The organism is Streptomyces sp. NBC_01546, assembly GCF_045208355.1.
Lineage (GTDB): Bacteria > Actinomycetota > Actinomycetes > Streptomycetales > Streptomycetaceae > Streptomyces.
The window spans coordinates 5603606-5657146 of the sequence record NZ_CP109379.1; the positions used below are offsets into that span (position 1 = coordinate 5603606).

The window sequence follows — 53541 nt, forward strand, 5'->3', positions numbered from 1 at the left end:
CGATGCCGAGCGTCACGCGCGCCACGATGCGGACCCAGCGGGGCCCACCGCGCTCCGCCCACACCACGCAGGCGGCCCCGCCGACGGCGCAGGCCAGGAGCAGCACGAGCAGAACGGTCATTTTCCCCACCTCTTGTGTGTGCCGGGGGTGATGCAGAACCGCCCCGGACCGGAGAGGACCCCCGGTTCGGGGCGGGACGGCAGACGAGCCGGCCTGTACGCCGGGTTCTGTCGCCCGGCGACCTCGCGGTCACCGGGGAGACGGCCATCCATCTAGGACCGGCGTTGCCACCGGTCTCGTGCGGTCTACCCGCGAACTCGGGCGGGCAGCCCTCGATCGTTCGCGCAGACCCGTCCGAAGACGGATCCTCTTGACCTTGCTCCGGGTGGGGTTTACCTAGCCGCCTGAGTCACCTCAGGCGCTGGTGGTCTCTTACACCACCGTTTCACCCTTACCGGGGACCGAAGCCCCCGGCGGTCTGTTTTCTGTGGCACTGTCCCGCGGGTCACCCCGGGTGGGCGTTACCCACCACCCTGCCCTGTGGAGCCCGGACGTTCCTCGGCGGGATCCGAAGATCCCGACGCGGCCGCCCGGCCGACTCGTCTGCCGTGGCGACCATGTTACCGGCTGTGCCGTCGCCGCTTGACCTTGACGCAGCGGCAGGGTTTCTACTGGGGTCATGCGGATCGGAGAGATCGCCGCGCTCGTCGGGGTCACGACCCGGGCGATCCGGCACTACCACCATGTCGGGCTGCTCCCGGAACCGGAGCGGCGCCCCAACGGCTACCGGGCCTACAGCGTCCGCGACGCCGTCCTGCTGGCCCGCGTGCGCCGGCTCACCGAGCTCGGGCTCAGCCTCGACGAGGTGCGCGACGTCCTCGCGGACGACGCCGGGCGCGAACTGGCCGACGTACTCGAAGAGCTCGACGCCGACCTGGCCCGCCAGGAGGCCGAGATCGGCGAGCGCAGGCGGCGGCTCGCGGCGCTGCTGGCCGCCCCGCCCGGGGAGGTCGAACCGCTCTCGCCCGCTCTCGCCGCGCTGCTGGCCAAGGCGCCGGCCACCGACTCGCCGGCCGCCGCCAAGGACCGCGAGCACCTGACGCTCCTCGACGCCTCGGGCCCCGGCGGCGAGGAGCTCTACGCGGCGCTCGGGCCGCTGGCCGCCGATCCCGCGGTGCTCGCCCTGTACGAGCGGCTGGACGCGCTCGCCGACGCCCCCGTGGACGATCCGCGGATCCCGGCCCTGGCCGCGGAGCTGGTCGCGGCCGTTCCCGACGAGGTGTTCGCCGCGATCCCCGCCGGGGGCGCCGTCGTGGCCGGGTTCAAGGAGGCACTGCTCGCCGAGTACGCCCCCGCGCAGGCGGAAGTCGTACGCCGGGTCATGGAGGCGTTCATGGAGAGGGGACGGGGATGAAGGGGATACCGGTGTGGGCGCGGAGGCTGGTGCGGCACGAACTGCGTGCCACCGCCTCCCTCGGCTGGTGGGCGCTGCGCCGCAAGCACGGGGTCCGGGCCGGGGACCTCGCCGCCGGGTACACGGGACCGCAGACCGCCATGATGTACGGGATGCTCTTCGTGTCGGCGATCGAGACGGTCGCCCTGGCCGTGCTCATTCCCTGGCCGGCGGTCCACCGGGTGCTGCTCGTCCTCGACGTGTACGGGATCGTGGTCGTGCTCGCCCTGCACGCCGCCTGTGTCACGCGTCCGCACGTGGTCCGTCCCGACGGCTCCCTGCGGATCCGTTACGGGGCCCTGTTCGACCTCGTCGTCCCGCCGGACGCGGTGGCCTCGGTCCGCGTCGACCGGCGCTATCCCCAGGGGCGGCTGGTCACGGTGTCCGAGGACGGGGTGCTCGACCTGATCGTGGGCAGCCAGACCACGGTGACCCTGGAGCTGACCCGGCCCCTCCCCTTCACCCGCCCGCTCGGCGCCCGGGGACGGGCGCGGACCATCCGCTTCCACGCAGACGACCCGCGCGCGCTGGTCACCGCGCTGCGACAGCCCGCGTAGGTCAGGTCCGGGGCGTCAGGCCGGGGCGAACAGGACCTTCGCCGCGCCCGGGTCGGCCTCCGTCAGCCGGACCAGGATCCGCTCGCCCAGGGGCAGTTCCCCGGCGGTGGACACCACGCGGCCGACCACTGCCGGATCCTCCAGGTGGACCGTGCCCTCCAGCGGCTCCCGGTCATCGACGTCGATCACCGTGGCCTCGAAGGTCTCCCCGACGCGGTCCTTGAGCAGGGCGGCCTCGACGAGGTCCACGCACTCCCGCTCGGCCGTGTTGGCCAGCCGGGCGCCGTCCGCCATCTCCTTGGGCAGCGCCTCCAGCGCCGCCACCGCCCACTGCGGGGGCTCGACTCCGGACACCGCCGCCAGGCACAGCTCGCCGGAGTACCGGTCGACGAGCCGGCGCAGCGGCGCGGTGCAGTGGGCGTACGGGGCCGCGACCGCCGCGTGGATCGCCGGGTCCGGAGCCTGGCCGCCGCTGAAGACGGTGTAACCGGCGCCGCGCAGCAGGGCCGTGCACTCCTGGAGGAAGGCCGCGTGGTCGGGCCGGTGCGGGTCGAGGGAGCGTACGAGTTCGGCGTACGGGACGTGGTGCGGCCAGTCGATCCGCAGGGCCTTCGCCGCCCGCCGGAGTCTGCCGACGGCGCCGTCGGGCGCCCTGGGGAGGGTGCGCAGGATGCCGGTCCCGGCGGCCAGCATCAGGTCGGCCGCGGCGATGCCGGTCATGAGGGAGATCTGGGCGTTCCAGCCGTCCGCTGGAAGCGGGGCGCGGTAGGCCAGCGTGTACGAGCCGTCGTGCGCGACGACCTCCTGCTCGGGCACGTTCAGCGAGATGCCGCCGCGCTCCACTTCGAGGGCCTCGCGGAGCCGGCCGATGTCCTCGAGGAGGGCGACGGGCTCCTCCGCCGTACCGGTGTCGATGGCCTTCTGCACGCCGTCGTAGTCGAGCTTGGCCCGGCTGCGCACGAGCGCGCGGCGGATGTCGGTGGTCTCCACCCGGCCCTCGGCGTCGAGGTCGAGGCGCCACAGCAGCGCGGGGCGGGTCTGGTCGGGCAGCAGGCTGGCCGCGCCCTCCGAGAGCACGGCCGGGTGCAGCGGGACCTTGTCGTCGGGGAAGTAGAGGGTGCTGACGCGGCGGTGGGCCTCCGCGTCGAGCGGGCCGCCCGGGGTGACGAAGGCGGCGACGTCGGCGATGGCGTAGTGGACCCGGAAGCCGCCGGCGGGCCGCCTCGCCAGGTGCATGGCCTGGTCGAGGTCGCGGGAGGTGGGCGGATCGACGGTGAAGAAGGGGAGGTCGGTGGCGTCGGTGTCGGGCAGGCGGGGTTCCCGGGCGGCCCGCTCGGCCTCGGCGAGCACCTCGGCCGGGAACTCCTCCGGCACACCCAGCTTCGTCCGCAGTTCACCCAGGGCGGCCCGCAGGCCGGCCCCGTCTGCGCCGGTCATGTGCATCGGACGGCGTGGCATGCACCGAGCCTATGGGCGGCGGGCCCGGACGGCACGGCGAGGCGTCTACCCTGGCCCGGGGGCCGCATCCCCTGCGACGTGTCGTACCGAAGGAGATCCACCGTGCTCGTGCTGCTGCCGCCGTCCGAAGGAAAGGCCGCCGGCGGCTCCGGCGCACCGCTGAAGCCGGAGTCGCTGTCGCTGTCGGGTCTGGCCGAGGCCCGTGCGGCGGTCCTGGACGAGCTGGTCGAGCTGTGCGCGGCCGACGAACTCAAGGCCCGCGAGGTGCTGGGCCTGAGCGAGGGTCTGCGCGGCGAGGTCGCCAAGAACGTGGAGCTGCGCTCGGCGCCGGCCCGGCCGGCCGGGGAGATCTACACCGGGGTGCTGTACGACGCCCTGGGGCTGGCGGACCTGGCCCCGGCGGCGCGGGCGCTGGCCGAGGAGGCGCTGCTGGTCTTCTCGGGGCTGTGGGGTGCGGTGCGGATCACCGACCGGATCCCGTCGTACCGCTGCTCGATGGGCGTGAAGCTGCCGGGGTGCGGGGCGCTGGGGGCGTACTGGCGGGGGCCGATGGCGCAGGTGCTGCCCGCGGTCGCCGGGGAGGGGCTGGTGCTGGACCTGCGGTCGGCGGCGTACGCCTCGGCATGGAAGCCGAAGGGAGAGGTGGCGGGGCGGACGGCCACCGTGCGGGTGCTGCACTCGCAGCTGGTGGACGGGGTGGAGAAGCGGTCCGTGGTGAGCCACTTCAACAAGGCGACGAAGGGCCGGCTGGTGCGGGATCTGCTGCTGGCCGGAGCCGTGCCGTCCGGTCCCGCCGAGCTGGTCACGGCCCTGCGGGACCTGGGCTACGTCGTCGAGGCCGAGGCCCCCGCGAAGGCCGGCAAGGCCTGGGCCCTGGACGTGGTGGTCACCCAGATCCACTGACCCGCCGTTGCCGGCCTGACCGGCAGGACACCCCCTAGCGGCCCAGGGGCCAGGCCAGGGCCGTGGGGGTCTGGGAGGACGCGCCGGCGTAGGTGGCGCAGGCGTCCGTCAGGGTTTCCAGGAGGGTGAGGGGGTCCGGGAGCGGGTGGTCCATGCCGCGCAGCCAGGTCACCGACTGGTCACCGGGGAGGGCCGACGGGGGCACCAGGACGTAGCTGCCGCGGCAGTGCCAGCGCAGGCCCGGGTGCTCGTCCATCGTCTCGGGGTGGCAGTCCAGTTCGCAGGGCCACCACTCGTCCTCGTCCTCGGGGGTGCCGCGGGTGGCGGTGAAGAAGAGCATCCGGGCCTGGTCCCCGGTGCCGCCCGATTCGGCGACGGGGCCGACCTCGATACCGGCTTCCAGCAGGCGGGCGAGCGCGGCGGCGCCGGCTTCCAGCGGGACGTCGAGCACGTCGTGGACCATGCCGGTCGCGGTGATGAAGTTGGCCTGCGGCTGGTTGCGCGCCCACCGTTCGACCTGTGCGCGGTCGGTGGTCGACTGGGTCTGCCAGGCGAAGGAGAGGGGGTGCCGTGCGGGCGTCGGACAGCCGATCCGGTCGCACGAACATCGGTATCCGGCGGGATGGGCGGCAGGTGAGAGCGGCAGACCCGCGGCGGCGACGGCCAGGAGGAGCGCCTCGCGCTCTTCTGCGGGGTCCTCGACGGCGGGTTTCGGCCGCCGGCGCAGCCACTGGGAAATCCTGCTCTGCTCGCCGCGTTTGACGCGGCCGGACTCAGACCCCATCTATCCCCTCACCTCACCGTATCCCCGGCGGACCTTCACATGGTCCCACCATCCTGAGCCCCGGGTGACCGGTCTCGGTGACCGGGGGGTTGGGGATGGGGCATCGGCAACCCCCACATAGCCACACAATTCAGCCATTTGGGTTCCGGCTGGGGGGTGGTCAGGGGGCGGTGACGTTGGCCACCCCGCCCAGCACCCGGTCCACCAGCGCGTCGGTGAAGGCGTGCGTCAGCGGCTGCGTCCGCAGCAGCCAGCGGTACGTCAGCGGGCCCAGCAGCATCTCCACCGTCAGCCGCAGATCCGTGTCCGGCGCGAGCTGTCCGGCCTCCCGGGCGGTGCGCAACCGCGTTTCGTACAGGGCGAGCTGCGGCTCCAGCAGCCGTTCGTTGAAACGGGCGCCGAGCTCGGGGTCGGTCGCCCCGGCCGCCGTCAGGGCGCGCGCGGGGGCCTCGTACTTCTCGTCGCACAGCTCGTCCACCGTCGCCCGCAGGACGGACTTCAGGTCTGCCGCGAGGTCCCCGGTGTCGGGGAAGCCGGTCCACTGGGCGTCCGTCTCGGCGTCCCCGGCGAGCGAGAGCGAGGCGTCGAGGAGGACGGCGGCCTTCGACGGCCACCAGCGGTAGATGGTCTGCTTGCCGACCCCGGCCCGGGCGGCGATCGCCTCGATGGTCAGCTTGTTGTAGCCGACCTCCCCGACCAGGGCGAGCGCGGCGTCGAGGATGGCCCGCCGGGAGCGGTCGCTGCGGCGGGTTGCGTCAGGGGACTTGGTCATGTCCTGAAACTACCAACCGAGACGTCTCGTCTTCCTCTGAGGTCGGTCACTCGTTCGGGTGGGTCGTCTCGGTTCCGGGGAGAGCGGCGGGGCCGCGGTTCTAGGTTGGCGGTATGACGGCATCCGGGGGAGTTGGGGAGCCCGCGCACGTCCGGTTCACCTATCGGCTGCGTGTGTCGTCGGCCGCCTCGTCAGCCCTGCTTGCAGAGTGGAACCGGTGTCGCTGGGTGTGGAACCGGTGCGTCGCCGAGTCCAGGGCGGCGCACGAGGCCGGCGAGAAGTGCGGACCGGCGCAGCTGGACAAGATGCTGACGGGGTGGCGTGGCGAGCGGGAGTGGCTGAGCCTGGGTGGCAGCGTGCCGCAGCAGCAAATAGTCCGGGACTTCGCTACAGCCCGTGCCAAGGCGCTGAAGGACATCAAGGGGCGGCTGTCAGTGCGGCAGCGGGCTGGGATGCCTCGCTTCAAGAAGAAGGATCTTGCGGAACCGACGCTGAACTACACCCGTCGTGGTTTCCGGCTGAAGGATGGGCGTCTGCACCTGGCGGGCGGGATATCGGTGACGGTGGTGTGGTCGCGTGAGCTGCCCGCCGACCCGTCGAGTGTGCGGGTGTACCGGGACAGCCTCGGCCACTGGTACGCCTCGTTCGTCGTCCCTGCCGAGGTGCAGCCGCTTCCCGCGACCGGTGCGGTGATCGGTGTCGACTGGGGTGTGAAGGAGACGGCGACCACCACAAGCGATGGTCACGATCTCCCGCACTCGGAGCACGGGAAGAAGGCGGCCGGGAAGCTGGCCGGGTACCAGCGGATGATGGCCCGCCGGAAGCCGAAGGCTGGGCGGGCCGCCTCGAAGGGCTACCGCAAGGCGAAGCGGCAGGCCGCGAAGGCGCACAAGAAGATCGCCCGGCAACGGCAGGACGGCGCTCGAAAGTGGGCCAAGCGTGTCGTCACGGATTTCGACCATCTTGCCGTGGAGGACTTCCGGCCGAAGTTCCTCGCCAAGACCTCCATGGCCCGCAAGGCGGCCGACGCGGCGATCTCCGCCACCAAGCGCGAGCTGATCAACATGGCGCGCAAGCACGGTCGCGACCTGCGGCTCGTGAACCCTGCGCACACCACCATGGACTGCGGACGGTGCGGAGCGAGAACCAAGCACGCACTCCCGCTGTCGGAACGAACGTACACGTGCACCGCGTGCGGAGCCCTCTCCCCTAGAGACAAGAACTCCGCACGCGTCATGCTCGTCCGGGCTGGTCTCAACCCGGCTGATGCTGATCGCGGAAGACCTGACGGGCCGCCGGTCCGCCAGGCGGCGTAAGTCAGGAATCTCCTTCTTCAGGAAGGAGAGGATTTCAATGCGGTGTTCCGCGTGAGGAGAGACGATTCTCTCCACACTCGTCGTAAGTCGTGAGGAGCCTTCTTTGCGCAGAGACGCCACACCCCGGCGCTACCTGATGTGCCCACCCGCACACTTCAAGGTCACCTACTCCATCAATCCGTGGATGGACCCCACGAAACCGGTGGACCTGCCCCTCGCACACGCCCAGTGGGAGGACCTGAGGGACCGCTACCGCTCCCTCGGGCACACCGTCGAAACCCTCGTACCGCACCCCGAGCTGCCCGACATGGTCTTCGCGGCGAACGGGGCCCTTGTCGTCGACGGCCGGGTGCTCGGTGCCCGGTTCGCCTATCCGGAACGGGCCGCCGAGGCCGAGATCCACCTCGAGTGGTTCCGCGGCCACGGCTACCGGGACGTCCACGAGCCGTCCCACGTCAACGAGGGCGAGGGCGATTTCGCCGTCACCGCCACCTACATCCTGGCCGGCCGGGGCTTCCGCTCCAGCCCGCTCTCGCACGACGAGGCCCAGGAGTTCTTCGGCCGCCCCGTCATCGGCCTCGACCTGGTGGACCCGCGCTACTACCACCTGGACACGGCCCTGTGCGTCCTCGACGGCGACGAGGTCATGTACTACCCGCCCGCGTTCTCGCCCGGCAGCCAGGCCGTGCTCAAACGCCTCTTCCCCGACGCGCTGCTCGCCGACGCCGAGGACGCGGCGGCCCTGGGCATGAACGCGGTCTCGGACGGCCGGCACGTGCTGCTCCCGCAGGCGGCGACCGGGCTGCTGGCGCCGCTGCGGGACCGGGGCTTCGAGCCGGTCCCGATGGACCTGGGAGAGCTGCTCAAGGGCGGCGGCAGCGTGAAGTGCTGCACCCAGGAGCTGAGGCCCTAGCCCTCCGGGGAGGAGGGCGGCGGCCAGGCCTGGCCCCAGTCGGCGTCCCGCGCCGCCTTGTAGAGGTCACCGTGGCGCTTGGTCACGTTGACCCGGGTCAGGCCTGACGAGTCGCCTTCCTCAGGACCGCACAGTTCCAGCTGGACGAGCCCCTTCCGGATCTGCGGCCTCCGCGTGATCCGGAAGGTGGCCGGCTCCGTCGGGAAGCGGGTCGCGGCGACGTAGCTGAACTTCTCGTCCTCGTACGGGAGCGAGCCGCCCTTGACCTGCCGGTGCAGGGAGGACCGGCTGACCCGCGCCGAGAAGTGGCACCAGTCCTGACCGACCTCGATCGGGCAGGTCCCGTCGTGCGGGCACGGGGCGGCGACCCTCAGCCCGGCCGCGATCAGCTGGTCGCGGGCCTCGCGGATGCGGAGGTAGCCCTCCGGCGTGCCCGGCTCGATCAGCACCACGGCCTGACCGGCCCGCGCCGCCTCGGCGACGACCGCCGTACGGGCCTGCGGGGTCAGCTCGCCCAGCACGTACGAGACCGTCACCAGGTCGGCCTCGGGAAGCACCAGCCCGGAGCCGATGACCGCCCGCCGCCAGGCCGCGCCGCGCAGCGCCTCCGAGGTGGAGGCCGCCGCCAGCTCCCGGCCCAGGACCAGCGCCGGCTCCGCCCAGTCGAGCACCGTGGTCTCCCGCGGGCCGTCCCAGGTGGCGTCCACCGCCCAGGTCGCGGCTCCCGTGCCGCCGCCCACGTCCACGTGCGAGCCCGGCGCCCACCGCGGGGCCGCCTCCGCGAGGCCGTCCAGGGCGGCCCGGACGGCCTCGAAGGTGGCGGGCATCCGGTACGCCGCGTACGCCGCCACGTCGGAACGGTCGCGCAGCACGGGCGCGTCGGTCGGAATCCGCCCCCGGTAGCTGGCGATGAGCCGCTCGACGGCGGCCGTGGCCTGCTTGGGCGGGAGCCCGTCGAGCAGCCTGCCGAGCGTGCTGCGGAGGGTTTCGGCGGTGGTGGGGGCGGAGACGTTCACCTGCGAAGTTTACGGCGCCGCGGGCGCGCCGGATTCGCGGTTCTGCCAGGGCCGGCACAGGCCCAGGAAGCAGGCCACCGACAGGAAGGCGCACACCAGCTGCACCAGCGCCATCGGCACCGCCGTGTCCTCGCCCGCGATCCCGACCAGCGGCGAGGCGATCGCGCCGACCAGGAAGGAGGAGGTGCCGAGCAGGGCGGACGCCGAGCCGGCGGCGTGCGGGGTGCGCATCAGCGCCTGCGCGTTGGTGTTCGGCAGCACCAGGCCCATCGCCGACATCAGCACGAACAGCGCGGCGGCGATCGGAACCAGCCCGACTTCCCCGAACACCCCGGTCGACATGAGCAGCAGGGCCACCGAGGCGACCGTGATGATCCCGAGCCCGACGGCCAGCGCGTTGTCCAGGCGGACCCGGCCGACCAGCAGCTTGCCGTTGATCTGCCCGACGGCGATCAGGCCGACGGAGTTGACGCCGAACAGCAGGCTGAAGGCCTGGGGCGAAGCCCCGTAGATCTCCTGCACCACGAAGGGCGAGGCGGCGATGTACGAGAACAGCACGGCGAAGGCGAAACCGCCGGCCAGCATGTAGCCGGCGAAGACGCGGTCGCCGAGCAGCCCCCGCATGGTCCGCAGCGCGGCGCCGACGCCGCCCGTCTGGCGCCGCTCGGGCGGCAGGGTCTCGCCGAGGCCGCGCCACACCATCAGGGTGAGCACGAGGCCGACGGCGGTGAGGATGACGAACACCCCGCGCCAGTCGGCGAAGCGCAGCACCTGGCCGCCTATGAGCGGGGCGATGATCGGGGCGGTCCCGGATATGAGCATCAGGGTGGAGAAGAACCGGGCCATCTCGACCCCGTCGTACAGGTCGCGTACGACGGCCCGTGCGATGACTATCGCGGCCGCGCCGGCCAGGCCCTGGAGCAGGCGGAAGGCGATGAGCAGTTCGGCGGTCGGGGCGAGCGCGCAGATCGCGGTGGCGAGGACGTACACGATCATGCCGATGAGCAGCGGCCGGCGGCGGCCCCACTTGTCGCTCATCGGGCCGATGACCAGCTGGCCCAGCGCCATGCCGGCGAGGCAGGCGGTGAGGGTGAGCTGGATGGTGGCGGCCGGGCTGTGCAGGGCGGTGGTGACCTCCGGCAGGGCCGGGAGGTACATGTCCATGGACAGCGGGGGGAGCGCGGTGAGCCCGCCGAGTACGAAGGTGACCAGCAGGCCGGTGCGGCGTGCGGCCTTCAGGGGCGCGGTGGCGGTGGGGGCGGAGGGCGATTCGGGTGACGGTTCGTGCGAGCGGGCCGTCACGGGGCCTCTCTCCGACATGCGGAACTCCAGTCTGCTTGTCTTCTTTATGCACCCCTGACCGACCCATGCTCTCAGCAATCGGAACGTCCGGGGACCGGGGCGCCGTGTGACGTAGCCTGCGGCCCCATGGACGAACGCACGAAGAAGATCGCTGTAGTGACGGGTGCCGGCTCCGGAATCGGCCGCTCTGTGGCGCTGACCCTGGCGGCGGCCGGCTGGGCCGTGGCGGTGGCGGGCCGCCGTACCGGGCCGCTGGAGGAGACCGCCGCGGCGGCGGGCGACGGCGCCGACGTGTTCTGCGTACGGACGGACGTCAGCGATCCGGAGGACGTCACTGCGCTGTTCGGGGCCGTACGCGAGCGGTACGGGCGCCTCGACCTGCTCTTCAACAACGCGGGCACCTTCGGCCCGGGCGGCGTCCCGCTGGAGGACATCTCCTACGAGGCCTGGCGCTCGGTGGTCGACGTCAACCTGACCGGCGCCTTCCTGTGCGCGCAGGCCGCCTTCCGGCAGATGAAGGCGCAGGACCCGCAGGGCGGCCGCATCATCAACAACGGCTCCATCTCGGCGCACGTGCCGCGCCCGAACTCCATCGCCTACACCGCGACCAAGCACGCGATGACCGGCCTGACCAAGTCCCTGTCGCTGGACGGGCGCCCCCACCGGATCGCCTGCGGCCAGATCGACATCGGCAACGCGGCTACCGAGATGACCGAGCGGATGCAGACCGGCATCCTCCAGGCCAACGGGCAGCTGGCCGTCGAACCGGTGATGGACGCCGCCGACGTGGCGCGCACGGTGCTGCACATGGCGGAGCTCCCGCTGGAGGCGAACGTGCAGTTCGCGACGGTGATGGCGACGACGATGCCGTACATCGGGCGGGGCTGAGCAACCCCGTTGCCAGGGCGCGGCGGCGGAGACGATCATGAGGCCCATGACCGATACCGAAGTCGAAGTACTGCGCTACACGGCCTTCTCCGGCGACCCGGCGGGCGGCAACCCCGCCGGGGTCGTCCTCGACGCGACCGGACTGGACGACTCCGCGATGCTGGGCATCGCCGCCGAGCTCGGCTACAGCGAGACCGCCTTCCTGACCGCCCCGCCCGAGGGGCTGGAGGGCGAGCCGGGCCGGGCCTTCACCGTGCGCTACTTCAGCCCGAAGGCGGAGGTGCCCTTCTGCGGGCACGCCACCGTGGCCACCGCCGTGGCGCTGGGCGAGCGGATCGGCCCGGGGGAGCTGGTCTTCGCGACGCGGGCCGGGACCGTACCGGTCTCCGTCACCGCCGAGGAGGGGCGCCTGCGGGCCATCCTGACCAGCGTCGTACCGCACGTCGAGGAGATCGGCGCGGCCGACCTCGCCGAGGCGCTGGCCGCGCTGGACTGGCCGGAGGCCGACCTGGACCCGGCGTTCCCGCCCAGGATCGCCTACGCCGGAGCCCGCCACCTGGTGCTCGGCGCCGCCACCCGGGCCCGGCTCGCGGACCTCGGTTACGACTTCGCCCGGCTGGAGGCGCTGATGCGGCGCCTGGACCTGACCACCGTGCAGCTCGTGTACCGGGCGGGCCCGGCGGAGTTCCACGTACGGGACCCCTTCCCGGTCGGCGGGGTCGTCGAGGACCCGGCGACGGGCGCCGCCGCGGCCGCCTTCGGCGCGTACGCCCGGGAGCTCGGCCTGGTCCCGCAGGACGCCGTGCTCACCCTCCACCAGGGCGCGGACATGGGCCGGCCCGGGGTGCTCACGGTGGAACTGCGCGCGGGCGACCCCCGGGTCAGGGTCGGCGGCGAAGGCGTGCGGATCGCGTGACCGCGGGCATCGGCCCCGGCGGGGGCGCGGGCACGGCCCCGGCGGGAGTCCGCGCATGAGGGTGCTCGGCCTCGGCGAGGCCGGGGTGCCTGCGGCACTGGCCCGCCAGGTCGCCGACCTGGAGGCCAGGGCCTGGCCCGGATCCTCGCCCGGGCACGACCCGGCGCTGGCGCCGCGCGCCCTGCTGCTGGTGGACGCAGACGGCACCGTGGCCGCCGCGCTGGCGCTGCTGTACAAGGAGATCGGGGTCGCGGGACGGACGTACCGGGCGGCCGGGCTCAGCGGCGTGGTCACCCGGCCGGAGCTGCGGGGCCGCGGGCTCGGCGGCCGCCTGGTGGCGGCGGCCCGCTCCGAGCTGGCGGCCGATCCGGCCGTGGACCTGGCCCTGTTCAGCTGCGACCGGCCGCTGGCGCCGTTCTACGAGGCGGCCGGCTTCGCGCCGCTGCCCGGCACGGTCCTGGTCGGCGGCACCCCCGGGGAACCGCTGGCCACCGACGAGCCGGGTTTCGACAAGGCGGTGGTGGCGGCCTTCTTCACGGCCGACCCGGACCGGGACCGGGCCGCCTTCACGGGCATCCGCGTCCCGCTGTACCCGGGGACCATCGACCGGCTGTGGTGAGGCTCAGCCGACGGGCGCGGCGTCGGCGCCGTCCGTGGACCGCGCCTTCGCCTCCGCCGGGCGGCCGCGCTCCATGAAGAACAGCACCAGCACGGGGACCAGGTACAGCGCCCACACCGACAGCTGGAACACGGTGGGGTCCGGCTGGAAGTTGAACACGCCCTTGAGCAGGGTCCCGTACCAGCTGTCCGGCGGCACGGCGGAGCTGACGTCGAAGGCCTTGGTGTCCAGGCCGCCCAGGAAGCGGGCCTCCTGGAGGTCGTGGACCCCGTACGCGAGCACGCCCGCGGCCACGACCACCAGCATGCCGCCGGTCCACTTGAAGAACTTCGCCAGGTTGATCCGCAGGGCGCCGCGGTAGAACAGCCAGCCCAGCACGATCGCCGTCGCGATGCCCAGCAGCACCCCGGCCAGCGGGGCGGAGGATCCCTCGCCGCTCGCCCGTACCGACGCCCATACGAACAGCGCGGTCTCCAGCCCCTCGCGGCCGACGGCCAGGAACGCGGTCGCGACCAGCGCGCCGGTGCCCATGGCGAGCGCCGCGTCGAGCTTGCCGTGCAGCTCGCCCTTCAGATGCCGCGCGGTGCGCTTCATCCAGAAGACCATCCACGTCACCAGGCCGACGGAGACGATCGACAGGCTGCCGCCCAGCAGCTCCTGCGCCTCGAAGGTCAGCGCCTGGCTGCCGAAGGTGAGCAGGGCGCCGAAGGCGAGCGAGATCCCGCAGGCGATCGCGATGCCGAGCCAGACCGGGCGCAGGGCGTCCCTGCGCTCGGTCTTGACCAGGTAGGCGACGAGGATGCAGACGACCAGGCTGGCCTCCAGCCCCTCGCGCAGGCCGATCAGATAATTGCCGAACACGGTGGTTCCTCTCCGGCGGGGACTACGCGAACAGCGTCCGGCCCCACCAGTCGTCCTTGTCGCGGACGCCCGGCGGGACGGCGAAGACGGCCGAACCCACGTGCTGGATGTATTCGTTGAGGACGTCGGACTTCGCCAGATTGCGCTGGATGGGGATGAAGCCCTTGCGGACGTCGCGCTGGTAGGCGAGGAAGAACAGGCCCGCGTCGAGGCGGCCCAGGCCGTCCGTGCCGTCCGTGAAGGAGTAGCCGCGGCGCAGGATGGTCGCCCCGTTGTTGGTGTCCGGGTGTGCGAGGCGGACGTGCGCCTCGGGCTTCATCGCCTTCAGGAACGGCTCGTCGCGCTCCTTGGACTTGCCGACGGGGGCACCCTCGCCCTTGTCGCGGCCGAAGATGTCCTCCTGCTCCCCGAGGGGAGTGCGGTCCCAGGTCTCGATGTTCATCCGGATCCGGCGGGCCACCAGGTAGGAGCCGCCGGTCATCCAGTCGCTGCCGTCGCCGGGACCGACCCACACGTGCTTGTCCAGGGCCGCCTTGTCGGTGCCCGCGATGTTCCGGGTGCCGTCCTTGAAGCCCATCATGTTGCGCGGGGTCTGCTCGTCGGGCGTGGTCGACGAGGTCTTGCCGAAGCCGAGCTGCGACCAGCGCATCGCGGTCCGGCCGAAGCCGATGCGGGCCAGCTGGCGGATCGCGTGCACGGCGACCTGCGGGTCGTCGGCGCAGGCCTGGACGCAGATGTCGCCGCCGGAGCGGGCCGCGTCCAGGTTGTCACCGGGGAACAGCTCCAGGTCCACCAGGGCTTCCGGGCGCTTGTTCTCCAGCCCGAAGCGGTCCTTGGCGAACAGGCCGGGCCCGAAGCCGATGGTCAGGGTGAGCCGCGAGGGCTTGAGGCCCAGCGCCTCGCCCGTGTCGTCCGGGGGCGCCTCGGGGAGGCCGCCGAAGCCGCCCTCGCCGACCGGCCGGCCGGCCGTCATCAGCCGGGCCGCCTCGGTCCACTCCTTGAGGAGCTTGACCAGTTCGGCACGGTCCTTCGTCTTCACGTCGAAGGCCGCGAAGTGCAGCCGGTCCTGCACGGCGCTCGCGATACCGGCCTGGTGCTCGCCGTGGAACGGCACGGCCGCCCCGGCGGAGGCCACCGGCACCGCGTCCGAGCCGGTGCCCAGGGCCGCCACCGTGCCACCGGCCGCGGCGGCGCCGAGCGCGAGCCCGGCCCCGCCCCAGCCGAGCACGGAGCGCCGCGAGGGCACGGCCCTGCCGCCGTCGTTGTGTTCCGCTTCCGGCTGCACGGCCGGCTTCGACTCGGACATTCGGGTCTCCCGCCTGATCTCTCTGGTGCCGGTTACTTCGCGACCGCGGCCGCGAGCTTGGAGAGCGGCTCGGCGAGGGCGTTGACGCCGTCCGAGAGCTCCTTGCGCTCGGGCTCGCCGACCTTGTCGTACGAGGTGAACTCGTAGGAGGTCTTGTCGGCGCGGTACTTGTCCAGGAGGGTGTTCAGGGCCGCGAACTGGGTGTCGAGCTGCTTGGCGAGCTCCGGGTCGTTCTTGGCGGCGATCGCCTTGAGGACGTCGTACGCCTTCTGCGCGCCCTCGACGTTGGCCTTGAAGTCGACCAGGTCGGTGTGGGAGTAACGCTCTTCCTCACCCGTGACCTTGCCGGTGGCGACCTCGTCCAGGAGCTCCTTGGCGCCGTTGGCGATCGAGGTGGGGGTGATCTCCGCCTGGCCGACCTTCTTCTGCCAGTCGGTCAGGTCCGTGATCAGGGTGTCGGCGAGCTTCTTCTCCTCGTCGCCGATCTTGTTGTCGGCCCACAGGGCCTTCTCCAGACGGTGCCAGCCCGTCCAGTCCTTCGCCGGGTCCTGGCCGGCCTCCAGGCCGTCCTCGCGGACGTCGACCTTCGGGTCGATGTCACCGAAGGACTCGGCGACCGGCTCGGTGCGCTCCCAGCCGATGCGGGAGGACGCGTACAGCTTCTTCGCGGCTTCGACGTCGCCGGCCTTGACCGCGTCCGCGAAGGCCTGCGCCTTGGGGAGGGTCTCCTCGGCCTGCTGGACCACGTACCCGCGGTAGGCGGCGACCGCGGCGTCCATCTCGGGGCTGCGCTTCTCCTCGCCGGCCTTGCCGGTGGCCTTGACCTTCTGGACGATGCCGTCGCCCTTCATGCCGGGCTTGCAGACGATCTCGTACTCGCCCGCCTTGATCTCGGCGGTGATGGAGGCCTTGGTGCCGGGGCCGATGTTCTCGCGCTCGGTCACGATGCGGGCGTCCGGGAAGAGGACGTAGACCTCGGTGACCTTCGAGCCCTTGTTCTCGACGTCGATCTGCACCTTGCCCGACGGGAACTCCGTCTTCGACACGTCGCAAGCGCTGTCGGATGCCGCGACCTTGATCACGCCGTCGCCGCCCGCGTCGCTCTTCTGGGAGCAGCCGGTTACGGCGGTCAGGGCGGCCGCCACGGAGGCGGCGGCTATGACGGTGAGGCGGGCGGGGCGCATGGTGGGCTCCTGGGCGTCGGACGAGGGGGCCGTCCCAAGGGGGAGAGGCCAGTGAGGCGGACCTAACTTAACCGAGGCTTACCTGACCCATACCCACCCGTGCAGTGATTCAGCTCTCACCTTCCGGCGCCGGACACGGAGCCGTCACGGACGTTTCAGGGCGGCCCCATGACCAGGTCAAGGGGAGGTCAAGCCGGAGGGGCCGTTCCGTATCACGGAATGCTCCGTTCCGCGCACTGGGACGACCAGCGGTGCCCCGGTGTGCGGGTGCGGGAGGACCTCGACCGGCTGCCGGTAGACGCGGCTGAGCAGAGCGTCCTCGAACACCTCGGCCGGCGGACCGGCCGCGGCCATCCGCCCGTCGTGCAGGACGGCGGCCCGGTCCGCGTAGGCGGCGGCCAGCCCCAGGTCGTGCAGGACGACGACCACCGCGTCCCCGGCTGCGGCCCGCTCCCGGCAGATCCGCAGCACGAGTTCCTGATGGCGCAGGTCCAGGGCGGCGGTGGGCTCGTCGAGGAGCAACAGCGGCGCCCGCTGGGCCAGTACGCGGGCCAGTGCGACCCGGGCCCGCTCGCCGCCGGAGAGCGCGGAGAAGGGGCGGGCGGCGAAATCGGTGACCTCGGTCGCGGCCATGGCGGCGGCCACCGCCTCCTCGTCCGCGTCGGCGAGCGGGGTGCCGGCCCAGGGCGCGCGGCCCATCCGTACGACGTCCTCCACGGGGAAGGGGAAGGACAGCGCGGCCGACTGGGGAAGTACGGAGCGCCGCAACGCGAGTTCGGGGGCGCTCCAGTCGCCCACCGGGCGGCCGTCGATCCGGATCTCCCCGGACGCGGCCGGCAGGTCGGCGGCCAGCGCCGCCAACAGCGTGGACTTGCCCGCGCCGTTGGGGCCCACCAGGGCCAGCACCTCGCCGGCCCGGGCGGTCAGGTCGATCCCGGCCAGGACCTCGCGCTGTCCGAGCCGGACGTGCAGGCCCAATGCTTCGGCGAAGGCCGCGCCGGGGGCGGGGCGGGCCGGGACGGTCCGCTTGTTCCGGGAGAGCAGCCCGCTCAGCCTGCCGGTCACGCCCAGCCTCCTTGTTTGCGGCGGGTGCGGCGCAGCAGCCAGAAGAAGAACGGGCTGCCGAGCAGGGCGGTCAGGACACCGAGCGGCAGCTCGGCCGGCTGGGCGAGGGTCCGGGCGGCCAGATCGCCCGCGACCAGGACGACGGCCCCGGCCAGCGCGCTGCCGGGCACCAGGAAGCGGTGGCCCGGGCCGTTGGCCATCCGCAGCAGGTGCGGGACCAGCAGTCCGACGAAGGTGATGACCCCGGCCACGGCCACGGCGGCGGCGGTGAGCAGCGCCACGACCAGGATGAGGGCGAGGCGCAGCCGCTCGACGTCGATGCCGAGGTGGCGGGCCGGGCGTTCGCCGAGGGACAGGAGGTCCAGGCGGCGCGAGTAGAAGGGGGCGACGAGCAAACCGGCCAGGGCGCAGGGCAGTACGGCGAGCACCTTGGGCCAGGTGGCCTGGGCGAGGGAGCCGAGCTGCCAGAAGGTGATCTGGTTGACCTGCCCGCTGTCCGCGAAGAAGACGAACAGGCCGATGAGGGCGCCGGCGAAGGCGTTGACGGCTATGCCGGTGAGGATGAGGGTGACGACCTCGGTCCTCCCGCCGTTGCGGGAGAGGAAGTAGACGGAGCCGACGGTGACCAGGCCCGCGACGAACGCGCAGACGGTGATGGTCCAGTTGCCGAGGAAGCTGAGCCCGAGCCCGATGGCGGCGACCGCGCCGACGGCGGCTCCCGCCGAGATCCCGATGACGCCGGGCTCGGCCAGCGGGTTGCCGAAGACGCCCTGCATGAGGGCGCCCGCGCAGCCCAGGCTCGCGCCGACGAGCAGCGCGAGCACGACGCGGGGCAGGCGTACGTTCCACAGCACGCTCTCCCCGACCCGGTCGAGCGGCGCGCCGCCCAGCCCCGCGCGGTGCTGGACGGAGGCGAGTACGTCCCCGAGGGGGATCCGGTAGGCACCGGTTCCGGCGGAGACCAGGGCGAGGACGAGCACGGTGGCGACGAGGGCCGCGGTGAGCAGGAAGGCCCTTCTGTCGGGGAGGGTCACGTCAGGCGGCCTTGCCGTAGAGCTGGTTGATCAGTGAGGACAGCACCTGGTCGGTGCGCGGGCCGTAGTTGAGCAGGACGCCGTCGTCGACCGTGACCACCCGGCGGTCCATGCCGGCGGGGGTCTGGGCGACGCCCGGGATCTTCGTCAGGCCGTCGACGCCGCCGACCGATTCGAGGCCCTTGGACATCACCAGGATCGCGTCGGGGGCGGCGGCCGCCAGGGCCTCACTGGTGATCGGGGTGAAGTCCTTGCCGAGCCCGGACTCCTTGCCGGTGTCGACCGCGCCGGCCGCCTCCAGCAGCGAGGCGGCTCCGGAGTCGGAACCGCCCAGCAGATAGACCGAGGCGGTGCCGCGCAGGTAGAGGAACGCGACGCGGGGCTTCTTCCCGGAGGCGGCCGGAATCTCCTTGCGGACGGCGGCGATCCGGTCGGCGGTGCGCTGGTTCAGCCGCGTGCCGGCCTCGGTGACCCCGAGCGCGGCGGCGACCGCGTCGATCCGCTTCGGTACGTCCTCCAGCGACTTGGCGGGGGCGATGACGAGTACGGGGACGCCCGCGTCGCGGATCTGCTGGATCGCCTCGGCGGGACCGCTGGTGCTCTCCGCCAGGACCAGCGTCGGGCGCAGCGAGAGGACGCTCTCGGCGGAGACGTCGTGGCCACGTGTCACCACCGGCAGGGCGGCGGCCTGTTCGAAGGTGGCGGTGATGTCCCGGGCGACCACCCGCTCGCCGAGGCCCAGGGTGTGGACGATCTCGTTGAGGCTGCCGGTCAGCGGGACGACCCGGTCGGCCGAAGCGACCGTGACCCGGGCGCCGTCGGCCGAGGGCACGGTCACCGGCAGCGCGGGCAGCGGCGCCGGGGTGAGCGGTTCCACCCGGTCCGGGGCGGCCGCAGTGTGGGCGGACGGGTCCGGGGTGGTGGCCGTACCTCCGCAGCCCGTCAGCGCAAGTGCCAGTGCTGCCACGGCGAGAGCGAGACGGGGGAAGCGGTGTGACGCGGCGGGCGTAGGCACGAAGGCACCGTCCTGATCGTCCGACTGAGGTTGTGGAGACCGGGGGGTTTTCCATCCGGCCAGGGGTAGCTTAGGTTAGCCTAACCTTGCTTGCTAGACCCTGGAGGGGGCGGTCATGCCCACAAGACCCGTCCGTGCGTTCGCCGTCGCCCTGCTGGCGGCCCTGCTGGGGGCGCTGCTCCCGGCCACCGCCGCCCGGGCGGGCACCGTACAGGGGGGTCGGCTGGACTGGGGCATCAAATCGTCCTTCCAGAGTTATGTCACCGGCCCGGTGGCGAAAGGCAGTTTCAAGCTGAAGAGCGGGGCCGCCACCGTCGGCGGAAGCCTGTTCCGCTTCCACACGGCGACCGGCTCCTACGACCCGGACTCCGGCGCCTTCGAGGCCTCGTACTCGGGCGGGGTGACCTTCCAGGGCCACCAGAAGCCGGACGGCGTCTACGAGCTGGACATGACCGTCAGCCGTCCCACCGTCAGGATCAACGGCGGCAGCGGCACCCTGTACGCGGACGTCTCCAGCAAGGCCAAGGACACCGGCGCGGTCAGCAGCCAGTCCCAGGTGCCGTTCGCGACCCTCGGCCTCGGCGGCGTCGACATGAAGGGCGGCGCCGGTCCGCTGACCCTCACCAACATCCCGGCCACCCTCACCGAACAGGGCGCCAGGGCCTTCGCCGGCTACTACGCGGCCGGCGCGCAGCTCGACCCCGTCTCGCTCTCGGCCGACGTCAAGACCGCCCCGGCCGCGGGAAGCGAGCAGCCTTCGCAGTCGCCGAGCGCGCGGCCGAGCGCGTCCGCCGAGGCCCCGCAGGCGCCGGGCGCCTTCGCCGACGCCGCCGTCGACTGGGGGGTGCGCCGCACCTTCCGCGAATACGTCACCGGATCCGTCGGCCAGGGCAAGTGGACCCTCGCCGAAGGTGCCTTGGACGGCGGCGCGCTGTTCCGCTTCCCGCAGGGCAAGGGCGCGTACGACGGCGCGAAAGGCACCCTGGACGCCGCCTTCGCCGGCACCGTCCACTTCACCGGCGCCCACCTGGACCTGAAACTCGGCGCGGTGCGCGTCACGGTGGAGAACGGCAAGGGCGTCCTGTCCGCCGACGTCACCGCGGGCGGTGCGACGAAGAACGCCGTCGCGCTGGTGGAGTTTGACGCCAAGGCCCTGAAGACCGAGGGCGGCCTCGCCACCCTGACCGAAGCCCCCGCCACCCTCACCGAGGGCGGCTCCCAGGCCTTCAACGCGATGTACAAGCCGGGCACCGAGATGGACCCCGTCTCGCTCGCGATCGCCCTCGACGCCGGCGCGAAGCTGCCCACGCTGCCCGACATGGGCTCCACGGCCGCGCCCTCACCCGCGCCCGCCGCCTCGTCCGAGGCGGTCGCCAAGGCCGGGAAGTCCTCGAACACCGGGATGTACATCGCCCTGGCCGTGGCCGTGCTGGTGCTCGCCGGCGGCGCTGTCTTCCTCGTGATCCGCAAGCGCCGTGCGGCGGCCGAAGCCCCGTAGCCGCACCCCTTCCCCTCCCCCTTCTTCCTCCCCCGTCTCCCTCTTCCCAGGAGTTCTCAGCCATGTCGTCCCACCGCCGTCCGATCGCCTTCGCGGCCGCCGTCCTCACCGCCGCCGCTCTCGGCGCCACCGCCCTGGTCCTGCCCGCGTCGGCGGCGGACGGCCCACCGGCCGCCCCGGTGAAGATCGTCGGAGGCACCCTCGACTGGGGTGTGCTCGCGAGCTACCGCGCCTACGTGACCGGCATGGCCAAGGGCACCATCACCGTGGCGGACGGCGCCACGCAGAACGAGGACGGCAGCCTGCGGTTCGGCGAGCCGACCGGACAGTACGAGCCGGCCGCCGGTCACGTCGTGAAGGCGGCCTTCAAGGGCAGCGTCACCTTCTCCTCGCCCGCCCCGCCGGCCGGCCACGGGTTCGAGGTCAAGCTCTCGGACTTCCGCATGGACACCGGGACCAAGAAGCTCACCGCGGACGTCACCAAGGGCGGAGCCACGGCCCAGGACGTGCCGCTGGCCGCGGTGGCCTTCGCCGGCCAGTCGATGACCGGCCTGGCGACCACGCTCACCAGGGAAGCCGCGGACGCGCTCGGTTCGGCCTCGTACGAGAACAAGGCGGGCGACCCGCTCACCGCGAAGCTGGAGTTCGAGAAGCCCGCCCCGCCGGTGCCGACCCCGACCACCCCGACGCCGACCCCGACCCCGACCCCGACTCCGACGAAGACGGCGACCCCCACCACGAATCCCACGGCCCCGGCCGACGGCCCGCAGAAGATCCTCAGCGCCAAACTGACGTGGGGCGTGAAGGAGTCCTTCCGCAAGTACGTCCTGAGCGCGGGCTCGATCACCCCGGCCGGCGGCGCCGCCAAGAACGGCGAGCTCTTCGACTTCGCCTTCGGCAAGGGCGAACTCGACGCGAAGAAGCAGACGCTGGACGCCTCCTTCGAGGGCAATCTCCGCTTCCAGTACGCGGCCCACGGCCTCGACATGACCTTCGGCAACCTCCGCGTCGCCGCCACCGGCAAGACCGGCACCCTCTACGTGGATGTCAAGAACGCCTCGGGCAGCAGGACGGCCGTCCCCTTCGCCACGCTCGACCTGTCGAAGACGGACTACAAGACCAAGGACGGCGTCCTGGCGCTCAACGCGGTTCCGGCGGCCTTCACCGCCGAGGGCGCGGCCTCCTTCGCCAACGACACCACCGGCTCGATGTACAAGGCCGGAGACGCCATCGACCCGCTCACCCTCTCTGTGGCGGTGGACAAGGACGCCACCCTCCCGGCCGGCGGCGGCATCAGCACGACCGGCACGGGCGGCACGACGGGCACGGGCGGTACGGGAGCCACCGCCGCCACCGTCGGCGGCAGCCTCGCCGCCACCGGCGCCGAGATCCCCGCCGGGGCCCTGCTCGGCACCTCCGGCGCCGTGATCGCGGCCGGCGCCGGCGCCGTCCACCTCGCCCGCAGGCGGCGTACGCCCCAGCGCTGAGCCGTGCTTGAATGCCCGGGTGAACGATCTCGACGTGTTGAAGGTCTTCTGCGCGGGTGACGGCCGGCACGGCAACCTGCTCGGTGTCGTACGCGACGGCCGGGCCTTCCCCGACGACGCGTCGCGGCAGGCCCTGGCCGCCGAACTCGGCTACAGCGAGACGGTGTTCGTCGACGATCCCGAGCGCGGGATCGTCGACATCCGCACCCCCGGCACACGGATGTCCTTCGCCGGGCACCCGCTGGTCGGGCTCGCCTGGCTGCTGGACATCGAGGAGCTCCAGCCGCCGGCCGGCGCCGTATGGGCCCGTGACGACGGGGAGTTCACCTGGATCACGGCCCGCCCCGAGTGGGTCGAGGGCAAGCGCACGGAGCAGTACGGATCCGTCGCCGAGGTGGAGGCGCTGCCTGCCCCGCCGCCGGGCGAGGGCTGGCTGTACGCGTGGGCCTGGGAGGACGAGACCGCCGGACGGGTACGGGCCCGCGGCTTTCCGCGCCGGGCCGACGGGGTCATCGCCGAGGACGAGGCCACCGGCTCGGCGGCGATCCTGCTCACGGCACAGCTGAACCGCGCCCTGAACATCACCCAGGGCGCGGGCTCCCAGATCCTCACCGCCCCCGGCCCCGACGGCACCGTGGAGATCGGCGGCCGCGTCCGCTTCGCCCCGGGCAATTTCAGCCCCGCCGGCGAGGCTGGGCTCAGGGCTACGCGCTGAGCGGGAACTGCTCGCCCAGCTCGCGGAAGACCGCGCCGTTGAAGTCGAAGGCGCGCTTGCACTCGTCGACGATCCGCTGCTTCTCCAGGTCGTCGGCGGCGATCGCGTCCAGCAGTTCGCGGTAGGTCCGCTTGAAGGCCGCCGGGTTGGAGATGTCCGCGAAGACGTAGAAGCGGACGCCGTCGCCCTTGCGCGCGAAGCCCCAGGTGCGCTCCGCCTTGTCGCGGATGATCTGGCCGCCCGACAGGTCGCCCAGGTAGCGGGTGTAGTGGTGGGCGACGTAGCCGCCCGGCCACTCGGCCGCGCACTGGGCCACCCGGGCGGCGTAGGCCTCGGTCGCGGGCAGCGCCGCCACGCCCTCGCGCCAGTCCGGACCCAGCAGATGTGCGAGGTCGCGCTCGATCTCGGCGACGCGCATCAGCTCGGGCTGGATGAACGGGCCGGCCACCGGGTCCTCCCGGAGGGAGCCGGCGGCGTCCTCCAGGGCCCGGTACACGAACCAGAGCTGCTCGGTGTAGCGCGTGTACGCGTCCACGCCGAGCCGGCCGCCCAGCAGGTCGCTCATGAAGGTCGACGTCTCCGCCTCGGTGTGCTGCTCGTGCGAAGCGACGCGGATGACCGTAGAGAAGGCGTCCAAGACGGACCTCCAGGGAAGGGGGAACAGACGTGGCGGCGCGCCCGCCACGTCCGATCTTCCTACTTAGGTATGCCTAAGTCAATGAGTTCCCGACGGCCTGTCGGTAAAAAGTCACTTCTCCGGGCAGAGCTACGGCAGCGTGAGGATCTCCGCCCCGCTGTCGGTCACCACCAGGGTGTGCTCGAACTGCGCCGTCCGCTTGCGGTCCTTCGTGACGACCGTCCAGCCGTCCTCCCACATGTCGTACTCGTGGGTCCCCAGGGTCAGCATCGGCTCGATGGTGAAGGTCATCCCGGGCTCGATGACGGTGGTCGCGTGCGGGCTGTCGTAGTGCGGGATGATCAGGCCGGAGTGGAAGGACGAGTTGATGCCGTGGCCGGTGAAGTCCCGGACCACGCCGTAGCCGAAGCGCTTCGCGTACGACTCGATGACCCGGCCGATGATGTTGACCTGGCGGCCCGGCTTGACGGCCTTGACGGCACGGTTCAGGGCCTCCCGGGTGCGTTCCACCAGGAGCCGCGACTCCTCGTCCACCTCCCCGCACAGGTACGTGGCGTTGTTGTCGCCGTGCACGCCGCCGATGTACGCGGTCACGTCGAGGTTCACGATGTCGCCGTCGCGCAGCACGGTGGAGTCCGGGATGCCGTGACAGATGACCTCGTTCACCGAGGAGCACAGCGACTTCGGGAAGCCCCGGTAGCCCAGCGTCGACGGGTAGGCGCCGTGGTCGCACATGTACGCGTGCGCGACCCGGTCCAGCTCGTCGGTGGTCACCCCCGGCGCGATCAGCTTGGCGGCCTCCTCCATCGCCTGGGCGGCGATCCGGCCGGCGATGCGCATGGCCTCGATGGTCTCGGCCGACTGCACCTCCGGTCCGGTGTACGGGGTGGGTGCGGGCTTGCCCACGTACTCGGGACGGCGGATGTTTCCGGGAACGGAACGGACGGGAGAGAGCTCGCCTGGTACGAGCAGCGACTGGCCAGACATGCAAGCGAGTGTATCCAGCGGGGATGGGGCAGCATGGCGGCAGAGAGCGCGGTAGCGGCGGTATCGAGAGGAGCCCGACAGCGATGGCCCTGTTCAAGAAGCGCCAGGTGGGCAAACCGGGCGAGTGGTACTACTGCCTGGTCCACCAGAAGGTCGAAGAAGGCCCCGAGTGCCCTGCCAAGGACCGCTTCGGCCCGTACGAGACCCGCGAGGAGGCGGCCCGCGCCATGGAGACGGCGCAGGAGCGCAATCTCGAATGGCAGAACGACCCCAAGTGGAACGACAAGACCCGTGAAGGGGAAGAGGGCGGCGCGGGCCAGGCTGCTCCCTAGCCTGTCCTGCGGGCGGCCTACCAGCGGCTGGGCGGCGGCGCGGCCAGCTGGTCGGCCAGCCGCGCCAGCCGGTCCCGGAAGCGGCGCGGCCCGCGCTGCACCGGCAGGCTGTTCTCCCCGGCCGCCGCGCTGACCAGGTGCTGCACGGTGTCCAGGTCCATCCCCCGGCTGCCGGTGGGAGGCGCCCCCACCGCGCAGGCCTCCGGCACCGAGAGCGACTCGTGCGCGAGCGTGCCCAGATCCGGATCCCCGCCGTCGAGGGACAGTACGGTCGCCCCCGCGCGCCGGGCGTCGTGGACCCGCTCCAGCAGCCCCTCGCCCGGCTCCTCGGGAGCCACCACCAGCAGCGTGTGCCCGCGCCGGGCCGCCTCCAGCCTGCCCAGCCCCACCGACAGGTGCGGCGGTTCCCCCGGCCGCACCCGGTGCCGTACGAGGGTGGGCGCCAGCTCCGGCAGCCCCGACCAGGCGGCCTCGTCCACCAGGTGCGCCGCCAGGTGCCAGGGCTCGTACCGCTCGGTCCCCACGAGCAGCAGGTTCCCGCCGGCCGGTACGACCGAGCGCCGCAGCGAGCCGGCGAAGCGGCGCGCGGCGCCGGGCCACTCCGTACCGGCGAGGACCTCGCGCAGCAGCGCGACTCTCACGGCATCCATGGCGGCATCCTGCCGTATGAAACGGACAGAGGGGAGCGCTTCCCTCCTCTTCGACCTTGGTCTACTCGGCAGTACCCTCGCCCCCATGACTTCCTCAGACAGCAGCACGCAGAAGCCGCCGGCCAAGGACCCCTGGGACCTCCCGGACGTCTCCGGCCTCGTCGTCGGCGTCCTCGGCGGCACCGGCGACCAGGGCCGCGGCCTCGCCTACCGGCTCGCCCGGGCCGGGCAGAAGGTGATCATCGGCTCCCGCGCCGCCGACCGCGCGCACACCGCCGCCGGGGAACTGGGCCTCGGGGTGGAGGGCGCGGACAACGCCGAGTGCGCGCGCCGCAGCGACATCGTGATCATCGCGGTGCCGTGGGAGGGCCACGCCAAGACCCTCGAGGCGCTGCGCGAGGACCTCGCGGGCAAGCTCGTCGTGGACTGCGTCAACCCGCTGGGCTTCGACAAGCAGGGCGCCTACGCCCTCCGGGTCGAGGAGGGCAGCGCCGCCCAGCAGGCCGCGGCCCTGCTCCCGGACTCCCGCGTCACCGCGGCCTTCCACCACCTCTCGGCGGTCCTGCTCCAGGACGAGTCGATCGAGGAGATCGACACCGACGTGATGGTCCTCGGCGAATCCCGCGCGGACACCGACCTCGTCCAGGCCCTCGCCTCCCGCATCCCGGGCATGCGCGGCGTCTTCGCGGGCCGCCTGCGCAACGCCCACCAGGTCGAATCCCTGGTAGCCAACCTCATCTCGACGAACCGCCGCTACAAGGCCCACGCGGGCCTGCGCATCACGGACGTCTGACCCGGCCGGGCCGGGCGGTGTCCGGCCGTCCTTACGGGAACACTGCGGGGCATGGGGGACACTGGTGGGGCTCGGCCCCGTTCAGTGTTTTCGAGGAGCTCTTCCCATGCCCCGCCTTGCCGTCTTCGCCGTTGTCGTCTGCGTCCTTGCCGTGGCCGCGGCCGTTGTCGCCTTCGTGGAGGGCAGCTTCATCGGGATCGTCTGGGTGCTGCTGGCGGGCCTCACGTCCAACATGGCCTGGTACTACTTCCGCAAGGCGAAGGCCGACAAGGCAGCGCGCGCTTCCTAGTCCCGCTTCCCAGTCCCGCTTCCCAGTCCCGCTTCCTAGTCCTGCGGGACCGTGCAGACGCCGTTGCCCTCCTGCCAGAAGCGGTAGAGGTCGCGGCCGCAGTACGTCTCCAGGTCCGACACGCCGAGGCCCGACAGGATGTCGCGCACCACGTCGAAGAAGAACGTGTTGACCTCGGGTATCCACAGCAGCGCGAACACCGCGATCAGGCCGAACGGTGCCAGCGGCGCCATCTCGCGGCGCACCTTGTACGAGAGCCACGGCTCGATCACCCCGTAGCCGTCCAGGCCCGGCACCGGGAGGAAGTTCAGGATCGCCGCCGAGACCTGGAGCAGGGCGAGGAAGGCGAGCGCGTAGCGGAAGGCGAGCGGGACGCCGTCCAGGGCGTCCAGCCAGAACGGGGCCGTGCACACCAGGGCGAAGGCCACGTTGGTCAGCGGGCCCGCCGCCGAGATCAGGCTGTGCTTCCAGCGGCCCTGGATGCGGTCGCGCTCGATGTACACCGCGCCGCCCGGCAGGCCCAGACCGCCCAGGATCACGAAGATCACCGGCAGTACGATGCTGAGCAGCGCGTGCGTGTACTTGAGCGGATTCAGCGTCAGGTAGCCCTTGGCGCCCACCGAGAGGTCGCCGCCGTGCAGGGCGGTGCGGGCGTGCGCGTACTCGTGCAGGCAGAGGGAAACCACCCACGCAGAGGTCACGAAGAGGAACACGGCGAGCCCGGTGCTCGTCGAGTACCCCGTCCACACGGCCCAGCCGGTGACCGCCATGACGGCCGCGATGCCGAGGAATACGGAACTGATCCGCCGCTCACCGCGGCTGCCCTGATGACCCATGCCGCGAAACCTATCCCGGCCGCGGGATGGAAATAAGGTCGGGGCCGGGCGCCCGTCCGGCGACAATGGGCCGGTGCGTTACGCGATTCTCGGGACGACCCAGGCCATACGCGACGACGGGACCCCCGTCGCCGTGGGCGGAGCGCGCCTGCGGGCGCTGCTGACCGCGCTCGCGCTGCGGCCCGGCCGGGCGGTGCCGTCGCACCTGCTGGTCGCCGAGGTGTGGGACGGCGACCAGCCGGCCGACGCGCCGGCCGCCCTCCAGGCGCTGGTCGCGCGGCTGCGGCGGGCGCTGGGGCACGCGGCCGTGCGCTCCGCGGAGGGCGGCTACCTGCTGACCGCCGACCGCGAGGACATCGACCTGTACCGCTTCGAGCGGCTGGCCCGCTCCGGGGCAGTGGCCCTGGAGAGCGGGGACCCGGCCAAGGCCGCGGCCCTGTACGAGGAGGGGCTCGCCCTGTGGCGCGGGCCCGCCCTGGCGGACCTCCCCGACCCGGCCGCGGAGTCCGCGCGCTGGGACGCCGTACGGATGGACGCGCGCCGGGGCCGGCTCGCCGCGGCCCTGGCCCTGGGCGCGGCGGAGCAGGCGCTGCCGGAGCTGACCGCGCTGTGCGCGCAGCAGCCGCTGGACGAGCCCCTGCAGGCCCTGCGCATCCGGGCGCTGCGCGACGCGGGCCGCGCGGCGGAGGCCCTGGAGGCGTACGACACCGTCCGCCGGGACCTGGCCGCCCGCCTGGGCACGGACCCGGGCCCCGCGCTGCGCGCCCTCCACTCGGAGCTTCTCGCCGGGGCGGACGCGCCGCCCGCCACCGCACCTCCCAGACCCGCCCCCGCCGCCCCGGCCCCACAGCCCGGCCAGGGGAACCTGCGGGCCCGGCTCACCACCTTCGTCGGGCGGGAGGACGACATCCGCGTCATCGGCGACGACCTCGCCCGCGCCCGGCTCGTCACCCTGCTCGGGCCCGGCGGGGCCGGCAAGACCCGGCTCTCCCAGGAGGCCGCCGAGGCGCAGGACGCGGGCGGCTGGCCCGACGGGGTGTGGCTCGTCGAGCTGGCTCCCGTGGACGACCCGGAGGACGTCGCCGAGGCCGTACTCGCCGCGCTCGGGGCGCGGGAGACCAAGCTGCGCGGCGCCGCCGCCGAGGAACTGCGGGCACTGACCGAGCGCGCCGGGGACAACCCCCTCGACCGCCTCGCCGAGCACTGCGCGCGGCGCAGGCTCCTACTGCTGCTCGACAACTGCGAGCACGTCGTCGAGGCGGCCGCCGAGCTCGCCGAGCGGCTCCTCACCCACTGCCCCGGCGTCCGGATCCTGGCCACCAGCCGCGAACCCCTCGGCGTGCCGGGGGAGACGCTGCGCCCGGTGGAGCCGCTGCCCGACCCGGTCGCGCTGCGGCTCCTCGCCGACCGCGGCGCCGCCGCCCACGCCGGGTTCACCGTGGCCCAGGACCCGGCCGCCTGCGCCGAGATCTGCCGCCGCCTCGACGGCCTGCCGCTGGCCATCGAACTGGCCGCGGCCCGGCTGCGGCTGCTCACCCCGCGCCAGATCGCCGACCGCCTCGACGACCGGTTCCGGCTGCTGACCGGCGGCAGCCGGACCCTGCTGCCCCGGCAGCAGACCCTGCGCGCCGTCGTCGACTGGTCCTGGGAGCTGCTGGAGGAGCCCGAACGCACCGTCCTGCGCCGGCTGTCCGTCTTCGCGGGCGGCTGCGACCTCGCCGCCGCCGAGACGGTGTGCGCCGAAGGAGTCCTCGACGTCGCCGACACCCTCGGCTCCCTCGTCGACAAGTCCCTCGTCGTGGCCGCCCCCGGACCCGACGGCTCCGGCATGCGCTACCGCCTGCTGGAGACGGTCGGCGAGTACGCCGCCGAGCGCCTGGCCGAGGCCGGCCACGACCGGCAGGACACCGAGCGCCGCCACCTCGTCCACTACCGCGAGCTCGCCCGCACCAGCGAGCCGCTGCTCCGCGGCCACGGCCAGCGGGCGGCCGCCGACCGGCTCGCCACGGAGTACGAGAACGTCCGTACCGCCCTGCGCCGGGCCGTCGCCGCCCGCGACGCCGACGAGGTGCTCTGCCTCATCCACTCGCTGGGCTGGTACTGGCACATGCACGACCTGCGCGCCGAGTCCCGGCACTGGTCCGACGCGGCCGCGACCCTGGGCCCCGACCCGTTCGCCGGGCCCGTGGTCCCGGCGGAGCCGGTGTACGAGCGGCTCGTCGACACGCCCCCGCCCTACAGCGGCGAACCGCTCACCGAGGCCTGGCGCGCCGTCCACCTGGTCCGGCTGTCCTCCCGCGACCAGACCAACGGCAGCTGGAACAGCCCGGAGGTCCGCGCCCAGGTCGACGGGGTGATCGCCACCTACCGCCCCGGACTCCCGCAGACCTGCCGGACCCCCGCCTCCCTCTGGATCTACGCCGTCATGATCGCGGGCGATCCCGGACGGCTCCAGCGGGTCATCGAGGCGACCGTCGACACCGCCCGCGCGCTCGGCTACCGCTGGGAGCTGGCCTCCGCCCTCCAGCTGCGGGCCAACATCCTCGCCAACCGGGCCGACTGGGCCGGCGACGCCTCCCGCGACGCCGACGAGAGCCTGGCCCTGTTCCGTGAGCTCGGCGACGCCTGGGGCTGCGCCGAGGCGCTCTCCGCCCGCGCCGAGTCCCGGGAGAAGCGGGGCGAATACGTCCTGGCCGCCCGGGACTTCCGTGAGGCGATCGCGTACGCCGAGCGCCTGGGCGCCAAGGCGCAGGTGACGGTCCTGCGCGTACGGATGGCCGGGACCCTCACCGAGAGCGGCCGGATCGAGGAGGCCGAGGAGATCCTCACCGAGATCGTCGCCACGGTGCAGCAGTACGGCAACGAGGCCATGCCCGCCGCCCGGATGTTCCTGGCGGGCATCCTCGGCCGCACCGGCCGGATCCCGGAGGCCCGCGCCCAGCTGCAGGCGCTGCGGGAGGAGTTCGCCTTCGGCGCGTTCGCCATCTTCGACGGGTTCCTGCTCGGCACGCTGGCCTGGCTGGCGAACCAGGAGGGCGCGTACGAGGAGGCGCTCGCCCTGCTGCGCCAGGCCATGGGGACCGTCCAGGATCCGCTCGCGCGGATGGTGGCACCGCAGATGCCGGCGGTCTACCTGATGACCGCGGCGCTCTCCCTGGTTTCGCTCGGCGGCCCGCGGCGGGAGTACGACGCCGCCCGGCTGCTCGGCGCCTACCGGAGGCTGCTGCCGCCCGGGCACTTCCCCGTCACCACGGAACGCGAGGATTCCGCCCGGGCCGAGGAGCTGGCGCGGGCGGCGCTCGGCGACGCCGCCTACGAGGCGGCGTACGCCGAAGGCGGCGGCCTCACCCTGGAGGAGGCCACCGCCCTCATCTGACCCGGCCCCCGGCCGGAGCCCGTCCGGGACGCGATCCGGAACGGACCGGTCCGCGGATCAGGTCTTCTGGCGGAACTTGCGCACCGCGAGCGGCATGGTGACCGCCGTGATGGCGAGCGACCAGGCCAGGGTCATCCACACCGAGTTGCCGACGGGAGACCCGTTGATCAGGGCGCGCGCCGCGTCGGCCAGGTTGGACAGCGGGTTGTAGTCCGTGAACGTCTGCAGCCAGCCGGGCATGGTGGACGGCTTGGCGAAGATCGAGCTGCCGAACTGCAGCGGCATCAGGACCAGCATCGCCATGCCCTGGACCGCCTGCGCGGTCTTCATCGTCAGACCCAGGAGGATGAAGATCCACATCAGCGAGGCGCCGAAGACGAGCGACAGGCCGATGGCGAAGAACAGGTCCAGCACCGAGCCCTGGATCGACAGGCCGAGGATGAAGCCCACGCACAGCAGGATGGCGATGGCGACCATCATCCGGCCGATCTCGACGACGATCTTGGCGAGCAGCACTGACGAGCGGGCGATCGGCATGGACCGGAAGCGGTCCATCACGCCCTTCTTGAAGTCGTCGTTGACCCCGGTGCCCACCGCCATGGCGATGTTCATGCCCATCATGGCCATCAGGCCCGGGATCAGGTAGCTCACGTACGCGCCCTGGTTGCCCTTGCCGGCGACGGCGCCGCCGAAGACGAACACGAACAGCAGCGTGAAGATGATCGGCATGAACAGGACGTCGAACATCGACTCGGGGTCCTGCTTGATCTGCAGTGCGTTGCGGCGCACCAGGGCGCCGATGTGCCGCAGGTTGGCCCGCAGGCCGATCCGGCCCTCTCCTTGCCCATCGGCCACCGAGGCACGGCCGGGGGCGGTGGGGGCGGGCTTCGTCGTGGTTACGGTGCTCATGCCGCGACCTCCTCGGTCATCTCGGTGGGCTTCTGGCCGGTGATCGACAGGAACACCTCGTCCAGGCTGGGCAGGTAGGTGCCGAGGTCGGCGATCGCGTACCCGCGGGCGGCCAGCAGGCCGACCACGGCGGTCAGCTGCTCGTCGCTCAGGATCGGGACCAGCAGGACGCCCTCGTCCGGCACCGCCTGGGAGCCGGCCACGCCGTCGAGCCCGGCCTCGGCCAGCGAGCGGGCCATGCCCGGCAGGTCGGAGGAGTCCACCGGGCGGATCTTCAGGGTGCGGCCGCCGACCCGGGCCTTCAGCTCGTCGACCTTGCCGTTGGCGATGACCTTGCCGCGGTCGATGACCGTCAGCTCGCTGGCGAGCTGCTCGGCCTCCTCCATGTACTGGGTGGTGAGCAGCACGGTGGCGCCCTCGGCGACCAGACGCTGGACCTCGTCCCAGACCTCGTTGCGGGTACGGGGGTCCAGACCGGTGGTCGGCTCGTCCAGGTACAGGACGGCCGGGTTGCCGATCAGCGAGGCCGCCAGGTCGAGGCGGCGGCGCATACCGCCCGAGTAGTTCATGGCGGCCTTCTTCGCCGCCTCGGTCAGGGAGAACCGCTCCAGCATCTCGTCCGCGCGGGTCCGGGCGTCCTTGCGGGACAGGTCGAGCAGCCGCCCGATCATGTAGAGGTTCTCCCAGCCGGAGAGCTTCTCGTCGACCGAGGCGTACTGGCCGGTCAGGCCGATGGTGCGGCGCAGCTGCCGCGGCTGGCGGACCACGTCGTAGCCGGCGACGGTCGCGGTCCCGGCGTCCGGGATGATCAGGGTGGACAGGCAGCGCACCAGGGTGGTCTTGCCGGCTCCGTTGGGTCCGAGGACCCCGAGGACCGTGCCCTCGCGGACGTCCAGGTCGACACCGTCCAGGGCCTTGGTCTCGCCGTAGTGCTTCACCAGCCCCCGTACTTCCACGGCGTGGGGGTTCTTGTCGTTTCGCGTCATGTCCACCATGGGACCAGCCGCCACTGACAAAGCACCGACAGCCGACCGACAGTGGACCGACGGGCAGCCGACAGGCAGCCGACGGCCCGCCGGTATCGCGTCGGCGGGCCGTCGGGAACGCGCTACCCGATCAGTGGAAGGCGTGCTCCGCCTGCGGGAACGTTCCGCCCACCACGTCCTCGGCGAAGGCCTTCGCCGCGTCGTTCATGGTCTGGCGCAGGTTCGCGTACTGCTTCACGAACTTCGGCATCTTCCCGCCGGTCAGACCCATCATGTCGGTCCACACCAGCACCTGCGCGTCGCACTCCGAGCCCGCGCCGATGCCGACCGTCGGGATGTGCAGGGACCGGGTGACCTCGGCGGCCAGCTCGGCCGGAACCAGCTCCAGCACCACCGCGAAGGCTCCCGCGTCCTGCGCCGCCTTGGCGTCCCGCAGCAGCTGGTGCGCGGCCTCGTCGCCACGGCCCTGCACGCGGTAGCCCATGGCGTTGACCGACTGCGGGGTCAGGCCCAGGTGGGACATGACCGGGATGCCGGCCTGCACGATCAGCTCGGTCTGGTGCAGCGAGCGCTCGCCGCCCTCCAGCTTCACCGCTCCGACGCCGGCCTCCTTGACGAGGCGGGTGGCACTGCGCAGCGCCTGCACGGCGCCTTCCTGGTACGAGCCGAACGGCATGTCGCCGATGACGAGGGCGCGGCTCGTGCCCCGTACGACGGCTGCCGACAGCATGGTCATCTGGTCCATCGTGACCGGAACGGTGGTCTCGTAGCCCAGGTGGCAGTTGCCCATGGAGTCGCCGACGAGGATCGCCGGGATGCCGGCCTCGTCGAAGACGGACGCGGTCATCGCGTCGTAAGCGGTGAGCATGGGCCACTTCTCGCCGCGTTCCTTGGCGAGGGTCAGGTCGCGGATGGTGATGCGCCGGGTGCCCGTGCCTCCGTACAGGGTGGGGGAGCCCGACGGAGATGCTGCTGCGGGTTCGCGGGCAGGCGAAACGGCATGCGTCATTGCAACTGCTCCTTGTGTCATCTCGAGGCGCCCTTACGGCGTCCCCGGACTTACCCACCATCGTCGCATCCGCGCGGCCCGCGGCGGAAGTGGTGCGGGGCGCGGGCGCGGCCGCACGAGGGCGGCGCGAGGCCCGCACGACACCCCCTCGGCCCAATGTGCGCGTTTCGTGACAAGCGGAACCCCTGGCGTACGGCCGTTCGTCCTCCGGGGCGAACGGCCGCGACAGGCGGTCGTGACGTAGCGCACGGAAGGCTCCGTACATCGCCTAGGGTCAAGAGGCGGGGACGGAGCGCGAGCACGGCAGTGAGGGCAGCGGCATGGCACAGGCGTACATGACGGAAAAGGGAAACGGCGGCTCGGAGCCCGAGCCCTCCGAATCCCGCTTCCGACGCCGGCTGGCCGAACTGAGAGGTGACCGGGGAATCTGGCGGCGCGGGCTGGTGCTGGCCGCGATCTCCGTACTGATCGCGCTGATCATGATCTTCCACGCGCAGGTACCCAATGACGTGGGCAACCTCGGCAGCCTCACGGAGACCTTCCTGCCCTGGCTGGGCCTGGCCGTCCCGGTGCTGCTGGCCGCCGCGGTGTTCCGCCGGTCGGCGACCGCGCTCATCGCGATACTGCTGACGGCCGTGGTCTGGACGAACCTGTTCGGCGGTCTGGTCACCGACAAGTCCGGCTCCGGCGGCAACCTGATGGTCGCCACCCACAACGTGGACGCCGACAACGCCGACCCGCGCGGAACCGCCGAGTCCGTGGCGAAGTCGGGGGCCGACGTGCTGGCCCTGACCGAGCTCAAGGGGAGCGTCGTCCCCGTCTACGAGAAGGCCCTGGCGGGCGCGTACAAGTACCACTCGGTCGAGGGCACGGTCGGCGTGTGGAGCAGGTACCCGCTGACCGCCAGCAGCCCCGTGGACATCAAGATGGGCTGGACCCGGTCCATGCGCACCACCGTGGACACCCCGCAGGGTCAGGTCGCCGTCTTCGTCGCCCACCTGCCCTCGGTACGGGTCAAGCTGAACGCGGGCTTCACCGCCAACCAGCGCGACAACAGCGCCGACGCACTGGGCGCCGCGCTCGCCGCCGAACCGCTGAAGAAGGTCATCCTGCTCGGCGACCTCAACGGCACCATGAACGACCGCGCCCTGTCCGAGGTCACCTCGCAGATGCGCTCCACGCAGGGCGCCGCGGGCGACGGCTTCGGCTTCAGCTGGCCCGCCCAGTTCCCGATGGCCCGGATCGACCAGATCATGGTCCGCGGGATCAAGCCGGACGCCTCCTGGACCCTCCCGCGCACGAGCAGCGACCACCTGCCGATCGCCGCGCGGCTGACGGTGTAGGGGTGCCCCCGCGGCCGCGGGGACACCCGCACGAGCCGAGTGCGGCGGTCAGGCGTGCTCGCGCCAGCCGTTCGTGATGGGCAGCCGGCGGTCCTTGCCGAAGCCCTTCGCGGAGATCTTCGTGCCCGGCGGGTACTGGCGGCGCTTGTACTCCGCCGTGTCCACCATCCGCAGGGTCCTGGCGACCAGCTCGCGGTCGAAGCCCGCCCCGACGATCTCCTCCAGGCCCTGGTCGCGGTCCACGTACAGGGCCAGGATCGCGTCCAGCACCGGGTAGTCCGGCAGCGAGTCCGTGTCCACCTGGCCCGGGCGCAGCTCGGCGCTCGGCGGCTTCACGATCGAGTTCTCCGGGATCGGCGGGATCTCGCCGCGCTCGGCCGCGGCCCGGTTGCGGTACTGCGCGAGCCGGAAGACGTCCGACTTGTACACGTCCTTGATCGGGCCGTACGCGCCCACCGAGTCCCCGTAGAGCGTGGAGTAGCCGACGGCCAGCTCCGACTTGTTGCCCGGGGCCAGCACGATGTGGCCCTCCTGGTTGGAGACCGCCATCAGCATGGTGCCGCGCAGCCGGGACTGGAGGTTCTCCTCGGCGAGGCCGGTGAGGCCCAGCGAGCCCATGTACGCGTCGAACATCGGCTCGATCGGCACGGTGCGGAATTTCAGACCGGTGCGCTCGGCCAGATCGGCCGCGTCGCCCCTGGAGTGGTCCGAGGAGTACTTCGAGGGCATCGAGATGCCGTGGACGTTCTGCGCGCCGATGGCATCGCAGGCGATCGCGGCGACCAGGGCGGAGTCGATGCCGCCGGAGAGACCGATCAGGACGGAGCGGAACCCGTTCTTCCTGACGTACGCGCGCAGGCCCACGACCAGCGCGTCGTAGATCTCCTCGTCATCGTCGAGGCGGTCGGCGTACCCGCCGGGGACGACCGGCTCGTACGGCTCCACCGGCTCCTCGGACAGGACCACCCGGTCGATGCGCAGCCCGTCGTCCACCACGCCCTCGGGGGCCTCGGCCTGCGCGGCGGGCAGGTCGAGGTCGACGAGCACGCAGCCCTCGGAGAACTGCGGGGCGCGGGCGATGACCTCGCCGCTGCCGTCGACGACGATCGAGTCCCCGTCGAAGACGAGCTCGTCCTGGCCGCCGATCATCGCCACGTAGGCGAGGGTGCAGCCGGCCTCCTGCGCCCGCTTCCGGACCAGTTCGAGGCGCAGGTCGTCCTTGTTGCGCTCGTACGGGGAGGCGTTGATGGAGATCAGCAGTCCGGCCCCGGCGGACCGGGTGGCCGGGACGCGGCCGCCCTCCTGCCAGAGGTCCTCGCAGATGGCCAGGGCCACGTCGATGCCGCGGACCCGGACGACCGGCTGGGTGTCGCCCGGCACGAAGTACCGGAACTCGTCGAACACGCCGTAGTTGGGGAGGTGGTGCTTGGCGAAGCGCAGCACAACCTCGCCGCGGTGCAGCACGGCGGCCGCGTTCTCCGGGGAGCCGGCCGGGCGGCCGAGCCGCGGCGCCGCCTTCTCCGTGCGGTCGAGGTAGCCGACGACGACCGGCAGCTCGCCGAGCCCCTCGTCCGCCAGCCGCCGCGCGAGCTCGCGCAGGCCGGTGCGGGAGGCCTCGACGAAGGACTCGCGCAGGGCGAGGTCCTCGACGGGGTACCCGGTCAGCACCATCTCCGGGAACGCCACGAGATGGGCGCCCTGCTCGGCGGAGTGCCGGGTCCAGTGGACGACCGAGTCCGCGTTGGCGGCGATGTTGCCGACGTGCGAGTCGATCTGATTCAGAGCGAGACGTAGTTGAGGCACGGGCCCAGTCTAATCGTCTTTCTGACGCGATGTCCTGGGCCCCGCCTGATTTCCGCTCCGGAGCGCCGGGTCAGGTGACGGGACCGGCGTACTTCACGTCCGCGAGCCTGGTGCCGGCGGAGATGTCCGCGCTGATGCTCGAGGTGCCCTCGGGGACCTCGAACGCCACGACCCCGCTGGCGGACTCGCCGGGCAGGATGGAGCCCCTGATCATCTTCGGGACGCCGCCGCCGGTGCCGCCGCTGTCGAAGACCATCTCGGCGGTCATGCCCTTGTCGTCGCGGACGTTGGGCACGGCGTAGATCACCTCGTGCGGCTCGGTCGAGCCGTTGGTGATGGTGACGGTGATCTGGATCGCGTTCTTCACCCGCTCGCGGGCGATGATGCCCTTCGGCTGGTACTTCTTCGGCGCCGAGAGGCTCACCTTGACGCCGTTGTCGTACGTGAAGGTCTCGCCGAACGGCAGCGCGCTGGTCAGGCCCGGAACCTTGGAGGGCGTGGGCGAGGGCTTCGGCCAGGGCTTCGGCGAGAAGGTCGGCGAGGAGTCGGGGTAGGGGATCAGCTCGCGCTCGTGCCGGTCGAGGCCGCGCCCGGCCCGGTCGGCGGCCTTCTCCACGACGAGGGCGGTGAGGAAGACCCCGCCGACGGCGGCGCCGAGACCGAGTACGCCGAGGACGGTTCCGGTGACGGCCATCGCCTTGCGCGGGGCGCCGTTGGAGGAGCGCACCAGCGCGCCGATGCCCAGGCCCAGGGCGGTCGCGGCGAGGATGGCGCCGGCCCAGAAGAAGAAGGGGACGAGGCCGAGCAGGATGCCGGTGATGCCGACGACCAGGGCGGCGACGGCCAGACCGTTGGTGGCCGGGGCGACCTGCGGGTACCCCTGGTACGGGACCCCGCCGAAGCCGGGTCCGGGCTGGGCCCACGGATTGCCGGGGCCGCCGGGGCCGCCGGGGCCGCCGGGGCCGAATCCGGGGCCGAAGCCGGGACCGGCCGCGGGGCCCGTCGGGCGAGCCGGGGGAGCGGGCGCATCCGGGGAGGGCGGGGCGAACGGGTTCTGTGTGAACGGGTTCTGCGCGGGCGACGGCTCTTCGGGCGACGGCTCTTCGGGCGACGGGGGCTGTGCGGGCGACGGGCTCTTCTCGAGCGACGGCTTCTTCTCGAGCGACGGCGGCTGCGTGGGTGCCGGGGCCTGCGCGGGCGGCCCGGTTACCGGGGCCGCCTCGGGTATGGGCGTGCCGGCCGGTTCCGTCGGCGGGCCGTTCGGGGTGCTGGGCGGGTTCGGCGGGGTGCTCATACCGGCGGGGGCGTCCTTATGTCGCAGCAGTCGTGATCACCGCAAGAGTGCCACGCCCCCGCCCGGCCCCCGCCGGGTTTTCCCTCGACGGCCGCCTACAGCTGGTAGCCGAGCACGGTCATCATCCCGGACTCCGAGTGGTAGACGTTGTGGCAGTGCGTCATCCACAGCCCCGGGTTGTCCGCGTCGAAGTCGGCCGTCAGCCTCCCGCCCGGCAGCAGGATCGCGGTGTCCTTGCGGGCGCCGCCCGCCTCGCCGCCCAGCGCGAAGGTGTGCCCGTGCAGGTGGACCGGATGCCACATCGGCGTCGCGTTGCGGAACTCCAGGCGGACCCGCTCGCCCGCCTTCACCGGATGCCGCTGGTCCGGTGTGTAGGGCTTGCCGTCGAAGGCCCAGTTGTACCGGGACATCGATCCGGTCAGCCGGATCTGGACCGTCCGGTCCGGCTCGCGCGGGGCCAGCGCCGCGGATTCGGCGGGCTTGAGCGCGTCCGCCATCAGCGGGAGCCCGTCCAGCTCGGCGGGGCGGGTCGCGGCGGTGGGCGCCGTCCCCGTACCGGTGCGCAGTACCGCGAGCGCCGACTGCCCCTTGCCCTCGGCCAGCGCGGTCAGCGGGAACACCCCGTCCTGCGCGGTGACCAGTACGTCGTACCGCTCGCCCATGGCCAGCAGCAGCGAGCCCGTCTTCGCGTGCTCCACCGGGAAGCCGTCCGTGTGGGTGACCGTCAGTTCGTGGCCGCCGAGGGCGATCCGGAAGGCGGTGTCCCCGCCCGCGTTGATCAGGCGCAGCCGGATCCGGTCGCCGGGGCGGGCGGTGAAGACCGACGGGTCGTCCGCGACCTTGCCGTTGATCAGGTAGTGGGGGTAGGCGACATCGCCGGCTTCCTTGCCGAGGACGTCGCTGTCGGCGCCCACGAGCAGGCGCGAGGGCCCGCTGCCGGCGGTCGGCTGGGCGTGGGCGGCGTGGGCGGAGTCGCCCTGGCCCTTGCGGAGTTCGGCGAGGACGGCGTCCGGGGTGGCGCCGTCGACCCCGTCGATCCAGTCGTCCAGCACCACCACCCACTCCTTGTCGTAGGAGAGGGGCTCCTTCGGGTCCTCGACGATGAGCGGGGCGTACAGGCCGCGGTCCTGCTGGACACCGGTGTGGGGGTGGAACCAGTACGTCCCCGGCTCCGTGACGGCGAACCGGTACGCGAACGAGCCGCCCGGGGCGATGTCCCGCTGGGTCAGCCCGGGCACCCCGTCCATGTCGTTGCGCAGCGCGAGGCCGTGCCAGTGCAGGGAGGTGGCCTCGGGCAGGTTGTTGGCCAGGGTGAGGGCGAGGGTGCCGCCCGCCGTGACCCGCACCTCCTTGCCGGGCAGCCGGTCCCCGTACGCCCAGGAGCGGACGGTGTGCCCGCCGCCGAGGTCGAGCGGGGTGGCGGTGGCGGTGAGCTTGACCTCGGTGAGCGGCCCGGTGGCCTTGCGGGCGGCCTCGGCGGCCTTGACCTCCGGCCCGGCGGGGTCGACGTACCCCTCGGGTCCGTCGGCGGCGGAGCCGCCGTGGTGCATGGAGCCGTGGCGGCCCTGGCCGGCCTGCCCGCCGTGGCCGGAGTCCGGTCCGGGAGGGCGGGCACAGGCGGAGATCAGCCCTGAACCGGCACCGGTGACGGCGACGGCGGCGGATGCACCGAGCAGGGCGCGACGGGTCGGAAGAGAGCGCATGGGAGCACCTAACGGTCGGGTGTTGCCGCGCCCCCGAGCGGCGCGGCGGCTCGCCGGGAACTGCACGTCAGGCGGGGACGTTACCCGGGGTGGGTATCCGATCGGAGGACCGACGCTGCATTTGCATAGGATTAGTCACACTATGTCCCCTCATGGTCTCTCTCCGCGCACCGCCTGGCCGGTCGCGACGCTCATCGGCCTGGGCGCCGCCGCCTACACCGCGTGGGTGCTCGAAGTCGTCCTCTCCACGGGCCTGAACCCCATCGAGACGTACGTGAGCGAGCTGGCCGCCCAGGACCAGCCGCTCGGCGGCCTGTTCCGGGCCACCGACTTCACCGCCGGGCTGTTCGCCTTCCTCGGCGGACTGCTGGCGCTGCTCCGGCTGGTGCGGCACGCCGAGTCCCGCCGCCCGTGGGCGGTCGTCGGCTGGGCCGGGGTCACCCTGTTCGGCGCGGCCACCGCCGCCGACGCCTGGCTGCCGCTGAGCTGCGCGCCCACCGTGGACCCCGGGTGCGCCGCCCGCGAGACCGCCGGGCTGGTCCCCGCCACCCATCAGGCCCATGCCGTCAGCAGCAGCCTGGCCATGACCGGCGCCCTCGTCGGGGTCGTGGCCCTCACCGTCGCCGCCCGCCGCTACGGCTGGTTCGCCCCGCTCGCCCGCTACGGGCCCGTGCTCGTCGCCCTCGAACTGCTCGCCACCGTCTGGACCCTGTCCGCCATCGCGCTGTTCACCGCCGGGCACGGAACCTGGGCCCTGGGCGCCGGGCAGCGGCTCCAGGTGCTGTTCGTCGCGCTGTGGCTGGGTCTGCTCGCGTACTCCGTCCACCGGGAGGGCCGTACATGACCACGCCGCACGGGAACACGCGGTACATGACCACGCGGTTCGGAAACACGCGCTGCGGGAACGGCGTCGGCCGGTTCGTGCGGGTGGACGGGGTCCCGCTGCACGTCGTGACCGAGGGCCGCGGGCCGGTGGTCGTGCTCAGCGCCGGGCTCGCCATGGCCTGGTTCGACTGGGACGAGGTCGCCGCCCTGCTGGTCGCCCGGGGCCGCACCGTCGTCCGCTTCGACCGCCCCGGGCACGGTCTCAGCGGCCCCGCCACCGCGCCGGCGACCGCGGCCGGGGAGGCCCACCGGATCGCCGGACTGCTGGACGCGCTGGGTCTCACGGACCCCGTCACCGTCGTCGGGCACTCGATCGCCGGATTCCACGCCGAGGCCTTCGCCCGCCTCCACCCGGAGCGCACCGCCGCCCTGGTGCTGGTCGACTCCAGCGTGGAGGAGGCCCCCCGAACCCTGCTGCCCGCGGCGCTGCGCACCGCCGCCGCCCGCGCGCTCGGCCGGGCGGTGACCGCCGCCGGACTGCCCGCCGCACTGGGACCGGCGGCCCGGCGGGCGACCGTACGGGCCTCCCGCACCGGCGGCGGTGATCCGGCCGCGCGGGACCTCGTACGCCGCTGCTACCGCACCGGCCGCGTCTGGCGCGGGGCCCTGCTGGAGAACGCGGGCTACCCGGACACGGCCGCCGAGGTACTGGCCCTGCGCGGGACGCACCCGCTGACCGCGCCGGCCACCGTCCTCGCGGCCCACGACGGCTCCGGGGGCCGCCGCGCCCTGCGCTGGCCGGCCCGGCAGGCGGACCTCGCCGACCGGCTCGGAGCCCGCTTCGAGCTCGTCGAGCCCGCCGGACACCTGGTCATGCTGGACCGCCCGGACCAGGTGGCCCGGGCGGTCCAGCACGCTTGAGGACCTGTCCGGCTGAGCTCCTGTCCGGCTGAGGACTTGTCCGGCCGGTCAGGACCGCGCGTAGACCTTCTCCGCCCAGCCGGCGATCTGGTCGTCCGTGAGGTGCTTGGCCAGGTCGGCCTCGCTGATCATGCCGACGAGCTTCTTGTTCCGGATCACCGGCAGCCGCTTGATCTGGTGGCTCTGCATCTCCTCCAGGACCTCGGAGACGTCCGCACCCGCGTCGATCCAGCGCGGCGTGCCCTGGGCCATGTCACCGGCCGTCACCTTCGCCGGGTTGTGCCCCTTGGCCACACAGCCGACGACGATGTCGCGGTCGGTCAGGATCCCGCAGAGCCGTTCCGTCTTGTCGCTGATGGGCAGCGCGCCCACATTGAGGCGGGCCATCAGCTGAGCGGCCCGGTCCAGGGTCTCGGTGGCGGGGATCCACTGGGCCCCGGCGTGCATGATCTCTCCGGCGGTGGTCATCGCATCAACCTCCTGAGCGCCGATGTGCGGCGGGACGCGGACGCGTCCGCCGCGGCGTCTCCGTCCGGCACGGGCGGAATACAGGCGCACTACACGCGTGCACGCCCATACGGGTGGGAGGCGCCCTCCCACCACCGTACGGGCGTGTCCCGTCACCCGCGCGGCGCAGCCCCGCGCTGCCCCAGCATGTCCGCCATCAAGGTGAGCTCCGAGCGCTGCGCGTCGACCATGCCCTGCGCCAGCTCCCGCTCGACCGGCGTCTCGCACAGCCGCGCACAGCCCTCGGCCATCGCGACGCCGCCCTTGTGGTGGTCGGTCATCAGCTGGAGGTAGAGCACCTCGGCGTCCCGGCCGGAGGCCGCGGCCAGCCGGGCGAGCTCCTCCTTGGTGGCCATGCCGGGCATCAGCGCGCCGGGCTTGGCGGCCTGCCCGCCGTGCTGCTCGCCGTGACCGCCGTGGCCGGTGTGCTCGCCGCCGGCCCCTGACGTGCCCATCCAGGACATGGGCGGCTCTCCCGCCACCACCTTCGGCAGCCCCCACAGGTCCAGCCAGCCGAGCAGCATGCCCCGCTGGTTGGCCTGGGTGTTGGCGATGTCGTAGGCGAGGCTGCGGACCGCCTCGTCCTGGGTGCGGTCCCGCACGATGAACGACATCTCCACCGCCTGCTGGTGGTGCACCGCCATGTCCCGCGCGAAGCCCGCGTCCGGTGAGTGCAACGCCGGTGTGCGGGCCGGCGTACCGGTGTCGCCGGTCGCGGCGGTGACCGTGGCGGCCGCCGCGAACAGCAGCGCCAGCAGCACGGCCGTGCCGGCGACCCAGTACGTACGGGGGGTGCGGCCGGACGGCCGGCTCACTGGCCGGCCACCCCGCTGGTGCAGGCCGCGCCCGGCTCCGGGGTCTGCGGGCCCTGCACGTACTTGGTGAAGAACTGCGCCACGCGCGGGTCGTCCGCCTTCTCCACCGTCAGCTGCTTGCCCCACGCGTTGAGCATGATCGCGCCGGCCTGCTCCTTGACCGGGCTCATCAGCGTGTACGGGGTCTTGGCCACCGTCTCGGCGAGCTTGTCCAGGTCGCCCTGGGCGGCCTTGTCGTTGTAGGTCACCCAGACCGCGCCGTGCTCCAGCGAGTGCACGGCGTTCACCTCGGGCACCGGGCTCTTGTAGACGTCGCCGTTGCAGTTCATCCAGCGGGGGTGGTGGTCACCGCCGACCGGGGGGTTCATCTCGTACTTCACCGGGGTCTCGACGTGGTTGCGGCCGAGGTTCTTCGCGTCCCAGGTCTGCTCGCCGTCGACCGGCGTCTTGCGGGCCAGTTCGACGGCGTCCTTCTTGCGCTGCTCGGTCTGCTTCTGGTCGATCATCACCCAGGCGCCGAAACCGACCAGGCCGACGACGATGACCGCCGAGGTCGTGATCGCGATCGCCTTGTTGCGCCGGTCCCGCGCTTTGTCGGCCCGGCGCATCTCGGCTATGCGCGCCTGGCGGGAGTGCTGGTCTGTGGTCTTTCCGGACTTGCTGGCCATGGTGCCCTGGTTCCTTCTGCTGAGGGGGGTGGATGGACGCGAAACCGGACCCGTCAGGTCCGCAGCACCTGGAGGACATGCAGGTCGGGGGCGCGCGCAAGCGCCAGGGGAGCCCGGATCCGGCCCGGACCGCCGGTCGCGGCGACGGGCGGCGGTTCGCCGCCGGCCACGGTCACGGCGGGCGGCGGCACGGGCAGCAGCCCCGGCATCACGTGCGCGAGGGGCGAGCAGCCGGGCAGGTCGTGCGGGGACACGCAGACGGCGTGGGTCGGCTCGTGCGCCTGGACGGCCGTCGGGGCATGGGGTTCACCGGGCCGCGCGCAGAAGAGCAGCACTCCGGCGAGCACTCCGATGAGCACGCCGACGAGTCCGCCGACGAGCCCGCCGTAGGCCGTCAGCAGGACGGCGCGCGGAAGGCCGGGACGTGTGTGACGCCCCCCGCGCGTGTGCTGCCGGCCCCCCATGGGCGCAGATGGTAATGCTCATGACCGGTCCACGGTCAGTGCGGGGGTGCCGCGAGCTTTGCCGGGTGCGTAATGTGGCGGAAACCACCGCTGGCGATACTGGGCCGGCCCGACTGTGCCCAAACCCTCGCGGTGGTGGTGCACAGGCCGTCTGAACTGCGAGGATGAAGGCATGGACAAGCAGCAGGAATTCGTCCTCCGGACGCTTGAGGAGCGCGACATCCGCTTCGTGCGCCTGTGGTTCACCGACGTACTGGGCTTCCTGAAGTCCGTCGCGGTCGCCCCCGCGGAGCTGGAGCAGGCCTTCGACGAGGGCATCGGTTTCGACGGCTCCGCGATCGAGGGCTTCGCGCGGGTCTACGAGTCCGACATGATCGCCAAGCCGGACCCGAGCACTTTCCAGATACTGCCGTGGCGCGCCGAGGCCCCCGGGACCGCCCGGATGTTCTGCGACATCCTGATGCCGGACGGCTCCCCGTCCTTCGCGGACCCGCGCTACGTCCTCAAGCGCATCCTGGCCAAGACCTCGGACCTGGGCTTCACCTTCTACACCCACCCCGAGATCGAGTTCTTCCTGCTGAAGGACAAGCCGCTGGACGGCACCCGTCCGGTCCCGGCCGACAACTCCGGCTACTTCGACCACACTCCGCAGAACGTGGGCATGGACTTCCGCCGCCAGGCGATCACCATGCTCGAGTCGATGGGCATCTCGGTCGAGTTCAGCCACCACGAGGGCGCCCCGGGCCAGCAGGAGATCGACCTCCGCTACGCCGACGCGCTCTCCACGGCCGACAACATCATGACCTTCCGCCTGGTGATGAAGCAGGTCGCCCTGGAGCAGGGCGTGCAGGCCACCTTCATGCCGAAGCCCTTCTCGGAGTACCCGGGTTCGGGCATGCACACCCACCTCTCCCTCTTCGAGGGCGACCGCAACGCCTTCTACGAGTCGGGCGCGGAGTACCAGCTCTCGAAGGTCGGCCGGTCCTTCATCGCGGGCCTGCTCAAGCACGCCGCCGAGACGGCAGCCGTCACCAACCAGTGGGTCAACTCCTACAAGCGCATCTGGGGCGGCTCCTCCCGCACGGCCGGCTCCGGCGGGGAGGCCCCCTCGTACATCTGCTGGGGCCACAACAACCGCTCGGCCCTGATCCGCGTCCCGATGTACAAGCCGGGCAAGACAGGCTCCTCCCGCGTCGAGGTCCGCTCCATCGACTCGGGCGCCAACCCCTACCTCACGTACGCCGTGCTCCTGGCGGCGGGCCTGAAGGGCATCGAGGAGGGCTACGAACTCCCGGCCGGCGCCGACGACGACGTCTGGGCCCTGTCCGACGCGGAACGCCGCGCGATGGGCATCGAACCCCTCCCGCAGAATCTCGGCGAGGCCATCGCCCTGATGGAACGCAGCGAACTGGTGGCCGAAACCCTCGGCGAGCACGTCTTCGACTTCTTCCTCCGCAACAAGAAGCAGGAGTGGGAGGAGTACCGCTCGGAGGTCACGGCCTTCGAACTCCGCAAGAACCTCCCGGTCCTGTAACCGCAGGTCAGCGGCGATACTCCAGTCACACGGCACCCCGGGCCGACGGCACTCAGCCGTCGGCCCGGACCCGTTTCAACCCTCCTGGGCCGTCTGTGGGCCGTCAGACGCCGGATCGGCCGCCCGGTAGACCTCATCGACGGCCCGCAGGGTGCGCTCGTGGCTGCTCGGCATCAGGTGCGTGTAGACCCGGAGTGTGAAGCCGGGGTCGCCGTGTCCGAGGTACGTGCTCAGCGCCTTGATGTTCTCCCCGGAGTCCAGCAGGACGGACGCGTAGAAGTGCCGCAGCGCGTGCATCCCGTGCTCGCGCGCGGCCTGGTGGCGCTCGCCCGGCCGCGGCTGCGGAATGACGCCAGCCTGCACGAGGGCGAACTTCCACACGCGGGTGTTGAAGTCGGTGCGCCGCACCGCGCCCCCGCCCGGGAGGGAGAACAGCAGCCGCTTGGTGACGAGCGGCCCGTCCGGCTTCAGCCAGGGAAGCGTCACGTCCACCGGAGGGAACTCCTCGCGGTGTTCCCGCAGCACCTGCCCGATACGGCGGGGGAGCGGCACATCCCGTTCCTTTTCCCGCTTGGGCGGACCGAAGACGAGGTGCCCGTTCGCCACCTTCACCTGATTGGCCACCCGTAGCCATTCACCGCGGAAGTCCTCGGGGTCGTCCTGCAGGCCGAAGATCTCACCCTGCCTGAGCCCCAGTCCCCCGCCGGCATCGGCCACCGCCCGGTACCGCTTCGGCAGCGCCGCCCGGACGGCGAAGAGTCGCCCGGCTGTCCACGGCCTGACCCGCGGCGCGACCGGCGCAGGCGTCCGGACTGTACGGGCCTTGCACGGGTTCTTCGCCAGCAACTCGTCATCCACCGCGGCAGCGAGTACGGCGGACACACTCGCGAAGATGACGCGCCGGTACGAGGAGACCGGCAGGACCTGCTCCAGCTCGCTCAGCCAGTCACGGATGTGCTCCGGCCGGAAGGAGTCGAGGGGCCGCGTGCCGAGGTACGGGAACGCGTGCTTGCGGATCTGCACCTCGACAGACGACCGCGTCGTCATATCCGTTGTCAGCGACGCGAGCCACTTCTCTCCGTACTCCCGAAACGTGATTCGGCCGGCGGCGGGATCGATGTACTGCCCCCGGGACATATCCGCCTCGATGTGTGCCAGCCACTTCTCGGCGAGCCGCTTCTGCCTGTCGGGAAAGCTCTTCGACTTCTCCGTGCCGTCCGGTCCGATGAACCGGGCGCGGTAGCGCATGCCGCTGCCGTAGCGGTCGGTCTTGATCCGACGGGGCTTGCCGTCGGGTCCCTGCTCAGTCTTGAACCACCGGTCTTGGATGTGGCCTGCCACGTATGGGCCTTTCTGGGCAAGCGCCGAGGGCGGGCCCGGGTGGGCCCGCCCTCGGCGGTGGTGTGGTGAGTTAGGCGGCTTGGCTGATGTCCTTGCGCTTCTGCTCGGCGATCCAGTCGTAGAGGTCGGCGGGGTCGTAGCGGGTGTGCTTGCCGACGCGGAACCCGGGCGGGCCGGTCCGCTTCTTGCGCCACTGGTAGAGGGTCTCTACGGGGACGTCGAGGATTTCGGCGACGTCGTCGGGGTTGAGGTAACGGTCGGGGAGTCCGCCCCGCAGGATGGCGCGGGAGTCACTCTCGGCGGGCATTGCTCCTCCGGCGGGTGTGTGTCCGAGGTGCGGATTTCTGCGTCACCGCGTCGTCTGTGTCATTTGCCCGTCTGACCTGCGGTTTTTGGTGACACGGGGTGCGGTGGTGTGTCACCCGTCTGTGTCACCCGTGTCACCGGGTGACGCTGGCAGGTGACGCGGGTGACGTGTGATGACGCAGCCGTGGGCCGTCTGCGTCACCGGTATAGCCGCAGGTCACGAGCCGTTTGCTGGCATGCGGTGACGTGGGTGACGCAGCATCTCTTCTCTTAGAAAAAAGGAGAGGGAGTTTCTGTTGTGGTGCGGTGCGTCTTAGAACGTGAAAGGGGGCCGCTGCGCGGCACGTCCCTTGCAGCGGCGGCAAGCCGCCGGAACTACAAGAGGAGCACGCGCTACGGGTGGCGCGTGCTCCTCTTGCTTGTGCGCGGATGGTCGTGGCGGGGGCTGGTTAGAACGCGGCTTCCTGCTGGCCGGGCGTTGGGGCAGCGGGTCGGGTCATTTCGATGTAGCGGGCGGTTTTGGTGCGGCCCCAGTCGACGAGTACGCCGCGTGCGGCGAGCGTCGGCTGGAGCCGCTTGAGGCGGTCGGAGAGCACCTTGCCCGTGGTGGGCCAGCCCTTGGGTAGGGGACGGCAGTCCTCGCCGGTGTAGAGCTGGGTGAGGGCGTGCAGCCACTCTGTGGAGGTCATCCGGACGTCCTCGCCCGGGTTGATGCCGGCGGCGTGCTTGAGGACGGTCTGGGCGAGGAGGTCACCTTCGATGACGTCGTCGTTGAGGTCGTCGAGGCTGGCCCGGTAGGCGTTCAGCGTGCCGAAGCCGTTGGCTGCGTCGAGCTGGGCGCAGAGGTGGGCGAAGTCGGCCATGCGCAGGTCGGTGGGGATGTCGGCCTCGGTGGCGCGTACCTTCACGGTGAGGTCCAGTAGCGAGCCGAGGATGACGGGCAACACTTGCTCGTACTCCGCCCACAGCTCCGCCTCCGTGCGCCGCACGCGGGGACGTTCCAGGCGCAGGGGCAGGAGTCGTTCGGCGAGGTCGGGGCGGATGACTCCCACGTCGATGCCGGTCAGCAGCAGCGGGCGGCGGTAGCGGGAGCGGTAGACGTCGCCGTCGCTGAACAGTGCGCGTTTGATGCTCTCGGCGCCGGTGACGATGCAGCACATGAGGTCGGAGAGGTCCGGGGGCAGGTGGGAGAGGTTGTCCAGGGCGGTGACCCATCCGGCGGCGACGGCTGTGATCAGGTTCTCCTCGTCCTTCGGTGCCCGGCGTAGGTCGCCGCTCATGCCCTCGATGATCCGCACCAGCATCCGCCCGCCGGTCGACTTCCCGGCGCCCTGGGGGCCGGTGAGGAACGGTGCGGGGACGGGCACGGACGGCTCAAGGCAGCCAATCAGCCACGCGATGGCCAGGCACTCGCTCTCGGCGTTGGCAAAGTTGCACAGCCGCAGGAGCAGGTCGATGCCCTTGCCGTCGGTGTCTGGGGCTGGGAGGGGGAGTTCGCCGGTGAGCTGGGTGCGCCGCCAGCACACTTCTCGCGGGTCGGGGGTGAGGATGTCCCAGCCGGTGGGGTGGATGCGGACGGACTTGCCGTCGTCGCGGCCCAGGTCGAGCCAGGTCGCGCCGTCGAACCCGGGCGCTACGCGGATGTGGGTGGCCTGTACGTCCTGGCTGAGCGCGAGTGCTTCGATCAAGTCCAACGCCTCCTTGAGCGCGGTGCCGTTGAACACCCCGAGCCCGTCATGGAAGAGGCCCACCATGAGTTCCTGTCGGTGACTGCCGGTCGTGCCCTGGGAGCGGATGGGCCGGGCGACGGGATGGCCGTTCTTCTGCGCGTACACGGTCCCTTCGGTGGTGCGGAAGTACCGGAAGTGCGCCTGTGCGTAATCGGTGATGATCTCGCGGGCTGGAGTCTTCTCCTCCTCAGCCATGGCTACATCCCCAGCTTCGTACGGGCGTTTGACCAGGCGTCCTCGCAGCTCCGCAGGGACTCACCCTTCTCCTGCGCGGCGGTGAACAGCCGCCCGATGTCCGCTTCGGTGAGGCAGCCGCACCGGCCGTGGGCGGATAGCACGGCGAGGAACGTCCGGTAGACGGTCTTGTGGATGGCGTCGGGTGCCTCTTTGATGCGCTTCTCCGCCATGGCGATGCCCCGCTCCAGATAGACGGGCGAGCGGTGCGGGCACTCCCCAGCGCCGGCCAGCGCGGGCACGGTGATGGCGCAGGACGGCCGGGCCGCGGCCGGCTTCTTCGCGGCCAGCGCACGCACGGCTTCAGGCAAGGGCGCCATTGTCCCGGTGCCGGTGCCGCGCCACTGGGCGTAGGCCATGGTGGACTTCAGGTCGACGCCCTCACGGACGCCGTTGACCGAGCGCATGGCGCCTCGGTAGATCCAGTGCTCGCCCCGGGTGGTCGTCACGACCTTGGTCGTGGGCAGGTTATGGCGGGCCCACGCGACCGCGTCGGGGTTGTCGAGGTCCACGACGGTGAGGTCGGCACCGCCCGGGTGGTAGGCGACGGCGTGTGCCTGCCGCCACGAGGCCGCCCACGCGGGCGAGGCGAGGACGTCCGGATCGGTTGTGGCGGCGCCCCACGCGTGGCAGGGGGCGGGGCACTGGCAGGTCCCCGCCGCCTTCATGTGGGGCCGGTCCCCGCAGGTCGAGCCGGAGCAGGCGCGGCAGTTCCCGAACGGACGCTTGCCTTCTCGTAGCGGCATGACGGGCAAGCCGATTCCGGCGAGCCAGAGCGCGGTTCGCAGGTGCGGCAGTAAGGCCGGCCGCGCAGGGTCTCGCGGGAAGTCAGTGGGGTGGGTCATGCTGGAGTCCTCCGGGTCTTGAGTCGATCGGGAGATGAGGGCGGCCCCGGCTTTGGCGAGACGGGGGCCGCCCTTCGGCTTTTTCAGAACGGGGGTTCGTCGCCACACGGGTCCGGGCTGGTGTGCTGACGCCGGGGCAGGCGAGGGAGCGGGAGCAGGGTCCAGCGGCGGTTCTCGTCCCAGCAGTGGCAGGTCTCCCACTCCGTGCCGGCGTATTCGCCGGTCTCGTGGTCGCCGTAGTCGCGGTTGTGGCCGCCCTCGCCGCGGCAGTCGACACAAGCGGGGTTGGGGGTGTCGGTCAGGACCAGGGCCGGACGGGGCCAGGTGGCCCGGTGGATGCGGAGCCGGTACATGCGCTGTCTCCTCACTCGGCCTCGGTGTCGGAGTCGGCGGCAGTGTTCTGGGGGCGGTGGGTGGCGGTGATGTAGAGGCGGGTCATGAGTCCGTCGCGGGTGGGGTACTGGCGGGCCGTGCCGGTGGTGAAGGCACGGGCGAGTGCCGCGGTGACGTGGTCGGTGTCGGCCGGGTGGCAGATGACGCGGATCTCGAGGAACACGGGCGGCCCTAGAGGTTGGGGATGGCCTGCACGATGGCGGTGGCCATCTGGTTGATGGGTCCGGCGGCGCCGGTGGAGGCGAGGAAGAAGCCGAATCCGGCGGCGGTGAATGCGCCGCCGTAGCTGAGGGATCCGTTGCGCAGGAGGAAGTACAGGACGAGTCCGAAGAGCGCGACGAGCGAGACCGTTATGGCCATGCCGGAATCTCCTTTGACGGCGCTTGGGGTGGCTGGGAGGCTGCTGGGGCCCCGGGTGCTGACAAGCTCGGGGTCTTGCCGGTGGCCGTGTCCGCCTAGCTCGCCCTGTCGAGCGGGGCCCGCCTGATGGCGGGCGGCCACCGGCTTTCTGCTGTCCGGGGTCAGCGGGCGCCAGCGCGGTGGATGTCGCGGCTGTGGTTGAGCAGGCGGCGGCCGAGGCGCAGGCGCTTGCCCTGGCCGTGGCAGCGGCGGCAGACGCCGGTGGCCTTCGGCCGGCCGTGGCGGTCGGTGGTGATGCGGGCGCCGAGTCCGTCGCACTTGCGGCACGTTCCGAACGGGCTGATCCCGCAGAGTGCGGCGTAGATACCGAGGCCGAGGATGGCCAGGGAGCTAGCGGTGAGCATGGGTGGTCCCTTCCCGTCATCAGGGCGTTTCCGGGGGGTTGGGCAGAGGTGCTGCTAGGCGCTAAAACGCAGGTCAGGGCAGCGTGGGGGTGCTAGCGGGGGTGCTAGACCTAGCGGCGGCGGGTGCTAGGTCTAGCGGGTGTGCTGGGGGTGTTCAGGCGGCCCGGTCGGCGTCGCGGCGGGTGATCGCGGCCGTCAGATCGGCGCGGTCGATGCCGCGGCGGTTCTTGCCTGCGCCGTCGTCGGTCTGGCCCCACACCTGCCCGGTCTTGATCCCCCAGGGCTTGAGTGCGGCGGTGACGTTCTCGCCCTTCCACCCGGTGTAGGTGTCGGGACGCAGTTCTGCGAGGCGGGTGGCGATCCGCTCGCACCACACCGACTTCTCCGAGGCCGGGACCACCTTCAGCACGTCGGCCAGGACATCCATGCCGGAGCTCGTCTCAGGACCGGCGCCGGTGGCGTGGCCGGTGATGTTGCCGTACTCCTCGCGGGCGGTGCGGGCGCGGGCCACGACTGCTTCGGCGGCCACCGCGTCCACGAACGCGGAAGCGACGATGCGCGGGTCGTCGCCCTCACCGGCCATCCAGCAGATGCCTCGGTCGGAGCGGGAGAACATCGTGGCCCGGTACCCGGCCTTGTACATCGAAGTACCCAGGATCATGTCGTTGGCGGGCTGCCCCATCACCTTCAGCGCGAACCTGAGGACCGCGTTCGCGGAGATGCCGGTGGGCAGGGACTTCGCGTCGGGCCGTTGGGTGCCGAACATGCCGACCATGCCGAGGGCCGGGCCGCGCTTGGTGATGTCGGTGCAGATGTCCTCGATCTCCTGGCCGTACTTCTCGTGCTCGAACGCCACCTGGCACTCATCCAGCCCGACGACGATCGGGTGCAGTCCGAGCGACTTGTCCGAGGCCAGCCCAGGAGTCACCTTCGACTCCGGGCAGCGCGTACGGGGCAGGGACTTGATGACCTTCGCCCGCCGGCGCAGTTCGTCCTTCAGCTCGCGCAGGGACTGCACGACGTACTCGATGTCCTCGTCCTCTTCGCCCGCCCGGTAGCGGTGGCAGACCGGCTCGAGGGCGGAGAAGTCGCCGGTGCCCTTGAAGTCGAACGCGTGCAGTTCGGCGCGTGGGTCCAGGGCGGCGATCAGCAGGAGGAGCCGCATCAGGAACGTCTTGCCCATGCGGGGGATGGATCCGACCACGACGGCGGCGAACATGAGGGTGACGGTCACGTCGCGCATGCGCTGGTCGTTGCCGAACACGACCGGCTTGAACAGGTCCACCGTCCCCGACTTTGCCAGTGGCCAGGCCGGTTTGGTGGTCTCGTTCATCGGCTTGTCCCCCACCCACAGCACCAGCCGTCCCTCATGCTCGGACGGATCCGGGGCTGGCCACACGCAGCCGACCTTGCGCCGCAGACCCGAGGCGAGGGGCTTGCGGGCCTCCATGATGTCCTCGGGGGTGACGCCGTAGGGCAGGTCGAGGTCGGCGCGGTAGCCGGGCCCGTCGCGGACGATCTCCGAGGTGAAGCGGAGCCCGTTCATGTCGCCGCCCTTCTTGATGGCGGCGGAGATTTTCGCGCTGCCGATGCTGTCCAGACCGCGGAGCACGATCGACCCGGTCAGCTTCTGCAGCTCCGTCTTCAGCACCGCGGGGCCGATGACCTTCTCGTCCGGCTGCTGGCCGCCGAGCCCCAGCAGGAGCACCCCGCCGGCGGCGAACGAGTACAGGAAGCCGGGGGCCAGCACGTAGAGCCACAGGGCGAAGGAGAGGCCGAACACGGCGGTGACCAGGGTGACCAGCCCGCGCAGCTTCACGCGGCCCGCGCGGAGGCTGGACAGGCGCATGTACTCCTCGGCGTCCTCGTTGCGGACGGCGAACGCGCGCAGCGGGGCCGCCTCGCGGTCCCACACCCACCGGTTCGTGGAGGCGACGAACTGGCAGGCGCCGCGCGGCGAGCGGGCGGCCAGACGGGCCGTGTAGACGGGGATGCGGACACCGTGGAACAGGGCGGCGTAGCCGAGGTTCGCGCCCGTGTGTCGGGCGGTGGCGGCGAAGTCCCGCCGGTTGGTCAGCCACCCGGCCAGGACCGGCTTCCGCCGCTCACTGCGGACTTTCGGATCGGGGAGGTTCGGGTTGTCGACCATCTTCGGTATCACCGGCTCGACGTCCTCGTCCGGGA

The 53541-nt window shown here is 72.1% G+C and carries 54 protein-coding genes and 1 other RNA gene (2 of these 55 only partly in view); 19 read left to right on the forward strand and 36 right to left on the reverse strand.

Annotation, left to right across the window (positions count from 1 at the left end):
* Positions 1-121 carry the 5' portion of a hypothetical protein gene (locus OHA89_RS25630; RefSeq protein ID WP_257556562.1) on the reverse strand. It extends 83 nt beyond the left edge of the window, so only the first 121 of its 204 coding nucleotides appear in the window; its start codon is at positions 119-121; the stop codon falls past the left edge of the window.
* An 80-nt stretch (positions 122-201) separates the two neighbouring features.
* An RNA gene (rnpB, locus tag OHA89_RS25635) (RNase P RNA component class A) lies at positions 202-603 on the reverse strand.
* A 77-nt stretch (positions 604-680) separates the two neighbouring features.
* Between rnpB and OHA89_RS25640 the strand changes: the two genes are divergently transcribed.
* Together OHA89_RS25640 and OHA89_RS25645 are read left to right on the forward strand one after the other, a co-directional pair.
* On the forward strand, positions 681-1415 hold the full coding sequence (locus OHA89_RS25640) for a MerR family transcriptional regulator (protein WP_266609926.1): 735 nt from the start codon (positions 681-683) through the stop codon (positions 1413-1415).
* Complete coding sequence (locus OHA89_RS25645) at positions 1412-2011, forward strand: hypothetical protein (RefSeq protein ID WP_257556564.1); 600 nt, start codon at positions 1412-1414, stop codon at positions 2009-2011. Before OHA89_RS25640 ends, OHA89_RS25645 begins: the two co-directional genes overlap by 4 nt.
* Before the next feature lie 15 nt (positions 2012-2026).
* On the opposite strand, the gene OHA89_RS25650 is transcribed toward OHA89_RS25645, so the two are convergent.
* A complete protein-coding gene (locus OHA89_RS25650) occupies positions 2027-3469 on the reverse strand; it encodes an RNB domain-containing ribonuclease (protein WP_406367203.1) in 1443 nt (480 codons plus the stop codon).
* A 102-nt stretch (positions 3470-3571) separates the two neighbouring features.
* On the opposite strand from OHA89_RS25650, the gene yaaA reads away from it, so the two are divergent.
* Positions 3572-4372 (forward strand): peroxide stress protein YaaA, encoded by an 801-nt coding sequence (gene yaaA, locus OHA89_RS25655; RefSeq protein WP_266609930.1) that lies wholly within the window; start codon positions 3572-3574, stop codon positions 4370-4372.
* Between the two features lie 34 nt (positions 4373-4406).
* Here yaaA and OHA89_RS25660 read toward each other — a convergent pair whose 3' ends face one another.
* Together OHA89_RS25660 and OHA89_RS25665 are read right to left on the reverse strand one after the other, a co-directional pair.
* The gene (locus OHA89_RS25660) at positions 4407-5156 is read right to left on the reverse strand and encodes a bifunctional DNA primase/polymerase (protein WP_406367205.1); all 750 of its coding nucleotides are present in this window, start codon (positions 5154-5156) and stop codon (positions 4407-4409) included.
* 160 nt (positions 5157-5316) lie between these two features.
* The gene (locus tag OHA89_RS25665; RefSeq protein ID WP_266609934.1) at positions 5317-5928 is read right to left on the reverse strand and encodes a TetR/AcrR family transcriptional regulator; all 612 of its coding nucleotides are present in this window, start codon (positions 5926-5928) and stop codon (positions 5317-5319) included.
* Positions 5929-6041: 113 nt separating this feature from the next.
* Between OHA89_RS25665 and OHA89_RS25670 the strand changes: the two genes are divergently transcribed.
* Both OHA89_RS25670 and ddaH read left to right on the forward strand, forming a co-directional pair.
* Positions 6042-7244, forward strand: a complete 1203-nt coding sequence (locus tag OHA89_RS25670; protein ID WP_406367206.1) for an RNA-guided endonuclease InsQ/TnpB family protein — start codon at positions 6042-6044, stop codon at positions 7242-7244.
* A 103-nt stretch (positions 7245-7347) separates the two neighbouring features.
* Positions 7348-8157 (forward strand): dimethylargininase, encoded by an 810-nt coding sequence (ddaH, locus tag OHA89_RS25675; protein WP_215140714.1) that lies wholly within the window; start codon positions 7348-7350, stop codon positions 8155-8157.
* Here ddaH and OHA89_RS25680 read toward each other — a convergent pair.
* On the reverse strand, positions 8154-9173 hold the full coding sequence (locus OHA89_RS25680; protein WP_266609939.1) for a small ribosomal subunit Rsm22 family protein: 1020 nt from the start codon (positions 9171-9173) through the stop codon (positions 8154-8156). The two genes, ddaH and OHA89_RS25680, sit on opposite strands and share 4 nt — an antisense overlap.
* A 9-nt stretch (positions 9174-9182) precedes the next feature.
* Positions 9183-10493 (reverse strand): Bcr/CflA family multidrug efflux MFS transporter, encoded by a 1311-nt coding sequence (locus tag OHA89_RS25685; protein WP_406367208.1) that lies wholly within the window; start codon positions 10491-10493, stop codon positions 9183-9185.
* Positions 10494-10601: 108 nt separating this feature from the next.
* On the opposite strand from OHA89_RS25685, the gene OHA89_RS25690 reads away from it, so the two are divergent.
* Genes OHA89_RS25690 through OHA89_RS25700 form a run of 3 tightly spaced genes read left to right on the forward strand, consistent with a single transcriptional unit; the run spans position 10602 to position 12898 of the window.
* Positions 10602-11363, forward strand: coding sequence for an SDR family oxidoreductase (locus OHA89_RS25690; RefSeq protein WP_266609940.1), 762 nt, complete (start codon positions 10602-10604; stop codon positions 11361-11363).
* A 46-nt stretch (positions 11364-11409) separates the two neighbouring features.
* Positions 11410-12279, forward strand: coding sequence for a PhzF family phenazine biosynthesis protein (locus OHA89_RS25695; protein ID WP_266609941.1), 870 nt, complete (start codon positions 11410-11412; stop codon positions 12277-12279).
* Positions 12280-12334: 55 nt separating this feature from the next.
* Entirely contained in the window at positions 12335-12898 is a 564-nt protein-coding gene (locus OHA89_RS25700) for a GNAT family N-acetyltransferase (RefSeq protein ID WP_266609942.1), read from the forward strand.
* 3 nt (positions 12899-12901) lie between these two features.
* On the opposite strand, the gene efeU is transcribed toward OHA89_RS25700, so the two are convergent.
* From efeU to OHA89_RS25730, 6 genes are all read right to left on the reverse strand, one after another.
* Positions 12902-13759, reverse strand: a complete 858-nt coding sequence (efeU, locus tag OHA89_RS25705; RefSeq protein ID WP_257556573.1) for an iron uptake transporter permease EfeU — start codon at positions 13757-13759, stop codon at positions 12902-12904.
* 22 nt (positions 13760-13781) lie between these two features.
* Positions 13782-15065, reverse strand: coding sequence for an iron uptake transporter deferrochelatase/peroxidase subunit (efeB, locus tag OHA89_RS25710; RefSeq protein WP_266609944.1), 1284 nt, complete (start codon positions 15063-15065; stop codon positions 13782-13784).
* Between the two features lie 32 nt (positions 15066-15097).
* Positions 15098-16249 carry an iron uptake system protein EfeO gene (efeO, locus tag OHA89_RS25715; RefSeq protein ID WP_266609946.1) on the reverse strand — a complete coding sequence of 384 codons (1152 nt, stop codon included), beginning with the start codon at positions 16247-16249 and terminating at the stop codon, positions 15098-15100.
* A gap of 177 nt (positions 16250-16426) precedes the next feature.
* Positions 16427-17293 carry a heme ABC transporter ATP-binding protein gene (locus OHA89_RS25720; RefSeq protein ID WP_406368590.1) on the reverse strand — a complete coding sequence of 289 codons (867 nt, stop codon included), beginning with the start codon at positions 17291-17293 and terminating at the stop codon, positions 16427-16429.
* Positions 17294-17310: 17 nt separating this feature from the next.
* The gene (locus tag OHA89_RS25725) at positions 17311-18348 is read right to left on the reverse strand and encodes an iron ABC transporter permease (RefSeq protein WP_266609948.1); all 1038 of its coding nucleotides are present in this window, start codon (positions 18346-18348) and stop codon (positions 17311-17313) included.
* 1 nt (position 18349) lies between these two features.
* Positions 18350-19363, reverse strand: coding sequence for a hemin ABC transporter substrate-binding protein (locus OHA89_RS25730; protein ID WP_266609950.1), 1014 nt, complete (start codon positions 19361-19363; stop codon positions 18350-18352).
* Positions 19364-19478: 115 nt separating this feature from the next.
* Between OHA89_RS25730 and OHA89_RS25735 the strand changes: the two genes are divergently transcribed.
* The 3 genes from OHA89_RS25735 to OHA89_RS25745 all read left to right on the forward strand — a co-directional run bounded on the left by OHA89_RS25735 (position 19479) and on the right by OHA89_RS25745 (position 23063).
* The gene (locus tag OHA89_RS25735; RefSeq protein ID WP_406367210.1) at positions 19479-20861 is read left to right on the forward strand and encodes an HtaA domain-containing protein; all 1383 of its coding nucleotides are present in this window, start codon (positions 19479-19481) and stop codon (positions 20859-20861) included.
* 62 nt (positions 20862-20923) lie between these two features.
* Positions 20924-22348, forward strand: a complete 1425-nt coding sequence (locus tag OHA89_RS25740; RefSeq protein ID WP_406367211.1) for an HtaA domain-containing protein — start codon at positions 20924-20926, stop codon at positions 22346-22348.
* Positions 22349-22367: 19 nt separating this feature from the next.
* Positions 22368-23063: a PhzF family phenazine biosynthesis protein gene (locus OHA89_RS25745; protein WP_215140701.1), complete on the forward strand. Its 696-nt coding sequence runs from the start codon at positions 22368-22370 to the stop codon at positions 23061-23063.
* Here the strand turns inward: OHA89_RS25745 and OHA89_RS25750 are convergent.
* Together OHA89_RS25750 and map are read right to left on the reverse strand one after the other, a co-directional pair.
* Positions 23053-23700 carry a heme oxygenase (biliverdin-producing) gene (locus OHA89_RS25750; RefSeq protein WP_215140700.1) on the reverse strand — a complete coding sequence of 216 codons (648 nt, stop codon included), beginning with the start codon at positions 23698-23700 and terminating at the stop codon, positions 23053-23055. The genes OHA89_RS25745 and OHA89_RS25750 overlap by 11 nt on opposite strands.
* A gap of 129 nt (positions 23701-23829) precedes the next feature.
* The gene (gene map, locus OHA89_RS25755; protein ID WP_257556582.1) at positions 23830-24687 is read right to left on the reverse strand and encodes a type I methionyl aminopeptidase; all 858 of its coding nucleotides are present in this window, start codon (positions 24685-24687) and stop codon (positions 23830-23832) included.
* Between the two features lie 83 nt (positions 24688-24770).
* On the opposite strand from map, the gene OHA89_RS25760 reads away from it, so the two are divergent.
* Positions 24771-25019: a hypothetical protein gene (locus tag OHA89_RS25760; protein ID WP_257556583.1), complete on the forward strand. Its 249-nt coding sequence runs from the start codon at positions 24771-24773 to the stop codon at positions 25017-25019.
* 17 nt (positions 25020-25036) lie between these two features.
* Here OHA89_RS25760 and OHA89_RS25765 read toward each other — a convergent pair whose 3' ends face one another.
* Positions 25037-25669 (reverse strand): hypothetical protein, encoded by a 633-nt coding sequence (locus OHA89_RS25765; protein WP_266609954.1) that lies wholly within the window; start codon positions 25667-25669, stop codon positions 25037-25039.
* Between the two features lie 85 nt (positions 25670-25754).
* On the opposite strand from OHA89_RS25765, the gene npdG reads away from it, so the two are divergent.
* Positions 25755-26462 (forward strand): NADPH-dependent F420 reductase, encoded by a 708-nt coding sequence (npdG, locus tag OHA89_RS25770; RefSeq protein WP_215140696.1) that lies wholly within the window; start codon positions 25755-25757, stop codon positions 26460-26462.
* Between the two features lie 106 nt (positions 26463-26568).
* On the forward strand, positions 26569-26751 hold the full coding sequence (locus tag OHA89_RS25775; protein WP_215140695.1) for a hypothetical protein: 183 nt from the start codon (positions 26569-26571) through the stop codon (positions 26749-26751).
* Between the two features lie 35 nt (positions 26752-26786).
* Here the strand turns inward: OHA89_RS25775 and OHA89_RS25780 are convergent, their stop codons facing one another.
* On the reverse strand, positions 26787-27587 hold the full coding sequence (locus tag OHA89_RS25780) for a site-2 protease family protein (RefSeq protein ID WP_406367212.1): 801 nt from the start codon (positions 27585-27587) through the stop codon (positions 26787-26789).
* A 73-nt stretch (positions 27588-27660) separates the two neighbouring features.
* On the opposite strand from OHA89_RS25780, the gene OHA89_RS25785 reads away from it, so the two are divergent.
* Positions 27661-30963 carry an ATP-binding protein gene (locus OHA89_RS25785; RefSeq protein WP_406367213.1) on the forward strand — a complete coding sequence of 1101 codons (3303 nt, stop codon included), beginning with the start codon at positions 27661-27663 and terminating at the stop codon, positions 30961-30963.
* 57 nt (positions 30964-31020) lie between these two features.
* Here the strand turns inward: OHA89_RS25785 and OHA89_RS25790 are convergent, their stop codons facing one another.
* The 3 genes from OHA89_RS25790 to panB all read right to left on the reverse strand — a co-directional run bounded on the left by OHA89_RS25790 (position 31021) and on the right by panB (position 33867).
* Positions 31021-31872 carry an ABC transporter permease gene (locus tag OHA89_RS25790; protein WP_257556586.1) on the reverse strand — a complete coding sequence of 284 codons (852 nt, stop codon included), beginning with the start codon at positions 31870-31872 and terminating at the stop codon, positions 31021-31023.
* Positions 31869-32867 carry an ATP-binding cassette domain-containing protein gene (locus tag OHA89_RS25795; protein ID WP_215140691.1) on the reverse strand — a complete coding sequence of 333 codons (999 nt, stop codon included), beginning with the start codon at positions 32865-32867 and terminating at the stop codon, positions 31869-31871. Before OHA89_RS25795 ends, OHA89_RS25790 begins: the two co-directional genes overlap by 4 nt.
* A 121-nt stretch (positions 32868-32988) precedes the next feature.
* Positions 32989-33867, reverse strand: coding sequence for a 3-methyl-2-oxobutanoate hydroxymethyltransferase (gene panB, locus OHA89_RS25800; RefSeq protein WP_406367214.1), 879 nt, complete (start codon positions 33865-33867; stop codon positions 32989-32991).
* A gap of 320 nt (positions 33868-34187) precedes the next feature.
* On the opposite strand from panB, the gene OHA89_RS25805 reads away from it, so the two are divergent.
* Positions 34188-35210 carry an endonuclease/exonuclease/phosphatase family protein gene (locus tag OHA89_RS25805; RefSeq protein WP_257556588.1) on the forward strand — a complete coding sequence of 341 codons (1023 nt, stop codon included), beginning with the start codon at positions 34188-34190 and terminating at the stop codon, positions 35208-35210.
* A gap of 48 nt (positions 35211-35258) precedes the next feature.
* Here OHA89_RS25805 and OHA89_RS25810 read toward each other — a convergent pair whose 3' ends face one another.
* The 3 genes from OHA89_RS25810 to OHA89_RS25820 form a co-directional block, all read right to left on the reverse strand.
* On the reverse strand, positions 35259-37013 hold the full coding sequence (locus OHA89_RS25810) for an NAD+ synthase (protein ID WP_266609961.1): 1755 nt from the start codon (positions 37011-37013) through the stop codon (positions 35259-35261).
* Between the two features lie 70 nt (positions 37014-37083).
* The gene (locus OHA89_RS25815; protein ID WP_406367215.1) at positions 37084-38307 is read right to left on the reverse strand and encodes a DUF4190 domain-containing protein; all 1224 of its coding nucleotides are present in this window, start codon (positions 38305-38307) and stop codon (positions 37084-37086) included.
* Positions 38308-38402: 95 nt separating this feature from the next.
* On the reverse strand, positions 38403-40010 hold the full coding sequence (locus OHA89_RS25820) for a multicopper oxidase family protein (protein ID WP_266609965.1): 1608 nt from the start codon (positions 40008-40010) through the stop codon (positions 38403-38405).
* A gap of 142 nt (positions 40011-40152) precedes the next feature.
* Here OHA89_RS25820 and OHA89_RS25825 point away from each other — a divergent pair, with 142 nt between their 5' ends.
* On the forward strand, positions 40153-40854 hold the full coding sequence (locus OHA89_RS25825) for a DUF998 domain-containing protein (protein WP_266609967.1): 702 nt from the start codon (positions 40153-40155) through the stop codon (positions 40852-40854).
* A gap of 26 nt (positions 40855-40880) precedes the next feature.
* On the forward strand, positions 40881-41756 hold the full coding sequence (locus tag OHA89_RS25830) for an alpha/beta fold hydrolase (protein WP_266612425.1): 876 nt from the start codon (positions 40881-40883) through the stop codon (positions 41754-41756).
* Between the two features lie 48 nt (positions 41757-41804).
* Here the strand turns inward: OHA89_RS25830 and OHA89_RS25835 are convergent, their stop codons facing one another.
* The 4 genes from OHA89_RS25835 to OHA89_RS25850 form a co-directional block, all read right to left on the reverse strand.
* Entirely contained in the window at positions 41805-42224 is a 420-nt protein-coding gene (locus OHA89_RS25835) for a CBS domain-containing protein (RefSeq protein ID WP_215140684.1), read from the reverse strand.
* 152 nt (positions 42225-42376) lie between these two features.
* Entirely contained in the window at positions 42377-43078 is a 702-nt protein-coding gene (locus tag OHA89_RS25840) for a DUF305 domain-containing protein (protein ID WP_266609969.1), read from the reverse strand.
* Positions 43075-43746, reverse strand: coding sequence for a DUF3105 domain-containing protein (locus OHA89_RS25845; RefSeq protein WP_257556594.1), 672 nt, complete (start codon positions 43744-43746; stop codon positions 43075-43077). The genes OHA89_RS25840 and OHA89_RS25845 overlap by 4 nt, the downstream gene beginning before the upstream one ends.
* Before the next feature lie 53 nt (positions 43747-43799).
* Positions 43800-44210, reverse strand: a complete 411-nt coding sequence (locus OHA89_RS25850) for a hypothetical protein (RefSeq protein WP_266609971.1) — start codon at positions 44208-44210, stop codon at positions 43800-43802.
* Positions 44211-44382: 172 nt separating this feature from the next.
* Here OHA89_RS25850 and OHA89_RS25855 point away from each other — a divergent pair, with 172 nt between their 5' ends.
* On the forward strand, positions 44383-45744 hold the full coding sequence (locus OHA89_RS25855; protein ID WP_031148703.1) for a glutamine synthetase family protein: 1362 nt from the start codon (positions 44383-44385) through the stop codon (positions 45742-45744).
* A 75-nt stretch (positions 45745-45819) separates the two neighbouring features.
* Here the strand turns inward: OHA89_RS25855 and OHA89_RS25860 are convergent, their stop codons facing one another.
* The 9 genes from OHA89_RS25860 to OHA89_RS25900 form a co-directional block, all read right to left on the reverse strand.
* Positions 45820-47085: a tyrosine-type recombinase/integrase gene (locus tag OHA89_RS25860; protein ID WP_406367217.1), complete on the reverse strand. Its 1266-nt coding sequence runs from the start codon at positions 47083-47085 to the stop codon at positions 45820-45822.
* Positions 47086-47155: 70 nt separating this feature from the next.
* Complete coding sequence (locus OHA89_RS25865; RefSeq protein ID WP_406367218.1) at positions 47156-47392, reverse strand: helix-turn-helix transcriptional regulator; 237 nt, start codon at positions 47390-47392, stop codon at positions 47156-47158.
* 448 nt (positions 47393-47840) lie between these two features.
* Positions 47841-49316: an ATP-binding protein gene (locus tag OHA89_RS25870; RefSeq protein ID WP_406367219.1), complete on the reverse strand. Its 1476-nt coding sequence runs from the start codon at positions 49314-49316 to the stop codon at positions 47841-47843.
* A gap of 2 nt (positions 49317-49318) precedes the next feature.
* Positions 49319-50200: a bifunctional DNA primase/polymerase gene (locus OHA89_RS25875; protein ID WP_406367220.1), complete on the reverse strand. Its 882-nt coding sequence runs from the start codon at positions 50198-50200 to the stop codon at positions 49319-49321.
* 83 nt (positions 50201-50283) lie between these two features.
* Positions 50284-50553 (reverse strand): hypothetical protein, encoded by a 270-nt coding sequence (locus tag OHA89_RS25880; RefSeq protein WP_406367221.1) that lies wholly within the window; start codon positions 50551-50553, stop codon positions 50284-50286.
* Positions 50554-50564: 11 nt separating this feature from the next.
* On the reverse strand, positions 50565-50756 hold the full coding sequence (locus OHA89_RS25885) for a hypothetical protein (protein ID WP_406367222.1): 192 nt from the start codon (positions 50754-50756) through the stop codon (positions 50565-50567).
* Between the two features lie 8 nt (positions 50757-50764).
* Positions 50765-50953 (reverse strand): hypothetical protein, encoded by a 189-nt coding sequence (locus OHA89_RS25890; RefSeq protein WP_406367223.1) that lies wholly within the window; start codon positions 50951-50953, stop codon positions 50765-50767.
* 161 nt (positions 50954-51114) lie between these two features.
* Positions 51115-51357: a hypothetical protein gene (locus tag OHA89_RS25895; RefSeq protein ID WP_406367224.1), complete on the reverse strand. Its 243-nt coding sequence runs from the start codon at positions 51355-51357 to the stop codon at positions 51115-51117.
* Positions 51358-51511: 154 nt separating this feature from the next.
* Positions 51512-53541 carry the 3' portion of a cell division protein FtsK gene (locus OHA89_RS25900; RefSeq protein WP_406367225.1) on the reverse strand. Its footprint extends 34 nt past the window's final position, so the window shows 2030 of its 2064 coding nt (coding positions 35-2064); its start codon lies beyond the right edge, outside the window — the gene reads right to left on this strand; it ends in the stop codon at positions 51512-51514.

Excerpts from the sequence above, each read along its gene's own strand:
- OHA89_RS25640 (WP_266609926.1), top strand. The coding sequence starts at position 681 with ATGCGGATCGGAGAGATCGCCGCGCTCGTCGGGGTCACGACCCGGGCG.
- OHA89_RS25645 (WP_257556564.1), top strand. The coding sequence starts at position 1,412 with ATGAAGGGGATACCGGTGTGGGCGCGGAGGCTGGTGCGGCACGAACTG.
- OHA89_RS25650 (WP_406367203.1), bottom strand. The coding sequence starts at position 3,469 with ATGCCACGCCGTCCGATGCACATGACCGGCGCAGACGGGGCCGGCCTG.
- OHA89_RS25660 (WP_406367205.1), bottom strand. The coding sequence starts at position 5,156 with ATGGGGTCTGAGTCCGGCCGCGTCAAACGCGGCGAGCAGAGCAGGATT.
- OHA89_RS25665 (WP_266609934.1), bottom strand. The coding sequence starts at position 5,928 with ATGACCAAGTCCCCTGACGCAACCCGCCGCAGCGACCGCTCCCGGCGG.
- OHA89_RS25670 (WP_406367206.1), top strand. The coding sequence starts at position 6,042 with ATGACGGCATCCGGGGGAGTTGGGGAGCCCGCGCACGTCCGGTTCACC.
- OHA89_RS25685 (WP_406367208.1), bottom strand. The coding sequence starts at position 10,493 with ATGTCGGAGAGAGGCCCCGTGACGGCCCGCTCGCACGAACCGTCACCC.
- OHA89_RS25690 (WP_266609940.1), top strand. The coding sequence starts at position 10,602 with ATGGACGAACGCACGAAGAAGATCGCTGTAGTGACGGGTGCCGGCTCC.
- OHA89_RS25695 (WP_266609941.1), top strand. The coding sequence starts at position 11,410 with ATGACCGATACCGAAGTCGAAGTACTGCGCTACACGGCCTTCTCCGGC.
- OHA89_RS25700 (WP_266609942.1), top strand. The coding sequence starts at position 12,335 with ATGAGGGTGCTCGGCCTCGGCGAGGCCGGGGTGCCTGCGGCACTGGCC.
- efeB (WP_266609944.1), bottom strand. The coding sequence starts at position 15,065 with ATGTCCGAGTCGAAGCCGGCCGTGCAGCCGGAAGCGGAACACAACGAC.
- efeO (WP_266609946.1), bottom strand. The coding sequence starts at position 16,249 with ATGCGCCCCGCCCGCCTCACCGTCATAGCCGCCGCCTCCGTGGCGGCC.
- OHA89_RS25735 (WP_406367210.1), top strand. The coding sequence starts at position 19,479 with ATGCCCACAAGACCCGTCCGTGCGTTCGCCGTCGCCCTGCTGGCGGCC.
- OHA89_RS25740 (WP_406367211.1), top strand. The coding sequence starts at position 20,924 with ATGTCGTCCCACCGCCGTCCGATCGCCTTCGCGGCCGCCGTCCTCACC.
- map (WP_257556582.1), bottom strand. The coding sequence starts at position 24,687 with ATGTCTGGCCAGTCGCTGCTCGTACCAGGCGAGCTCTCTCCCGTCCGT.
- OHA89_RS25760 (WP_257556583.1), top strand. The coding sequence starts at position 24,771 with ATGGCCCTGTTCAAGAAGCGCCAGGTGGGCAAACCGGGCGAGTGGTAC.
- OHA89_RS25765 (WP_266609954.1), bottom strand. The coding sequence starts at position 25,669 with ATGGATGCCGTGAGAGTCGCGCTGCTGCGCGAGGTCCTCGCCGGTACG.
- npdG (WP_215140696.1), top strand. The coding sequence starts at position 25,755 with ATGACTTCCTCAGACAGCAGCACGCAGAAGCCGCCGGCCAAGGACCCC.
- OHA89_RS25775 (WP_215140695.1), top strand. The coding sequence starts at position 26,569 with ATGCCCCGCCTTGCCGTCTTCGCCGTTGTCGTCTGCGTCCTTGCCGTG.
- OHA89_RS25780 (WP_406367212.1), bottom strand. The coding sequence starts at position 27,587 with ATGGGTCATCAGGGCAGCCGCGGTGAGCGGCGGATCAGTTCCGTATTC.
- OHA89_RS25790 (WP_257556586.1), bottom strand. The coding sequence starts at position 31,872 with ATGAGCACCGTAACCACGACGAAGCCCGCCCCCACCGCCCCCGGCCGT.
- OHA89_RS25795 (WP_215140691.1), bottom strand. The coding sequence starts at position 32,867 with ATGGTGGACATGACGCGAAACGACAAGAACCCCCACGCCGTGGAAGTA.
- panB (WP_406367214.1), bottom strand. The coding sequence starts at position 33,867 with ATGACGCATGCCGTTTCGCCTGCCCGCGAACCCGCAGCAGCATCTCCG.
- OHA89_RS25805 (WP_257556588.1), top strand. The coding sequence starts at position 34,188 with ATGGCACAGGCGTACATGACGGAAAAGGGAAACGGCGGCTCGGAGCCC.
- OHA89_RS25815 (WP_406367215.1), bottom strand. The coding sequence starts at position 38,307 with ATGAGCACCCCGCCGAACCCGCCCAGCACCCCGAACGGCCCGCCGACG.
- OHA89_RS25820 (WP_266609965.1), bottom strand. The coding sequence starts at position 40,010 with ATGCGCTCTCTTCCGACCCGTCGCGCCCTGCTCGGTGCATCCGCCGCC.
- OHA89_RS25825 (WP_266609967.1), top strand. The coding sequence starts at position 40,153 with ATGTCCCCTCATGGTCTCTCTCCGCGCACCGCCTGGCCGGTCGCGACG.
- OHA89_RS25830 (WP_266612425.1), top strand. The coding sequence starts at position 40,881 with ATGACCACGCGGTTCGGAAACACGCGCTGCGGGAACGGCGTCGGCCGG.
- OHA89_RS25835 (WP_215140684.1), bottom strand. The coding sequence starts at position 42,224 with ATGACCACCGCCGGAGAGATCATGCACGCCGGGGCCCAGTGGATCCCC.
- OHA89_RS25845 (WP_257556594.1), bottom strand. The coding sequence starts at position 43,746 with ATGGCCAGCAAGTCCGGAAAGACCACAGACCAGCACTCCCGCCAGGCG.
- OHA89_RS25850 (WP_266609971.1), bottom strand. The coding sequence starts at position 44,210 with ATGGGGGGCCGGCAGCACACGCGCGGGGGGCGTCACACACGTCCCGGC.
- OHA89_RS25855 (WP_031148703.1), top strand. The coding sequence starts at position 44,383 with ATGGACAAGCAGCAGGAATTCGTCCTCCGGACGCTTGAGGAGCGCGAC.
- OHA89_RS25865 (WP_406367218.1), bottom strand. The coding sequence starts at position 47,392 with ATGCCCGCCGAGAGTGACTCCCGCGCCATCCTGCGGGGCGGACTCCCC.
- OHA89_RS25870 (WP_406367219.1), bottom strand. The coding sequence starts at position 49,316 with ATGGCTGAGGAGGAGAAGACTCCAGCCCGCGAGATCATCACCGATTAC.
- OHA89_RS25875 (WP_406367220.1), bottom strand. The coding sequence starts at position 50,200 with ATGACCCACCCCACTGACTTCCCGCGAGACCCTGCGCGGCCGGCCTTA.
- OHA89_RS25880 (WP_406367221.1), bottom strand. The coding sequence starts at position 50,553 with ATGTACCGGCTCCGCATCCACCGGGCCACCTGGCCCCGTCCGGCCCTG.
- OHA89_RS25890 (WP_406367223.1), bottom strand. The coding sequence starts at position 50,953 with ATGGCCATAACGGTCTCGCTCGTCGCGCTCTTCGGACTCGTCCTGTAC.
- OHA89_RS25895 (WP_406367224.1), bottom strand. The coding sequence starts at position 51,357 with ATGCTCACCGCTAGCTCCCTGGCCATCCTCGGCCTCGGTATCTACGCC.